The sequence below is a fragment of the Sphingomonas sp. AOB5 genome (assembly GCF_029433115.1).
Lineage (GTDB): Bacteria > Pseudomonadota > Alphaproteobacteria > Sphingomonadales > Sphingomonadaceae > Sphingomonas.
Window position 1 is genome coordinate 52,142 of sequence record NZ_JARNTV010000007.1, and the last position, 52,541, is coordinate 104,682.

A 52,541-nucleotide genomic window follows, 5' to 3' on the forward strand; every position below is an offset into this window, starting at 1 on the left:
GATCGCCATCAGCGTAAAGTGGACGGCGAGGCCGAGCGACGCGCCCTGCGCGCCCCATTTGGTGGCGCCGGGAAAGGGACCGGACGCGACGAAGCGCAGCATCGCCTCGACATCGCGGCCCTTGTTGAGCGTCATGCCGATCGCCGCGAGGATATCGAGTGTCCCCGCGATCAGCGTGGATACGATGATCCGCCGCCCCGTGCTCCAGCCACCCGCCATGCCTGCCCCCTCGCGTATTTCGCGGGCGAAGCTACAGCCAGCTTGCGATCTGCTCCAGCGACTTCTTTTTCAGCGCATGCGCGGGGACGGTCGCGTCCTCTGCGGCATGACCGGTGACGATGATCATCATCGGCTTTTCATGCGCGGGCCGCTGGCAGATGCGGTTGAGGAACTTCATCGGATTGGGCGTGTGGGTCAGCGTGGCGAGACCCGCCTCGTGCAGCGCGGTCAGCAGCATGCCGCAGGCGATCCCGACACTTTCGGGAACATAATAGTTCTGCATGTCGGTCACCGCGTCGATCCCGCCGCGGCGCTGCGCGAACACCACGATCAGCCAGGGTGCGGTTTCGAGATAGGGCTTGTCCGCATTGGTGCCGAGCGGACCGATAGCGTCGAGCCATTCCTTGCTCGCGCGGCCGCCATAGAAGCTGCGTTCCTCCTCCTCGGCGGCGACGCGTATCGCCAGCTTGGCGCCGGGCGAGGAGATCGCGGCGAAATGCCAGGGCTGGTGATTGGCGCCGCTGGGTGCGGTGCCCGCGGTGAGGATCGCGGCTTCGATCACTTCGCGCGGCACGTCCCTGTCGCTGAAGCTGCGGCAACTGTGCCGGGTACGCATCGTCTCCAGAAAGGCCTCGGCCCGCGCAAGCCGCTCCATGTCAGTGCACTCCGGATATGGGCGCCAGGGTAAAGCGTCGGGATCGGGCATGGTTCCGATGTAAAATCTTTTTCCTTAACAACCTAGCGGTGGCTTTTGCGGAGGACGAGTTTCAACCCCGACCAGACCGCATCGACCGCACAAACCTTCACATCGACCAACCCGGTCGGCAGCACGACCTCGCGGATCACATCCTCGGTGATGTCGGTGGGGACCTTCGACGCCTTTTTGGGCCAGGAGACCCAGATGAAGCCATCCGGCGCGATCAGCACGCGCAGTGCGGCGATCAGCCGCTCGAGCTCGGTGCGCTCCTTGACGAAGATATGCGCGGCCTGGGTGCCGTCCGAGGCGACCGCGAGTTCCTCGATGCCGATCTCCTGCGGATCGATCTCGGCGCGGACGCTGTCGGGCAGGTCGTGGAACCAGATGCGAAGGCCGGGGACCAGCCCCAGCTTCTTGGCGAGCGGCGTACCGGAATAGCCTTCGGGCATCGGAATCCTCCTCCCGACACCCTATCCCCTCCGCCATCCCGGCGAAAGGGCATCAAGCCAGCGCGGCGTCGTCGCCCATCAGCGCGGGGAAGAAGCCTTCGTGCGCGGCCCGCAGGTCGGCGATCGACACCGTCCAGTCGCCTTCGTCCAGCTCGAAGATCAGCCGGTCCTTGATGACGCGGCCCAGCGGATCGGCGGGGACGTCGGCGGCATGCGCGGCGGCCATGAAGTCCGCCAGGCAGGTGTCGCACACCGTGACGACGTACAGGCCCTGATCCTCGCCGAAGAAGCTGCCCGCCACGCCGAACGGCTGCGGCTCGTTGACCAGCACGCCAAGGTTCGACGCCAGCGCCATTTCGGCCAGCGTCACCGCGAGGCCACCGTCCGACACGTCGTGGCAGGCGGTGATCGAGCCGTTCTGGATCATCTTGCGGATGAAGTCGCCGGTGCGGCGCTCGGCGGCGAGATCGACCGGGGGCGGGGGGCCATCCTCGCGCCCATGGACTTCGCGCAGCCAGATCGATTGGCCGAGGTCGCCGCCGCGCTCGCCGATGGCGAGGACGGTGTCGCCCGGGTTCTTGAAGGCGATGGTCGCGGACTTGGTATAGTCCGCCATCAGACCGAGGCCGCCGATTGCCGGGGTGGGCAGGATCGCGGAGCCGCCGCCAGTGGCCTTCGACTCATTGTAGAGCGAGACGTTGCCCGACACGATCGGGAAGTCGAGCGCGATGCACGCCTGCGACATGCCATCGAGGCAGCCGACGATCTGGCCCATGATCTCCGGGCGCTGCGGGTTGGCGAAGTTGAGGCAGTTGGTCACCGCGAGCGGCGTCGCGCCGACACTGGTGAGGTTGCGCCATGCTTCGGCCACCGCCTGCTTCCCGCCCTCGACCGGATCGGCGAAGCAGTAGCGCGGCGTGCAATCGGTGGTGATCGCGAGGCCCTTTTGCGTGTCGTGCACGCGGACCACTGCGGCGTCGCCGCCTGGGCGCTGGACGGTGTCGGCGCCGACCATGTGGTCATATTGCTCCCAGATCCAGCGGCGGCTGGCGATGTCGGGCGAACCCATCAGCTTGACCAGATCGCCGCTCAGGTCGGTCGTCTCGGGCACATCGGTCAGCTCCGCGCGCTTGGGCGTGGGCACATGCGGGCGGTCGTAGAGCGGCGCTTCGTCGGCGAGCGGGGCGAGGGGGATATCGGCGACAGTATCGCCCTTCCACTTCAGCACCATTCGGCCGGTATCGGTGACATGGCCGATCACCGCGAAATCCAGTTCCCACTTCTCGAAGATCGCCTTGGCGAAAGCCTCGCGGCCGGGCTTGAGCACCATGAGCATGCGCTCCTGGCTCTCGCTCAGCATCATCTCGTAGGGCGTCATGCCGGTTTCGCGCTGGGGCACGTCGTCCATGATCAGCTCGATGCCGACACCGCCCTTGCTGGCCATCTCGACCGACGAGCTGGTGAGGCCAGCGGCGCCCATGTCCTGGATCGCGACGATGGCGTCGGAGGACATGAGTTCGAGGCAGGCTTCGATCAGCAGCTTCTCGGTGAAGGGGTCGCCGACCTGGACGGTGGGGCGCTTCTCCTCCGAATCCTCGCCGAAGTCCGCGCTCGCCATCGTGGCGCCATGGATGCCGTCGCGGCCGGTCTTGGAGCCGACATAGACGATCGGGTTCCCCACGCCGCTCGCGGCCGAATAGAAGATCTTGTCGGTATCGGCGACGCCGACGGTCATCGCGTTGACCAGAATGTTGCCGTCATAGGCGGGGTGGAAATTCACCTCGCCGCCCACGGTCGGCACGCCGACGCAATTGCCATAGCCGCCGATGCCATGGACCACGCCCGCGATCAGATGGCGCATCTTGGGATGATCGGGCCGGCCGAAGCGTAGCGCATTCATGTTCGCCACCGGGCGCGCGCCCATGGTGAACACGTCGCGCAGGATGCCGCCCACCCCGGTCGCTGCGCCCTGATAGGGCTCGATGTACGACGGGTGGTTGTGGCTCTCCATCTTGAAGATCGCCGCCTGACCGTCGCCGATATCGACCACGCCGGCATTCTCGCCCGGGCCGCAGATGACCTGCGGGCCGGTGGTCGGCAGCTTCTTCAGGTGGATGCGGCTCGACTTGTAGCTGCAATGCTCGGACCACATGACCGAGAAGATGCCGAGTTCGGTCAGGTTCGGCTCGCGCCCCATGGCGTGCAGGACGCGCTCATATTCCTCGGGGGACAGGCCGTGTTCGGCGACGATCTCGGGCGTGATCTGGCTCATGTCCGGTGCCCTTAGCGAGGGCCGCGGCGTTCGTCACCCCGTCTGGGCGATAACCGGTCGTTAACGACGCGAGAGGCAGTAGAGCGGCATGGGAATGTCGCTGCCTCGCAACCTGAACATTGCCACGCCGCGCTGGATCGCGCCCGGGCACGACGACCTGCCCGATCTTCCCGCCGGGCTGGCTTCGGCCTGGCGATGCGACCTATCCGACGAAAGCCTGACCTGGAGCGCCGGCGTGTTCGACCTGTTCGGCATTCCGCAGGGCGCGAAGGTCGATCGGCGCGAAGCGGTGGCGATGTATTGCGAGGAATCGCGCGGGCTGCTCGGGCGGCTTCGCTCTCACGCCATCGCGACGTGCGGCAGCTTCACCTTCGAGGCGCAGATCCGGCGGCTGAACGGCGAACTGCGGTGGATGCGCGTGACTGCGGACGTCGCCCTCAGCAATGGCCGCGCGCGCCACCTCTACGGCACGAAGCAGGACATCACCGCGGAGATGACCGCGGCCGGGTGACGGTCTTGGAACCCCGCCCCTCGGGTGTTAGCCTCGTTGTGGAGGCGATGCGGATGGGGTGGATCGAGGACAGGTTCCGGCGAAAGTTCGAACGACGCCCTGAGGGCTATCTGTATCGCCAGTCCGACCGCGAAGTGATCTTGACCCGCGAAGAGGTGGAGGATTTGGTCGCCGAGTGGCGGCGCTATTGGCACAGCCCGATCCTGTGGGGCGGCTGGATGTTGTTCGGTATCGTGTTGCCGTTCATCGCGATCACAGCCGATCTGGAACATCGCGATCTGGCGATCATCGCCGGCGGGTTGGCGAACGTCGTGCCGGTGGTGATGCTGGCCTATGCCTGGCGCGGGCCGACCGAACTGGCGTTCACGCGCCCGTCTGTCGGACCCGGGCGCGGTGCGACGGGGGTGATCACTGAGATAATCGGGTTCATGTTCGGATTGCTGCAGCTTGGCATGGTCGATGAGCGATCAGGCCTCTACCCATTACCGTATCTGACGTGGGGTCTTCTTTCGGCTTATACGGGGTTCCTCCTGCTCAAGCGGTTCATCCGGTGGCGGAAAGCGCGTGCGGCCTAGCCTGGCCAGCTTGCTGGCGCTCGGCCTGCTGGTGCTGGCATCGTGCCACGGCGGCGCAGCGACCGAGGCGCAACCCTCCCGATGGACCCGACTGACCGAGGCGGCGCCCTATCCGGGGTCCTATAATTTCCCGGTGCATGTCGCGGCGGATGGGCGCTTCGTGGCGCTTCATCCCGAAGGAAGCTGGTCGTCGCGTGACGGCGTGAACTGGACGCGGGAGGCGCTGGCGCCGGTTCCGGTCAACACCGCCTATATGCCGCTGATCCAGCATAAGGGCGCGGCATGGGCGCTGGGCGCGCATCGCGGCAATTATCAGGGCTTCACTATCGATCCGGTGATCCGGCGTACCAGCGGGGACTATCGCGCATGGGAGACGGTCGGGCGCTCGCCGACCTTGCCGAAGCTGGTGTTCATGGGCGCGGCAAGCTTCGACGGATCGATCTGGCTGCTGGGCGGGTTCGACGGCAAGGCCGAGAGTAACGCCGTGTGGCGCTCGGCCGACGGGATCGCTTGGGAGCGGGTTGCCGAACATGCGCCCTGGTCGCCGCGCGCAAAGCCTTCGGTGGTGGTGTTCCGCGACCGGCTCTGGGTGCTGGGCGGCGGCGCGATCGATGGGGCTCAGGCCAACGACGCCTGGTCGAGCGCGGACGGCGTGAACTGGACGCGCGAGACCGCGAGCATCGTCACCCCCGCGCCGACCGGTTTCACCGCGCAGGTGTTCGATCGCCGGCTCTGGCTGGTCGGCGCGAACCGCTCTGGCGAGTTCCGCAGCGAGATGCTGGTATCGGCGGACGGGCGGACATGGACCGCAGTCTCCGCACCATGGACCCCGCGCGGCGGCGTGGCGACATGGACCGATGGCAAGCGCATGTACCTGACCGGCGGGAAATATTCCTACCCGGTGAATGGCGAACCGAAATTCGTCTATTCCAACGATGTGTGGGCGATGGACGCCGGGGGCGAGCGATGACGGGCTGCCCCGCCATCGCCGCCGGTTCGTGTCAGGCGCAGTAGCCGAAGCCGATGCGTTCGTTCCCTTCGAACACCTCGCAATAATTATATTCGTACCAGGTATAGTCGCGGCCGGAGATCACGACCGGGTGCCACCGGTTCGGGCACACGCCGGCATAGGCGGCTTCGATACATTCGGCTTCGCTCACCAGACCGTAACTCTGCCAATTGGCATGGCAGTCTGTCGCTGCAGTGGCGAAGTAGCTGTCGCAGAAGGTTGATTCCTGCGCCAAGGCGGGTGCCGCGTTGGCCAGCGTCGCGGCGACGCCGAGGGTAGCGAAAACACTCTTCAGAATTTTAGCCATTATCCTCTCCATTCGGGGCTGAATGCCCCGGCGGAGACCATCTCACAAATCGGCGCGCAAAAGCGTTGAGCAACCGAAATGGATCAAAAACAGTTGGTTAGGGATGCGGCAAGGACGTTGCGGGCGTCAGAGGATCTCGCGCACCTTCTCGGGCGGGCGACCCAGCCGGACGCCCTTTCCGGTCTCGACCAGCGGGCGTTCGATCAGGATCGGATCGGCGATCATCGCGTCGAGGATCGCATCGTCGCTGGCGTCCTTCAGCGCCTTCGCACCGTCCTCCGCCTTGCGCAGCCCGTCGCGCGGGGTCATGCCCGCACGGGCGTACAGATCGGCCAGTTTGGCGCGGGTCGGCGGGGTCTTCAGATATTCGACCACCTCGACCTCGAGACCCGGCGTATCGTTCAGGATCGCGAGCGTCTCGCGGCTCTTGGAGCAGCGCGGATTGTGCCAGATCGTCGCTTTCATCGGTTACGCCTTCGGAACATAGCTGGCGGGAATTTTCGCCGGTTTGCAGGTGAGCGTGCCGTGGAACAGCGCGGTCATGGTCGTCGTGCCGATCATGTCGAATTTGGTGTCGAGCTTGCCCGTGCCGCGGTCCCAGTCGAACAGGGAAACACGGCGCCAGGTGGTTGCTTGCTCGCCTGTGCCGGTACGGGTGATCTCACCTGAGACGGTGATGCGGGTCGCGGAAAAGTCGCGCGTGCATCCGGCATCGATCCGGCAGACGTCCTCGAACTTCACCCCATCCAGGCCCATCCGCTCGACTGTCTTCGCGCCCTCGTCGATCACGTAAAGGACGCCGCTGGCCCTCGAGCTTGTCACCTGCGCGGGTGAGCCGGGCCGCTGCACCGTGGCAGTGTTGGTGCCGCTGCATGAAATCGCGAAGCGGCCCGCCTGTTGGACGGCCTGAGCGGAGGCGGGGCCTGCGATCACGCTGCCAAGCGCCAGTCCCAACACAGACTTTCGCATCACCCGCTCCCCCTTAGTTCAGCCTTCCTGCTTGGCCAGCCATTCCTCGAGCCACTTGATCGTATACGCGCCCTGCTGGAACTCGGGATCGTCGAGCAGTGCCTGATGCAGCGGGATGGTCGTCTTCATCCCCTCGATCACGAACTCCTCCAGGCTGCGGCGCAGGCGGCGCAGCGCGCCCTGACGCGTGGTGCCGTAAACGATCAGCTTGGCGATCATCGAGTCGTAGTAGGGAGGCACGCGATAGCCGGCATAGAGGCCGCTATCGACGCGGACGTTCATGCCGCCGGGGGCGTGATACTGTTTCACCGTGCCGGGCGAGGGGGCGAAGGTGCGCGGGTCCTCGGCATTGATGCGGCATTCGATGGCGTGGCCGCGGAACTGCACGTCCTGCTGGCGCAGCGTCAGGCCGTGCCCCTCGGCAACGCGGATCTGCTCGCGGACCAGGTCGAGGCCGGTGATCGCTTCGGTCACCGGATGCTCCACCTGCAGGCGGGTGTTCATCTCGATGAAGTAGAACTCGCCATCCTCCCACAGGAACTCGATCGTGCCCGCGCCGCGATAGCCCATATCGGCCATCGCCTTGGCGCAGATGCCGCCGATGCGCTCGCGCTCCTCGGCCGACAGGATCGGCGAGGGGGCTTCCTCCAGCACCTTCTGGTGGCGCCGCTGCAGCGAGCAGTCGCGCTCGCCCAGATGGATCGCATTGCCTTCGCCGTCGCCGAAGACCTGGATCTCGATATGGCGCGGATTGCCGAGATATTTTTCGAGATAGACGGTGGCGTCGCCGAAGGCCGCTTTGGCTTCGGAGCCCGCCTGCAGCATCTGGGTCTCGAGCTCGGCGGGGTCATGGACCACCTTCATGCCGCGCCCGCCGCCGCCCGATGCGGCCTTGATGATCACCGGATAGCCGGCCTTCTCGGCGATCGCCTTGGCTTCGTCGACATCGCTGATCGCGCCGTCCGAACCGGGGACCAGCGGCAGGCCGAGTGCGCCAGCGGTGCGCTTCGCCTCGATCTTGTCGCCCATGGTGCGGATATGCTCGGGCTTCGGCCCGACGAAGATGATGCCGTGCGCCTCGACGATCTCGGCGAACTTGGCGTTCTCGCTCAGGAAGCCGTAACCCGGATGGATCGCATCCGCGCCCGAGATTTCGGCAGCGGAAATGATCGCGGGGATGTTGAGATAGCTGTCGGTCGCGCTGGGCGGCCCGATGCAGATCGCTTCGTCGGCCAGACGGACATGCATCGCCTCGGTATCGGCGGTGGAGTGCACCGCGACGGTCTTGATGCCCATTTCGTGACATGCACGATGGATGCGCAGCGCGATCTCGCCGCGATTGGCGATCAGCAGCTTCTCGATCTTTTTCATGGGGTTACTCGACCACCACGAGTGGCTGGTCATACTCGACCGGCTGCTTGTCCTGAACCAGGATCGCGGTGACCGTGCCGGCGGCAGGGGCGGTGATCGGGTTCATCGTCTTCATCGCTTCGATGATCAGCAGCGTGTCGCCGGCCTTCACCTTCTGGCCCACGCTGACGAATGCCGGGGCTTCCGGATTCGCAGCGAGATAGGCGGTGCCGACCATCGGCGACTTGACCGCGTTCGCGGCGCTGGGCGCAGCGGCAGGCGCTTCGGCCGGAGCAGCAGCGGCGGGTGCTGCAACCGCAACCGGCGCGGGCGCGGCGGCGACCGGTGCGGCGGCCTGAACCACCTGCTGCGCGGCCTTGCGTGCGACCCGGATGCGGCGTTCGCCGTCCTCGACTTCGATTTCGGTCAGCTGGGTCTCGTCGAGCACGGCAGCCAACTGGCGCACGATTTCGATATCGACCTGCATCGCGCCCGTATTGTTCTTATCGGTCATTTCGACTCTTCTTTCGATGAAACCGCGCCCTCTGTCAGAGTCCTGCGGCTGCTTCAAGCGCAAGCATGTAGGATAGCGCCCCGAAACCCGCGATGGTTCCCTTGGCGGCCATGCCGACATAGCTATGGTGGCGGAATTCCTCCCGCGTGTGCGGGTTGGAAAGGTGGACTTCGATAACGGGCGTCCTGATCGCCCGGATCGCATCGTAGAGCGCGACGCTGGTATGGGTGAACGCGCCGGCATTGAGCAGGATCGCCTTGGCCTCACGCGCCTGCGCCTCGTGCATCCAGTCGATCAGATGCCCTTCGTGATTCGACTGGCGCAGGTCGATTTCCAGACCGAGCTGCTTCGCCCGGTCTTCCATCCGCCCGGCAATGTCGTCGAGCGTGTCGTGGCCGTAAATCTCCGGCTCGCGCAGGCCCAGCAGATTCAGGTTCGGGCCGTTGAGCACGTAGATCAGGCCGGCCATTGTTCCCCTTTCCGGTTGCGATGGGCGCGCCTTTCGGTTGCGGCGTGCGCGTGCGCCTCCCTATATGAGCGCGTCCCAGCGATCAAATCGGATTCCCCTAGTGCACACTGACGGCACCGTCTCCATCACCGTAAATGGCGAGCACAAGCGCGTCACCGCGGGCCTCAACCTGCTTCAGCTTGCCGAAGAGCTGGGCCTCGTCCCCGAAAAGCTGGCGGTGGAGCGCAACCTCGAAGTGGTGCCGCGCTCGACGCTGGGCGATGTGATCGTCGAGGATGGCGACGAGCTTGAGATCGTGCACTTTGTCGGCGGCGGCGATCACGGCAAGGTCGATGACGACAGCTGGAGCGTGGCAGGCAAGACCTTCCGCTCGCGCCTGATCGTCGGCACCGGCAAGTACAAGGATTTCGAACAGAACGCCGCCGCGGTCGCGGCTTCGGGCGCGGAGATCGTGACCGTCGCGGTGCGCCGGGTGAACGTCAGCGATCCGAACGCGCCGATGCTGACCGACTATATCGATCCCAAGAAGATCACTTACCTACCCAACACCGCGGGCTGCTTCGATGCCGAGTCGGCGATCCGCACCCTGCGCCTCGCGCGCGAGGCGGGGGGCTGGGAGCTGGTGAAGCTCGAAGTGCTGGGCGAAGCGCGGACGCTGTATCCCGATATGGTCGAGACGCTGCGCGCGACCGAGATTCTGGCCAAGGAGGGTTTCCTCCCCATGGTCTATTGCGTCGACGATCCCATCGCGGCGAAGCGGCTGGAGGATGTCGGTGCGGTGGCGATCATGCCGCTGGGTGCGCCCATCGGATCCGGCCTTGGCATCCAGAACCAGGTGACGATCCGCCTGATCGTCGAGGGCGCGAAAGTGCCGGTGCTGGTCGATGCCGGTGTCGGCAGCGCGAGCGACGCGGCGGTGGCGATGGAGCTGGGCTGCGACGGCGTGCTGATGAACACCGCGATCGCCGAAGCCAAGGACCCGATCCTGATGGCCGCGGCGATGAAGGCGGCGGTCGAGGCCGGGCGGCTTTCCTATCGCGCGGGCCGGATGGGCAAGCGCCGCTATGCCGATCCCAGCAGCCCGCTGGCCGGGCTGATCTGATGCGGGGGCTGGCGCTGTTGCTGGGCGCAGCACTTGCGCTGGGCGGCTGCGGCGGCGCGGTGAAACAACCGGCCAAGGCGGAGGCCGATGTCCGGCTGGAGACGCTGCAGCTCAAGGCGGCGGACGGCGTCGCGGTGTATGGCACCTATGTCGAGCCGGCCGATCCGCATGCGGTGATCCTGCTGTTCCATCAGGCGGGATCGGGGCAGGGCGAATATGCCACCATCGTGCCGCGGCTGACGGCCGAGGGCTATGCGGTGCTCACCATCGACCAGCGTTCGGGCGGCGACATGTTCGGCGGCAACTGGACGGTAAAGGCGCTGGGGCGCGAAGCGGGCTATCTCGACGCGCGCAAGGATCTGGAAGCGGCGCTCGCCTGGGCACAGGCGAAGAAGCGACCGGTGATCCTGTGGGGCAGCAGCTATTCGGCGTCGCTGGCCTTTCTGGTCGCGGCGGACCATCCGGGGCAGGTCGCGGGTTTGCTGGCCTTCTCGCCGGACGAATATTTCGAGGGCAAGCCGAGTGTCGGCGATGCCGCGAAGAAGCTGACCATCCCCGTCTTCGTCACCTCGTCGCAGGAGCCGGATGAGATCGCGGCGGCCAAGGCGCTGATCGACGCGGTGCCATCGCCGGCCAAACGCCAGTTCATGCCGACACAGGGCGGCGTCCATGGCTCGTCGATCCTGATCGCGAAGCGCAATCCGCAGGGCGCGGACGCAGCCTGGGCGGCGGTGATGCCCTTCCTGCGAGGGATCGCGCGGTAGCCTATTTAATCCTCCCCCGGGAGGGGGAGGGGGACCGCGAAGCGGTGGAGGGGGCTGCCGCAGGCGATATCGCTTGGGGCGCTCCCCCTCCGTCAGGCTGCGCCTGCCACCTCCCCCTCCGGGGGAGGAGTTGGCATGCTTGCAATGTAGGATTTCCGCTGCTGCACTCCGCGTGCCGGGGCCACCGTCCGGCCGCTCTTTGACATGCCGCAGCCTCGGGCAAAAATTCACCCAGGAAGGGTAAAATCCAACAGCGAAACCGCCGCGCTCGCGAAACGCTATGGCAGTGTGACTCTTGTGACTCTTGCTACCCCGATGGGGTAATCGCGAAAGCCTCAGGCGAACTTGCGCACCAGCCAGACGGTGCGGCCGCCGGTCGCGGTGTCCTCCGGCTTGTGCGCCACCACGGTCATCCCGTTCGCTTCGAGCAGGCGGAGATATTCCAGCGGGTCGAGGCTGGCGTGATAGAGTTCCTCGCCGAATTGCTCGCCGATCGCGGTGCCGTGCTCCGGGCCCGAGTTGAACAGGAACATGCCCTTCGGTTCGAGCCAGCGGCCGACCTTCTCGATCATCTCGGCCTGGCTCTGATGATCGAGGTGGAACAGGCTGTCCCAGGCGAGGATGCCGGCAAATTGCCGTCCCAGCGCAACCTTGCGCATGTCCGAGCGGACCCAGACATGGCGGCCGAATCGGGTGCGCGACAGCCCGATCATCTTTTCCGAGACATCGACGCCGGTGACCTGATGGCCATGGTCGATCATGTATCGCGCCACTGGTTCGCCGGCACCGCAGCCAAGGTCGAGAATATGTCCGCCCTTGGCGACGCCGATCAGGAAGCGATCGAGCCAGCCGCGCTCGCTGAACGCCTTGCGCCGGGCATAGTCGAAGGCATGCGCATGGCGCTCATAATGTTCGGCGATCCGATCGGGCATCCTGCCTCATCCTCTCGCTCGCCACGGAACCTCTTCTTCCGTCGATCCGTTTGAAACGATGACGGAATTTTCCGCAGCAAGGAGCGCCATCATGGGTGAACTCGTCGACAAGATCAAAGGCAATGTGAACGAAGCCATCGGCAAGGCGAAGCAGCACAGCGACGATCCCGAGACGCGGGACGAAGGTGTGGCCCAGGAAATCAAGGGCAAGGCTCAGCAGACGATCGGCAAGGTCAAGGGTGCGCTGGGCGACGATATCTGATCGTCCCCGCGAGGAGAGGAAAGGGCCGTTTTGGGTAAGACCGGAACGGCCCTTTTGCTTGTGCGCTTGACCTCATCGCTCAGAGGCGTTCTCTGAAAGCTTCATCGATTCGCAGATGAATCGAACCTCTGGGGGGAGGACGCGTTGCCGGGCAGATTCGCCATCTCAGACGAAGCCGTGCTGCCATTCGCGCGCGGCCAGTTGAAGCTAGCGCCGCGCGGCCCGCTGGGGCCTGCGCTGAAGGCAGCGCGCGAGGCGATGCGGCTCTCCCTCAACGAACTGTCCAACGCGACGCGGATCAGTGTGCCCTATCTGGCTGCCCTGGAGGAAGGGCGATACGACGCGTTTGCCGGCATGATCTACGCCACCGGCTTCACCCGCGCCTATGCCCGCGAAGTCGGCGTGCCCGAGGACTGGGCGCTGAAGGTCCTGCGCGAGGAAGTGACGCAGGCCCGCCCCGAATGGCGCCGCTCCGGCTGGGTCACGTAAAGCTGTCGAAATTATAAATCCTCCCCCGGAGGGGGAGGGGGACCGCGAAGCGGTGGAGGGGGCTGCCGCAGGCGATATCGCTTGGGGCGTTCCCTCTCCGTCAGGCTTCGCCTGCCACCTCCCCCTCCGGGGGAGGTTTTAATGTGGATGCCGGCCGGTCCTAGCGGTTCCGGATCGCGGTGATCGTGGTCGCTGCGGTGATGATCTCCACATCGGTCTTGAGGTGCAGCAGGCGCAGGCCGGTCTGTGCCATGGCGCGTTCCAGCGCCGGGGCGAAATCCTCGGTCCGCTCCACCGTCTCGGCCCAGCCGCCATAGGCGCGGCCCAGCGCGGCGAAGTCGGGATTGTGCAGTGTCGTGCCGCTCAGACGCGCCGGATATTCGCGCTCCTGATGCATGCGGATCGTGCCATAGGCGCTGTTGTCGATCACCAGCACCAGCAGGTTCGCGCCGTGCTGGACGGCAGTGGCCATCTCCTGCCCGTTCATCATGAAGTCGCCGTCACCGGCCAGCGCGACCACCATCCGCTCCGGCGAGCGCAGGGCGGCTGCGACCGCGGCGGGGACGCCATAGCCCATCGCGCCTGCGGTCGGGGCGAGCTGGGATGGGTAAGCGGCATAGGGCCAGTAGCGGTGCCACCAGCTGCTGAAATTACCCGCGCCGTTGCAGATGATCGTATCGGCCGGAAGCCGCTCGCGCATCGCCACGACGCACTGGCCCAGATCGAACGGCACGTCGCGCGGTTTGGGGGTGTTCCACTCGACCCATTCCGCATTCGCTTCCGCAGCGGCAAAGGTCGGCAGGTCCTCTTCCTCTTCGGTTGCCGCCGCGACAGCCACGGCGAACTCGAACGGGCGCGCGCAGATCGGCAGGTCGGCCAGATAGACGCGGTTCAGTTCGTTCGGGTCGGGATGGACATGGATCAGCTTCTGGCCGGGATGATCCGGCGTGATCAGCGTGTAGCCGTCTGTGGTCGCCTCACCCAGCCGTGCGCCGACGACCAGCAGCAGATCGGCATCCTTGATCCGCTGCACCAGCTTCGGATTGGGGCCATAGCCAAGATTGCCCGCCCAGACGGGCGAGCTGTTCGGGATCGAATCCTGACGGCGAAACGCGCCGGCGACGGGCAGGCCGATCCGCTCGGCGAAGCGCGCGAAGTCCTCGCCGGTCTCGGCATCCCAGCCCGCGCCGCCGACAATGGCGATCGGGCGTTCGGCAGCATCGAGCAGGTCGAACATCTGGTCGAGATCGAACGGATTGGGGCTTTGCAGCGCAGGCGCCACCTCGGGGCGGTCCACGGCCTCGACCACGTCGCACAGCATGTCCTCGGGCAGGGCGACGACCACCGGGCCGGGGCGGCCGGACTGGGCGACGTTCCAGGCGCGCGCGACATATTCGGGGATGCGCGCGGCATCCTCGATCCGGGTGGCCCATTTGCAGATCGGGCCGAAAAATGCCGGGAAGTCGACTTCCTGGAATCCTTCGCGGTCGCGCATGCCGCGGTCGACGTCGCCGATGAACAGGATCATCGGGATCGAATCCTGCATCGCGACATGCACGCCGATGCTGGCATTGGTCGCGCCGGGGCCGCGGGTGACGAAGGCCACGCCGGGCTTGCCGGTCATCGCGCCGTCGGCACAGGCCATAAAGCCGACCCCGCCTTCCTGACGGCAGGTCACCACGTCGATCGCGGGCACGTCGTGCAGCGCGTCGAGCACGGCGAGGAAGCTCTCGCCCGGAACGTGGAAGATGCGGTCGCAGCCCTGAGCCACGAGATTGTCGACGAGGATCCGTCCCCCGGTACGCTTTTCGGTCATGCCGCGTGTGTAGCCGCGACTTGCCGATCAACCAACCGGGTCGGGCGCTTTTGTCGGCGGCGGGGGCGGACGGTTGCCCGGCAGCCTCCATTCGAACCGCAGGGTTCTGGTCTCTTCGGTCGGATTGCCGTCGGCATCCAGCGCGGGCTTGAAGCGGGCGCGCGCGGAAAGGATGCTGCACGCCGTATTGTCGAGCAGCGCAGATCCGCTGGTCCCGATGATCGCGCAATTGCTGATCAGGCCCTTCGCCGAAATGGTGAAGGACATGGTGGTGATCCCCTGTTGCTCCGCGCGCAGGGCGGCGGGGGGATAATCGTCATTGGTGACCACTGGCCGATCCATGTCCGCTATGGCCTTGGTCGCCACCGGCTTGCCCGAGCCGGGATCGACGCGGCTCAGTTCGACCGCACAGCGATGCCGGAGCGAACCGCTGGCGGGCGCGTCGAAGGTAACCAGCGGTTTCTCGTCCGCCCCCAGATGCAGGGCGATGTTCGCGCCGCGATAGGCATCCCTTAGCTGGGCATAGGGCAGCGAGACGGACAGGCCGCTCCTGCCTCTGGCGTCCCGAAGGGATCGAGCCTGCGCAGGCATCACGAGCCCTTCACTGGCGGAGTAGAAGCTGGGTATCAGCCGAACCTCGTGGCTGGCATTTTCGGGAAACTGCCACTTCCCGGCATAGGCGCTCATCGTGACCAGACCCGTCACGTCTTCGCGGATGACGGTATCGACCCCCGGTTCGAGCGAGCTGGTGTATTTCTGCAGGCAGCCTGTCGCGTCGCGATAGACGATCGGCAGGTCGGGGCTGCCGTACCGTGACCATTCGATCTCTTGCGCTGCGGCGGGAAGGGCTGCCACGCAGCAGGTCACGGCCAGGATGAAGCGCAGGCAGGTCATGGCAGGATCATCGCCCGGCACCCGCGGGAGCGTCAATCCGCCTATTTGACCGGGGGCGACGGGGGCAGTTCCCAGATCACGCCATGCTCAACCCAGTCCTGCGTGGCATTGCCGTCTGCGTCGAGCGCCGCGGTGAAGCGGCCGCGGCGCAGGAAAAGACTGCAGGCAGTGGTGTCCAGAATGAGCGCACCGCTCGATTCGATCACCTCGCAATCGCTGACCATGCCGCGCGCGGAGATGGTGAGGCGCAGGCCGCTGCGGCTCCTGCTCGGCGCGCAGCGCGGCGGCGGGGTAATCGTCGTTGGTGAACCATGTGTTGATCCCGACGCCGCCGCGTGGGGCGGCGCGGATTATGGCGGGCTTGCCCGAGCCAGGATCGGCGCGGGTCAGTCCGCTGACGCAGCGGGACAGCGGTGTGACGTGCCGGCCCATTGCCTGCAACGGCGGGGCCAGATCGCGACCGGATGCGACGTCATGGACGTACATGCGCTGGTATCGGGCAAAGCGGCTCAACTCCCCGGCCGTGAGCGGAAGTGAAAAGCCGTGCCACCCGCGGGCATCGCGCAGCCCGGTGGCGTTCCCCTTGATGAGCACCAGCTTGTTCGCGCGGGGGAGCGCTCCGTAAAGGCTCTCGAAGCCCCATAGCCAGACCGGATAGTTGCGGCCCTCGGCTTGGTTCCAGCCATCGCTGCTGACCCGCAGCGCGTAATTGCCGTCCCGGTCCTGCCGCAGATCGACAGAGATCGCGCCGTCCTCGAACCGCACGCTGCAGCCGGTCGCGTCGCGCAGGATCGGCGTGCCGGGCCAGCCGTTCCACGGCACCTGCGCCGCCGCAGGTGCGGCAGCCGCAAGCGCGATTGCGGTCAGCGAGTGTCGCCATGCGATCATCGCCGGATTATGCCCGTATCCGGAGAGGATAAAAAGGCGGGGAACCCCATGCTCATCATCGGCAATCACGTGTCGCCTTATGCGCGCAAGGTGCTGGTCGCGCTCGACATCAAGGGGGTGGATCACGAGATCGATCCGATCGTCCCCTTTTACGGCACCGATGCGTTCACGCGGATCAGCCCGCTGCGCCGGATCCCGGTGCTGATCGATGGCGATCTGGTGCTCAACGATTCGACCGTGATCTGCGAATATCTGGACGAGATGTATCCCGATCCGCCGCTGATGCCGCGTTCGCCCGCGGACCGGGCACGCGCGCGGTGGATGGAGGAATATGCTGACAGCCGGCTGGGCGACCTGATGATCTGGCGGCTCTTCTATGCCCGGATCGTCGGTCCGCGCGTGTTCAAGACGGTGCCCGACGAGGCGGCCATCGCGAAGGTGACCGATGTCGATCTGCCCGATGCGCTGGACTGGATCGAGGAACGGGCGCCGGCGCAGGATTTCCTGTTCGGGCATCTGTGCATCGCGGACATCACCTATGCGGCATTCTTCCGCAACGCACTGCTGGCAGGCTGGACGATCGATGCGGCGCGCTGGCCGAAGACCGCGGCGTGGATCGCGCGGGTCGAAGCGGTGCCGGCCTTTGCGCGAAGCATTCGATACGAACAGGCAATCGTCGGCGCGCGCAGCCATGAACGGCCGGAAGCGCTGCGGGCAGCCGGCGCCCGGGTGAGCGAGGCCAGTGTCGGCGGCACGGTGCCTGCCAGCAGCATCATGCTTGGATGACGGATAAGGAGAGGATCGGCATGCGGGATAGCAAAGTTGAATCGCTATTCAGGTTGACCGCCGCCGCGCGGCGCGACTATCGCGAGCGCCGGTTCCAGCGGAGAGTCGTGCCATGAAGAAGCTCTATCCCAACGCAGAAGCAGCGCTGGAAGGAGTGCTGTTCGACGGCATGACCATCTGTGCAGGCGGGTTCGGCCTGTGCGGCATTCCCGAGCGGCTGATCGATGCGATCCAGGCTGCGGGTACGAAGGACCTGACCATCGCCAGCAACAATGCCGGCATCGATGGCGAGGGCCTGGGGAAGCTCCTCCGGAGCAGGCAGGTCAAGAAGATGATCTCCTCCTATGTCGGCGAGAACAAGGAGTTCGAGCGGCAGTATCTGGCGGGCGAGCTCGAAGTGGAATTCTGCCCCCAGGGCACGCTGGCCGAGCGCTGCCGCGCGGGCGGGGCGGGCATTCCGGGCTTCTACACCAAGACCGGCGTCGGCACGCAGGTGGCCGAGGGCAAGGAAGTGAAGGTCTTCGACGGCGAGGAGTTCATCCTCGAGCGCGGCATCCGCAGCGACCTGTCGATCATCAAGGGCTGGAAGGCCGATGAGAGCGGCAACCTGATCTTCCGCAAGACCGCGCGCAACTTCAACCAGCCGATGGCGACCGCAGGCCGCATCTGCGTCGCCGAGGTCGAGGAAGTGGTGCCGGTCGGCAGCCTGGATCCCGACACGATCCACCTGCCGGGCATCTATGTGAAGCGGATGATCATCGGCAGCCCGTACGACAAGAAGATCGAGTTCCGCATGACCCGGCAGCGCGAGACGGCATGATGCGCCGCTTCGCCGCGATCGGCGTGGCGCTGGCCTCCGCGACGACCCTTTCGGGGTGCATCGCGGCGGTGGCGGCGATTCCGCTGGCCGCGGGCGGCGTGATGGTCCGCAAGCAGGTGAGCGGCAGCGACGAGCGTGAGCAGGAACGTGCCGCGCCTGCGCCGTCGCCGACGCCCGCAGCGGCCGGTGAACCCAATTCGAAAGTCGAACCGTTCCGCATCGTCGGCGTGGTCAACGGACCGATGCCGGGGCCGGGCGGTGTCGCGCCAGTGCCCGGTCAGCCCCAGCCGGGCAAGCCGCCCGCGGGGATGCAGTATCTCTACGGCTCGGGCGAAGGCGCTGCGATCAGCATCCAAGCCTATCAGGCGCTGTGGCGCTATGTCTCGGACCGGGTGGCCGATCGCAAGGCGGGTCTCGACATTCGCGGCGTGGTGTTGTCACCCGAAGGGTCGCTCGAGGTTCCCAAGTTCGTTGCGTGCGGCAAGAAGCCGCTCGCGGTGATCTTCGATGTCGACGAGACGGTGATGCTCAATCTCGGCTTCGAGGCCGACGATGCGATGCGCGGGACCGGCTATGACGATGCGCGCTGGCGCCGCTGGGAGCAGACCGGCGCCGAGAAGGTCGCGCCGGTGCCGGGTGCGGTCGAGACGCTGGAGGGCATGCGTCGCGCGGGCGTGACGATCGTGTTCAACACAAACCGTTCCGAGGCGAACGCCGCGCACACCATTGCCGCGCTGGAAGCCGCCGGGCTGGGCAGCGCGAAGCTGGGCGAGACGCTGTGGCTGCGCGGCGAGGGGCCGGGGCGCAGCGGCAAGGATGGGCGCCGCTGGGAAATCGCGGCGAAATATTGCGTTATCGCGCAGGTCGGCGACCAGCTTGGCGACTTTACCGACCTGTTCAATCCCGGTGGCGTGCCGGTGCCGATCCGCCGTAACATGGCGAGCCAGACGCTGATCTCCGCCATGTGGGGATCGGGCTGGTTCCTGCTGCCGAACCCGGTCTATGGCACCGGGCTGCACGGCGGCGTCGACGATATCTTCCCGGCGGACAAGCGCTGGACCGATCCCGGCGAGGCGCCTGCGCCTGCCGCCACTCCCGAACCGGCCCCCGCGGCCGCACCCGCCAGCAACGCCGCGCCTGCCGGCAAGGAAGGACTGAACTGATGCCGTGGACCCGCGACGAAATGGCTGCCCGCGCTGCCCGCGAACTGCAGGACGGTTTCTATGTGAATCTGGGCATCGGCATCCCCACGCTGGTGGCGAACCATATCCCGGAGGGCGTCGAAGTGACGCTGCAGTCCGAGAATGGGATGCTGGGCATCGGGCCGTTTCCCTATGACGACGAAGTCGATCCCGACCTGATCAATGCCGGCAAGCAGACGATCAGCGAGCTGCCGCAATCCGCCTATTTCGGATCGGAGCAGAGCTTCGCCATGATCCGCGGCGGGCATATCGATTTGACCGTGCTGGGCGCGATGGAGATCAGCGAGACCGGCGACATCGCCAACTGGATGATCCCCGGCAAGATGATCAAGGGCATGGGCGGCGCGATGGATCTGGTCGCGGGCGTGAAGAAGATCATCGTGGTGATGGAGCACACCAGCAAGAACGGCGATCCCAAGTTCATCCCGAGTTGCACCCTGCCGCTGACCGGCAAGAATGTGGTCGACATGATCATCACCGATCTGGCGGTGTTCCAGCGGCCCGATCACAACTCGCCCTTCCGCCTGATCGAGATCGCGCCGGGCGTGACCGCCGAGGAAGTCGCGGCGAAGACTACCGCGAATTACGAAGCGCTGGCGACCGCCTGACCGGGAGGGGCAGTCAGGGCTGCCCTTCCATATCGTTGTCGTCCGCGGCGACTTCGCCGGGTTGCTCGATCCGGTGCGTCCGCTGAAGCAGGCGTGCGGCGATCCAGCACAGGATCGCCCATGCCGCGCCGACGCACCAACCGGCGATCACGTCGCTGGGCCAGTGCACGCCGAGATAGACGCGCGAGAACCCCACTCCGAGCGTGAGCGCGACCGCGACGCAGATCAGATAGATGCGGACGCGGCGGCTCTTCTGCGTGCTGGCCAGCAGCGCGCCGAGGGTGAGGAACACCACCGCGCTGTTCATCGCATGGCCGCTGGGGAAACTGGCGTCATAGACTTCGACCAGATGCGGGACCACGTCCGGCCGGGCGCGCTCGAACACCGACTTGAGCAGGGTGCCGAGCGCCGCGCCGCCGATGACCGATCCGGCGACGAACATCGCGGTGGCATATTTGCGCGCGACGATCAGGAATCCGGCGACGAAGACGGTGATCGCGGTGAGGCCCCAAACGCCCCCGATCGCAGTGAGATCGAGCATCATCGTCTCGAACCAGCCGGGCCCGATCGGGATAGCCGGGTCCGCGGCCGTGCGCAGGCCGCGGATGATGATCCGGTCGAGCGCCATCGTCTCGCCCTCGAGCATCTCCGACGCGAGCTTGAGGAAGACGAAAGACAGGCCGGCCAGCCCGAGAAAGGCGAGCAGCAGCGCGAAATCGGCGCGGAGGCGGTGCCAGAGGGTGGCGAGGATCTGGATCATGGTGTGGGTACGCCTGACGCTTCCCTCCGTTTCACGGGAGGGAATCCAGTTCAGTTATTTCTTCTTGAGCAGGTCCAGTGCCGCGGCGGTCATCGCTTCGGTGGCGGTGGAGACCACGGCTTCGGCGTCGGGTGCCCAGAAGGGGCTGTGGAGCGAGGGGAGCGGCGGACCGCCGGGCGCCTGGGATGCATCCCACTGTGCCTTGGGCACGCCGCCGACCCAGAAGATCAGGCTCTGGATCGACTTGTCGGCCAGCCAGTAGCGGCTGAAATCCTCGCCCCCCATCACCGCGGGCGTCTTGAGCACGCGGGCTTCGCCGAAGCGCGGGGTCCATAGCGCGAACATGCGGCCGGTGAGCGGTTCGGTGTTGAAGGTCGAAGGCGTGAACTCGTTCTGGATGGTGATCACGGGCATGCGATCGTCGGGAATCCCCGCCGCGATGGCTTCGCCGCGGGCGATGCGCTTGATGCCTTCGAGAAGCTGCTGGCGCACTTCGGGCGTGTAGCTGCGAACGGTGAGCTGGAGCAGCGCCTGATCCGAGATGATGTTGTGCTTGGCGCCGCCATGGAAGCTGCCGACGGTGACCACCGCGGGCGATTGCGGATCGATTTCGCGGCTGACGAGGGTCTGGAGCGCCATGACGATGCGCGAGCCGAGCACGATCGGATCGCGCGTGGTGTGCGGATAGGCGCCATGGCCGCCGACGCCCTTCACCAGAATGTCGACCGAATCCACGTTCGCCAGCGCATAGCCCGAGGTAACGCCGATCGTGCCGGCGGGAAGGCTGGCACTGTCATGGAAGGCCAGCGCGAATTGCGGCTTGGGGAAGCGGGTGTAGAGGCCGTCCTCCAGCATCATCCGCGCGCCCATGCCGCGCTCCTCGGCAGGCTGGGCGAGCATGATGAGCGTGCCGGACCATTTCGCCTTCATCGCGACCAGATTGCGCATCGTGCCGATCCAAGATGCCATGTGCGTGTCATGGCCGCAGGCATGCATCACGCCGGTCTCGACGCCGCCTTCGGTGGTCGCGCGGACCTTCGAGGCGAAGGGCAGGCCTGTCTGTTCGATCACCGGCAGCCCGTCCATGTCGGCGCGGATCATCACGACCGGGCCGGGGCCGTTCTTCAGGACCGCGACCACGCCGGTGCCGCCGACCTTCTCGGTCACCTCGAAGCCCAGCTTGCGTGCTTCGGCGGCGAGGATGCCGGCGCTGCGCGTCTCGTGCAGGCTGAGTTCCGGGTTCGCGTGGAAATCGCGGTAGAAGTCCATGAGCTGCGGCATGGCCTTCTGCGTCGCGTCGCGGACCGGATCGGCGCCTGCGGGGGGCGTGAGGACGAGCGCGCTTGCGAGCAGGAGGTGGCGAAGCATAGGGTCTCCCCGGAAATGAAGTTGCGCGAGTGTCGCGCGGAGGATCGGGCGATGTCAAACGCGATGCGGATGAACCGGCGTGCCGTGCTGGGTACGGGGCTGGCGCTGATCGCCGTGCCGGGGCTCGCGATGGGCCGCGAGGGCTTCGTGATCGACTGGCAGGGCGGCGAGGAAACGCCCGCGGTGAAGGCGTCGCTTGAGGCCCAGATCGCGCTGGTCGAGGCGCTGCCGGTATCGGCCGAGGCGATGGCGTTCTTCCGCTCGCAGGTCATCACCGTGGATCGCGCGGAGGGCACGCGGACCCGTGCCGGGCCGCGCGGGATATTCTTCCAGCGGCGCGCAATGCCGCCGGGCGATCCGGTGCTGCTGCACGAACTGATCCATCGCTGGCAGCTGGTGCGGATGGCCGAGGGGATCCGAAACCCCGATGTCCGCCGCTTCTACGAGGCAGCGAAGGCGGCGCGGCTCTATCCGCCGCGTGCCTATGTGCTGAGCAACGCGTTCGAATTCTTCGCGATGAATGCCAGCGTCGTGCTGTACGGCAGGGCAAGCCGGCCGCCGTTCGAGCGCGCGAACGTGAAGCGCAAGCAGCCCGATCTCTACGCGTACATCGTCCGCGAGTTCGGGCTTCAGGAAGCCGGAACCAGTTCCACCACGTCGAGCAACGATTCGAAGCGCGGATAGGGGAAGACCAGCCGCCAGCGTTTCTCGCCGATGCGCTCAAGATAGCCGGCCATATCGCGGGTCGCGTCGGTGCCGTAGCGCAGCGGCGAGGTCTCGTCGCCGAGCACCAGCGTGCCGAGGAAGATATTGCGCGCGCGCGCGTCGGTGAAGAGCAGGCCGGTGGGGCGTTGCGATCCCGTCAGCTTGTGGAAGCTGCGCAGGCTGCCTTCGTCGGCGATGCGGCATTCGAACCAGGGATAGGCGGTGAAATCGCGCATGCCGGTGCCCTGTGCGCCCAGCTTGTAGGTGCGGCAGCGGTAATTGCCCGCGGGCGGCGCCGCGTCGGGCAAGGCGCGATCGGGATCGAACAGGATTTCGTCCGCGGCCAGCGCCTGCGGATCGCCGACGCGGGCCTTGGGCAGCGCCTCGTACCACGCCTTGCGCCAGCCGCGCAGCCGCTGACGGTCCGCATCGGTGGCGGCCTGGCGCCAGTCGGCGGTGGCGATCGCGGTGGGGCTGGTCGCCTCGCGATAGACGCTGCAACCGGTGAGCAGGAGGACGGGCAGGACAATCGCGACGGACTTGAAACGCATTTTTCCTCGCATCTACCCCACCCGTCCGTTGTGGCCGGGTATCAGGCCGCGGTCCAGCCTCCGTCCATCGAATAGTTGGCACCGGTGATCGCAGCGGCTTCGTCGCGGCACAGGAACAGCGCCAGCGCGGCGAGCTGATCGGGCTGGACGAACTGCTTGGTCGGCTGGGCGGCGAGGAGGACGTCGTTCATCACCTGCTCGCGCGTCATGTTGCGGGCCTTCATCGTATCCGGGATCTGGTTCTCGACCAGCGGGGTCCAGACATAGCCGGGCGAGATGCAGTTGACGGTGATGCCCGCGGTTGCGGTTTCCAGCGCGGCGGTCTTGGTCAGGCCGGCGATGCCATGCTTGGCAGCAACATAGGCCGACTTGTTGGGGCTGGCGACCAGGCTGTGTGCGCTGGCGGTGGTGATGATCCGGCCCCAGCCCTTTGCCTTCATCAACGGCACCGCGGCGCGCATCAGGTGAAAGGTCGAGCTGAGATTGATCGCGATGATTGCATCCCATTTTTCGATCGGGAAATCCTCGATCGGGGAGACGTGCTGGATGCCTGCATTGGAAATCACGATGTCCGGCCCGCCCAGTTCGGCATTGGCGCGGGCGACCATCGCGGCGATCTGGTCGGGCTTCGACATATCGGCGCCGTCGTACAGGGCCTTGCCGCTAACCGCTTCGAGACCGGCGCGTTCCTTCTCGATCGCGTCCGCGTCGCCGAAGCCGTTGATCATCACCGCCGCACCCTCGGCGGCGAGCGCCTTGGCATAGGCGAGGCCGATGCCCGAGGTGGAACCGGTGACGATGGCGGACTTGCCCTTGAGGAACATGGGGTACTCCTGTGGTTTAGCGATGGGTGAGGTCGAAGGCGGCGGTCTTGCCGTCGATGATGTCGCTGGCGACGAGTTCGGCGTTCGCCATGGTTTCGTTCACCGCGGCGCGACCGGCGAGCCAGTGTTCGCGCATCGAGCGGGCGGAGAATTCGAAGTCGCGGCTGCCGCCCTCCCACGCGTTTGCGCGGTAGATCAGGTGGACGAGACTGACCGGAAGCTCGTCGGCGGCAGACCGAAGGGCTGCGACATCCGGATCGTCGCGCAGTTCGGGCGGCAGCTTGGCGAGCAGCTTGCGTATCGCCTGACGTTCCTGACGCAGCTTCATCCGTTCGTTCGAAATGGCGCGGGTGCGGCTGGAGAAGCGGATCTCCTTCTCGCGCGCGACCACGTCGAGGATGGTTCGAGGCATCTCCGCGGCGGCGGCGAACAGATCGACCTGAAACACCAGCATCGGCGCATTCTGGTGATCGAGGACGTGGATCAGCGGCGTGTTCGACACGATGCCGCCGTCCCAATACCAGCGCCCGTCGATCTCGATCGGGGGCAGTCCGGGCGGCAGCGCGCCGGAAGCCATGATGTGCCGCGCGTCGAGCGGACCTTCACTGGTGTCGAAATAGCGGAAATTGCCGCTCTCGACATCGACCGCGCCGACCGACAGGCGGACCGGGCCGTTATTGACCAGATCCCAGTCGATCAGACTGTCGAGCGTCGCCTTGAGCGGTGCGGAATCGTAGAAGCTGAGCGCGTCGGGCGTGCCCGGCAGCGCGAACATCGGCGGCACGAAACGGGGTGAGAAAAAGCCCGGAACGCCGGTCACCGCGACGCTGGAGGCGGACCATTCGTGCAGCATCTCACGCGCGGCGTCGCCCGAGAGGATCGGAAAGCTGGGCAGTGCGGAGGTGGCGGTGTCCCAGAACGCCTTGAGCCGTTCGCAGCGCCGCTCGGGCGGGTTACCGGCGAAGATCGCGGCGTTGACCGCGCCGATCGAAATGCCCGCGACCCAGCCGACATCGATCTGCGCTTCGCCCAGCGCCTCGATCACGCCCGCCTGATAGCTGCCCAGCGCGCCGCCGCCCTGCAGCACCAGCGCCACAGTTTCGGGCAGCGGGAGCGCGGCGCGTCGCCGGCGGGAGTCTGCATCGGCCATGGCGGGCATGTGGCGAGCGGGGCGGGGCGGGGCAAGTGAATTTCTTGTCATCAAGATTGCGCGAAATCGCCCGGCGCGAGGACGTTATCCCTTCGCTCTTCGCCAAGCGGGTCCCTCAAGATATCTGAGGCAATCCTCGATCTTCAGGCGAGCAGGTTGCAGAATGGCAATCGCCACCGCCATGGCATGCGCCAGTGCGATTTGATCGCCGCCTTCGATTTCCGCCGTGTCGAACAATTTGTAGGCCGCGCCTGCCTCCGAGACGAGGCGCGTGACATGATTGATGTCGACGTTCCAACCGGCGCTTCGCTGCACGTCCGGCGAGCTGACCAGTGTGGCATCGAGCTTCAGTTCGCCGATTGCCCGGGCGATATCCCTGACCCGGTGTTTGAACTCGGCAGGGTCCGGCCGATGGGGTGAATAGTCCGCCGTGATCGTTGCGATGCTGCCGGACATGCGCTTCAGAAGCTGCACCTGATAGGATCTGGCGTCCGTCCGCTCCTTTCGGCGGTGGCGCGTTCCCACGATCTCGGCCCCGATCACTGCGGCCGCCGCGCCGCATAGCGCGCCTGCGAAAGCCAGCGGATCTCCCGAGGCGCCCGTAATAAAGCGGTCGGCCGCGATGCCGGCGCCAAAACCAAAGATGGAAGCGACGACCGCCAACAGCCATTCAGGCCGGCCGACGCCATTACGATCTATGTCCGACATTATACCCCCTGATCGGAAGCGAAGCGAAATCCGATAGCGGGTTCCTGCAACGGGGATTTTGAAGGTGCAACGTCCGGCACGCTGGGGCATTGTGACGCTGGACCAACGAAACGAGGATGCCATGCGGCTCGACGATCTCGATCCCACCGAACATGCCCGCGATCTGGGAAGCGGCGGCGGTGGTGGTGGCGGCTTCGGGCTGCTCGGGCTGCTGCCGCTGCTGCTGGGCCGCGGTGGCGGGATCGGCACGATCGTGATCATCGGGATCATCGCCTTCGTGATGTTCAGCGGCGGGCTGGGCAATCTGACCGGCGGCGGCCAGCCCGGTTCGCAGACGGCGGGCACCAGCGGATCGGGCGCGTGCAGCACGACCGAGCGGCGCTTTGCCTGTCAGGTGATGACCAGCACCGAGACCACCTGGGACGCGCTGTTCCAGCAGGCGGGCAAGCGATACCAGCCCGCGACGATCAACTTCTTCACCGGCAACGTGCAATCGGGCTGCGGCGCGGCTTCGTCGGCGGTGGGCCCCTTCTACTGCCCCAGCGACAACGGCGTGTATCTGGACACCGCCTTTTTCGACGAACTCTCGCAGCGTTTCGGCGCCAAGGGCGATTTCGCCCAAGCCTATGTGATCGCGCATGAGATCGGCCATCACATCCAGACCCTGCTGGGCACGTCCGAACAGGTACGGCGGATGCAGGCCCAGTCGAGCGAGGCCGATGGCAATGCGCTGTCGGTACGGCTCGAGCTGCAGGCCGATTGCTTTGCGGGCGTCTGGGCGGCGCGCAACCGCGACCGGCTTCAGGCGGGCGATATCGAGGAAGGCATGACCGCGGCCAACGCGATCGGCGACGATACGCTGCAAAAGCAGTCGCGCGGCGGCGTGCATCCGGAGACCTTCACCCACGGCACTTCGGCACAGCGGATGGAATGGCTGCGGCGCGGGCTGGAGAGCGGCGATCCGGGGCAGTGCGACACGTTCAAGGGGATTTGAGGCTGTAGATTGGGGCGGATGTCCCCGCTAAGCCCTTGCCGATGAGCGAATCCGAAACTCCCGAAGTTCCCGCCGAGGCCCCGGAAGGGCCGCGGCTGGCCTATCACTTCACGCCGGGCAAGGGGCCGGCGGTGGTGTTCCTGCCCGGCTATGCGTCCGACATGACCGGGACCAAGGCCGTCGCGCTGGAGCAATGGGCGAAGCGAGCGGGGCGCGCCTATCTGCGCTTCGACTATGCCGGATGCGGCGCCAGCGAAGGCGCGTTCGAGGACCAGACCATCGTCAACTGGCGCGACGACGCATTGCACCTGATCGACAATCTGACCGAGGGGCCGGTGGTGCTGGTCGGATCGTCGATGGGCGGATGGGTGATGCTGATGGCGGCCAAGGCACGGCCGGACCTGATCGCGGGGCTGGTCGGCATTGCGGCGGCACCGGACTTCACCGACTGGGGCTTTTCGACCGAGCAGAAGATGACCCTGCTCCAGCATGGCCGGATCGAAGTCCCCTCGGCCTATTCGGACCAGCCGACCGTGACCACGCGCATCTTCTGGGCATCGGGCGAAGCGAACCGGATGATGATCGGACCGATCGGGTTCGATGGCCCGGTGCGGCTGATCCAGGGACAGTTGGACAAGGACGTGCCGTGGCAGCGCGCGACCCAGCTTTCCACCCTGTTCCATTCAGCCGAGGTGCAGACCTGGCTGGTCAAGGACGGCGATCACCGCCTCTCGCGCGATAAGGACATCGCGCTGATCATCCGCGGTGTCGAGGACGTGATTTCATGCTTGCAGCCCTCCTCCTGATGGCGGCCATTCAAGGCGCGCCGGTCCCGGCGCGGGGTCAAGACGCGCCACCGCCGCCCGCGCAGGATCCAGTCGCGGCGCGGTTCGAGCGTTGCCTCGATCTGGCGACCGGCGATCCGCGTGCGGGTGAGGCGGAAGCGATCAAGTGGCGCAGCGAAGGCGGCGGGCATCGCGCGCGGCAGTGTCTGGGCGTGGCCTATGCCAATCAGGAGCGCTGGCCCTCGGCTGCAGGCGCATTCGAGGAAGCGGCGCGCGAGGCCGAGGTCGAGAAATCTCCCAAAGCGGGCGATTACTGGGCACAGGCCGGCAATGCCTGGCTGGCGGCGGGTGATCCCGGGCATGCGCGATCGGCGCTGGATGCAGCGCTGGTTTCGGGAAATCTGGCCGGACTGCCGCTGGGCGAAGCGCATCTCGACCGGGCACGCGCGCGCGTGGCGACCGGCGACAATGAAGGCGCACGGTCCGATCTGGACAGGGCGCTGATCCATGCGGCCGAGGATCCGCTGAGCTGGCTGCTGTCGGCCACGCTGGCCCGGCGGATGGGCGACCTGCCGCGCGCGAAGAAGGATATCGACGAAGCGCTGCGGCGCTCGCCCGACGACGCCTCGGTTCAGCTCGAGGCCGGCAATATCGCCGCGTTGCGCGGCGACGAACCGACTGCGCGGGCGGCATGGGCACGCGTGCTGGAACTGGCGCCGGGCAGCCCACAGGCGAATGCGGCACGCGGCGCGCTGGAGCAGTTCGGGGCGGAGCGGTAAGGTCGCGGAAGCGCCGCACCGCGTGCGGTCACGCGGTCAGGGGCATCGGCGCGCGGGAGTCAGGCGTACGTTCCTGTAATCCAGCGCCGCCTTGCGTTCGCCCTCTTCGGTGGAGATCAGCGCATGTCCCTTGAACGTCGCGTCGGGGCCAAACGCAACATCTTCCCGCTGCACCTCACCGTGAAGGGTGACCAGAGCGAAGTTGCGCAGTTCGGCGGGGCTTCGCTCGCTAAACCATGTTGCACCGTGCGAGCCTTCGCCTTGCAGGTCGCCATCGGGCGTTGCGCTGTTGCCGGCCTTGATTCGCCAGCCGCCCGGTATCGCGCAGACGGCTCCGAACTGGACGCCCCATGTCGCTATCGCGAAGCTCTCCATGCTTTCCCCGGGTTTCAGCGGAATATCGACGATGGAAACGAGGTAGGAGCGCCCCTTGTTGGTGGGGGTGCAGGAGGCGGCCAGCAATGCGAGCAGCAGGAGCGGTTTCATGCACTGCATGCTCGATGATTCGACGGTCGCCTGCAATGGAATAGAAGCGGGTGCGGGACTGGAGTTTGGAGTGGGAGCATCCTATCTCCCGCTCCATGACCAAATATCTCCACACCATGATCCGCGTCACCGATCCCGATGCGACCATCCGCTTCTTCGAGCTGATCGGGCTGAACGAGATCAAGCGCTTCGACAGCGAGCAGGGGCGGTTCACGCTGATCTTCCTCGCGGCGCCGGGCGACGAGGAGGCTCAGGTCGAGCTGACCCATAACTGGCCGCCCGCGGATGGCAGCCCGGGCGAGGAATATGGCGGCGGGCGCAATTTCGGGCATCTCGCCTATCGGGTCGACGATATCTACGAGACGTGCCAGCGCCTGATGGACGCAGGCGTGACGATCAACCGGCCGCCGCGCGACGGGCACATGGCGTTCGTGCGCAGCCCCGACAATATCTCGGTCGAGCTGCTGCAGGACGGCCATCTGCCGCCGCAGGAACCCTGGGCTTCGATGCCGAATACGGGCGTGTGGTAACGCGCCGGTGATCGACTGGCCGGATACGCGCTTCCTCGACCTGACCGGTGCCGACCTGCCGATCGTGCAGGCTCCGATGGCGGGGGCGGGCGGCGTCGATCTGGCGGTGGCGGCGATGCGTGCTGGAGCGGTGGGATCGCTGCCTTGTGCGATGCTGACGCCGATGCAGGTGATCCTGCAGTCGGCCGAGGTGCGGGCGGAGACCGATGAGGAGCCGCTGAACCTCAATTTCTTCTGTCATACGCTGCCCGAGGCGCCGGACGAGTCCGCGTGGCTGGCGGCGCTGGCGCCCTATTTTGCCGAGGAAGGTGTGGAGCCGGGTGCCGCGGCGCCGCTGCGACTGCCGTTCGATGCGGCGATGTGCGAGGCGGTGGAGGCTTCCAGGCCCGAGATCGTCAGCTTTCACTTCGGCTTGCCGGAGGAAAAGCTCCTCGACCGGGTTCGCAAGAGCGGGGCGCTGATCGTCGGCAATGCTACGACCGCTGCAGAAGCCGGGTGGCTGGCCGAACGTGGCTGCGATGCGATCATTGCCCAGGGTGCCGAGGCGGGTGGGCATGCTGGCTGGTTCCTCGATGGGCACCGGCCCATGCCGCTGGCCGAGTTGTTGCGGACGATCCGCGTGGATGTACCGATGATCGCGGCGGGCGGGATCGTCGATGGTGCGGGGATTGCCGAGGCGTTGCGGCTGGGGGCGAGCGCGGTGCAGATCGGGACGGCCTATCTGGCGACGCCCGAAGCGACGATCTCGCGGCCCCATCGTAAGCTGCTGGGGACCGAGGCGGCGGCGGACGCCGACTTCACCAACCTGTTTTCCGGGCGTGAGGCGCGTGGGATCCGCAACCGGCTGATGCGCGACCTAGGGCCGGTCTCGGACAAGGCGCCGGCCTTTCCCCATGCATCGAATGCGCTGGTGGCGCTTCGCAGAAAGGCGGAAGCCGAGGGGCGCGGCGATTATTCGCCGCTCTGGGCCGGATCCGGTGCTGCCCGCGTCCGGGCGCTGCCCGCGACCGAACTGGCCGAGACGCTGGCCGAAGAAGCGCTGGCGCTGTTAGGATGAAGCCATGAGCAAGCTCGATATCGTCCGCATCCCGGCGCTCAGCGACAATTATGTGTGGCTGGTGCACGAACTCGAAAGCGGCGACACGATGGTGGTCGATCCGGCGCAGGCAGCACCCGTGCTGGCCGAGGCGGACAGGCGCGGGTGGAAGATCGGCGCGATCTGGAACACCCACTGGCATCCCGATCACACCGGCGGCAATGCAGAGATCAAGGCAGCGACCGGGTGTGAAGTGATCGCGCCCGCGGGCGAAGCCGAGCGCATCCCGACTGCCGACCGGCTGGTGGGCGAGGGCGATGTGGTGCGGCTGGGTTCGCATGAGGCCAGCGTGATGGAGGTGCCTGCGCATACCGCGGGGCATATCGCCTATCATTTCGCGCAGGATGGCGCGGTGTTCGTCGGCGATACGCTGTTCGCGATGGGATGCGGGCGGCTGTTCGAGGGGACGGCAGCGCAGATGTTCGGCAACATGGCCCGGCTGGCACGGCTGGCGCCCGAGACGCGCGTCTACTGCGCGCACGAATATACCCAGTCCAACGGCCGCTATGCGCTGGTCGCCGAGCCGGACAATGCAGCGATCGTGGCGCGGATGGCCGAGGTCGATGCGAAGCGCGCAGCGGGTGAGCCGACCGTGCCGACGACCATCGGCGAGGAGCTTGCGACCAATCCGTTCATGCGCGCGCAATCTGCCGAGGTGTTAGCTGAGCGCCGTGCTGCGAAGGATAGCTTTCGCGGCTGAACGCGTCAGTCCCGACAGGATTGAGAGGAGAGTCTCGATGATCCGCTTTGCCATACCCGCACTGGTGCTGGTCGCCGCCGTTTCGGCGGGCGCCGCGACGCCGCAGAGCGCGGAGGAGCGGCAGGAGGAACGGCTGGCCAAGCGGCTGGAAGGCATGACGGCGGGCAAGCCCCAGACCTGCCTGCCGCGCGACCGGGTGGGCGAGATCAAATTCTACAATGACACCGCCGTTTATGTGCAAAGCCGCAACAGGGTGTGGGTCAACAAGACCAATGGCGGTTGCCGCGGGACCAGCGACGATATCCTGATCATCAAGACCTATAGCGGCCAATATTGCCGCGGCGACATTATCGAGACCCGCTCGCGCGGCGGACCGGGCTTCTTCACCGGCGCCTGCTCGCTCGGCGACTTCGTGCCGTACAGCAAATGAGCCGCATCATCCTCGGCGCGCTGGCACTGGCCGGGCTGACCGCGATGGGGCCGGCGCAAGACACCAGCGGCGACGCCGATCTGGCCAAGGCGATCGAGGGCCGCACCGCCGGTGCACCGCTGGAGTGCGTGAGCGCCAGCTTTGTCGGCACGCCGCAGATCATCGATCGCGATACCTTGCTCTATCGCTCGGGCCGGACGCTGTACGTGAACCAGCTCGACGCGCCCTGCCCGGGACTCGAGGAGGGCAATACGATCATCGTCGAGCTGCACGGATCGCAGCTTTGCAAGAATGACAGCATCCGCACGCTCGACCCGGGGATGACGATCCCCGGACCCTATTGCCGGCTGGGCAAATTCACGCCGTACAAGAAGGCGAAATAGCCTCCGCTACTCAGACCTGAAGCCCGACCGCCTTCTGTGCTGCGAGCAGCGTCGGCGCGGCCAGCGTCGAAGCGCGTTCGGCGCCCTTGGCCAGTTCGGCGCCTACCGCGGTGCGATCGTCGAGCAGACTCATCAGCCGCTCGCGGATCGGCCCGAGAGTCGCGACTGCGAGATCGGCCAGCGCGGGCTTGAATGCGCCGAAGCCCTTGCCCGCGAACTCCGCGACCACCGACTGCGGATCGCGATCGGACAGCGCGGCATAGATCGTCACGAGGTTCTTCGCCTCGGGCCGTTCGGCCAGCGCGTCGAAGCTGTCGGGGAGCAGATCGGCGTCGGATTTCGACTTCTTGATCTTCTGGGCGATGGTGTCGTTGTCGTCGATCAGGTTGATGCGGCTCATGTCCGAGGGATCGGACTTGGACATCTTCGCCGAACCGTCGCGCAGGCTCATGATGCGCGGCGCGGCCTTGCTGATCAGCGGCTCGGGCAGGGGGAACAGCTCCACCTCGAAATCGGTGTTGAACTTGGTCGCGATGTCGCGCGCCAGCTCCAGATGCTGCTTCTGGTCCTCGCCCACCGGAACATGGGTCGCCTGATAGACCAGCACGTCGGCGGCCTGCAGCACCGGATAGGTGAACAGACCCACGCTGGCGCCCTCGCGGTTCTTGCCTGCCTTGTCCTTCCACTGGGTCATGCGGTTCAGCCAGCCCATGCGAGCGGTGCCGTTGAGGATCCAGCACAGCTCGGCATGGGCGGGGACGCGCGACTGGTTGAACAGGATCGCGCGATCGTCGATCCCCGAGGCGAGCAGGGTGGCGGCCATCTCGATGGTCGAATTGGCCAGCTCGGCGGGCGTGACGTTGCCGGTCAGCGCGTGGAGATCGGCGAGAAAGAACAGGCATTCGCCCTGATCCTGCATCGCGACCCACTGCTTGATCGCCCCCAGATAATTGCCGAGGTGCAGATTGCCGGTGGTCTGGATGCCGGAAACGACGCGCATTTGAACGATTACTCCTGGATCGGGTCGCTCGGGCGGCGCTTGCGGACCAGCGCCCGAAGGTCACCGATCGTGAAGGCGCGCGTCACGAAGCAGGCTACGCCGTAGATCGCGGTGCCGCCCGCGACAAGCACGCCGAGCGCGAGGATGCGCATCAGCAGGTGCCCGGTGAGATAGGGATCGAGCAGCCGGTCCAGCCCGAAGATCGCGGCGCCCATCAGGATCGCGGCCAGCGCGAGGCGCGGCAGGCGGCGGACGAGCTTCGCATCGGCCTCGAAATGACCGCGCTTGCGCAGGGTGCGATAGAGCAGGGCGACATTGACCACCGCCGCCAGCGCCGTGGCCAGCGGCGGGCCGACATGGCCGATCAGCGGAATCAGGATGAGGTTGCCGACGATGTTCACCCCGATCGAGATGGTGGCGTAGCGGACCGGCGTCTTGGTATCCTGCCGCGCGTAATAGCCGGGCGTCAGCACCTTCACGAGCACATAGGCGGGCAAGCCGACCGAGAAGGCGGAAAGCGCCCACGCGCATTTCACCGTATCCTCGGCAGTGAAGGCGCCGTGCTGGAACAGGCCGCGGATGATCGGTTCGGCCGCGACCATCAGCGCAACCATGGCGGGGAGCGTCAGCAGCAGCGCCAGCTCGATCCCGCGATTCTGCGTCTCCATCGCCTCGTCTTCCTTGCCGCTGGCGAGCAGCCGCGAGACGGTGGGGAGGAGGATGGTGCCGAGGCCGATGCCGATCAGGCCCAGCGGGAGTTGGTTCAGCCGGTCGGCATAATAGATGTACGAGATCGAACCCGCGGCGAGCATCGATCCGGCGAGCGCGGTGGAGATCAGCAGGTTGATCTGGGTCGCGCCCGCGCCCAGCGCTGCGGGCAGCATCAGCTTGAGCAGGCGGCGGACATCGGCGTCGATCTTCGGCGGCCTGATCCGCAGCTTCACGCCCGCGCTGCGGCAGGCGGCGATCAGCCAGATCAGCTGGAGCGCACCGCCGACGGTGACCGAGATCGCCTGTACCCGGGCGGTTTCATATGGATTCGCGCCGTGGAAGAAGATCAGCCCGGCCACCATGGCGAGGTTGAGCAGGATCGGCGCCGCGGCATTGACCCAGAAGCGGTCGAGCGAATTGAGGATGCCGCCGAGCAGCGAGACGAGGCTGATCAGGAAGAGATAGGGGATGGTGATCCGCGACAGCGTGACCGCATAGGCGAAGTCTTCGGGGCTGGGATCGTTGAACCCGCCCGACAATGCCCAGGTGATCGGCCATGCGGCGATCAGCATCGCCACGGTGAAGACCAGCAGCACCGGGAACAGCACCGATAGCGCCCGCTCGGCGAACAGGAAGCCTGCGGGCTGGCCATCCTCCGCCACCCGCTTGTTGAACATCGGGACGAAGGCCGAGGAGAAGGCCCCTTCCGCGAACAGAGCGCGGAACATGTTCGGCAGGCGGAAGGCGACGAGGAACGCGTCCGACGCGAAGCCCGCGCCGACAAAGGTCGCCTGAAGCGAATCGCGGACGAGCGCCAGCACGCGACTGACGAGCGTCAGCCCGCCGATCGAGCCGAGGGTCTTGGCGAGATTCATCGCCGCGACCCTGTCGATGGAATGGGGGGAGCCGACAGCATCCCGCGTCTCCCCCTCGGGTCCGGCTTAGGCCTGGCCGGCTTCCTGGCCGAGCTGGCCCTGCTGCTCGAGGCGCGCAAGGTACAGGCCGTGGAAGTCGATCGGCTCGAGCAGCAGCGGCGGGAAGCCGCCATCGCGGACGGCATCGGCCAGCACGCGACGCGCAAACGGGAACAGGATGCGCGGGGCTTCGCTCATCAGGAACGGATCGATCTGATCGGCGGGTATGTTGCGCAGGCCGAAGAGGCCGGCATAGGTGAGGTCGACCAGATAGGCGACGGTGTCGCCCATGGTGCAGCGTGCCTCCACCTTGAGCGCGACTTCATAGACTTCCTCGCCAACCTGGCCCGAGCCGATGTTGAACTGGATATCGACGCCCGGGCCGGTCTGGTTCTGATAGATGGCCGGTGCGTTCGGATTCTCGAACGAGAAGTCCTTCACATATTGCGACAGGATGCCCACAGCCGGGCTGGTGTCTTCGCCATTCGCAATCGGCTCGCCAAATTCGGGCTCGGCCATCTGATATTCCTTTTTCGTCCGGATAGTTTCGCGCATCCCGCGCGTTCAAGCGAGCGCCGCGCCTAGCAGGCGTATTGCGCCAGTTCAACGGGGCCAGTTCAACAGGGCCCGTACAACGCCGTGTGCGGTGGTGATTTGTAACGGAGGCCGCTTCGGCCTATATCGGTGACAACGAGCAATCGGAGGTATGGTGACCGTCTACATTATTCTGTTCGCGTTTGTGGCGGGTTTCCTGGCGCTGCGGCTCTATGCGGTGCTGGGCAAGCGCACGGGGCACGAGCAGGTGCTGCACAAGCCGGCCGAGGAGCGCGTGCCTGTACCGCCGATGCAGCGCACCATCGACGTGGTGCCCGAAGTCCGCGAAACCGGCGGCCGCAATATCGAAGCCGGGGCCGAAGCCGGTCTGCGCCAGGTGATCCAGGCGGATTCGAGCTTCGACGTGGCGCAGTTCGTTGATGGATCGAAGGCGGCATACCGCATGATCCTGGAAGCCTTCTGGAAGGGCGACGAGGAAACGCTGGCGTGGCTGGTCGAGGACGATGTCCGCGCCGGCTTCTCGCAGGCGATCGCGGACCGCAACGAAGCCGGCCATGTGCTCGAGAATCGCTTGGTCGCGATCGAGCGCGCGGCAATCGTCGAGGCGGGCGTCGAGAACAAGGTGGCGCGGATCGCGGTGCGTTTCGATGCGGATATCGCTTCGGTGACGCGTGACAAGGACGGCAATGTCATCGCCGGTTCGCTGACCGACGCGGTCGAAGCGCACGATATCTGGACCTTCGCGCGCAGCCTGCGCAGCGACGATCCGAACTGGAAGCTTGTCGAAACCGACGAAGCCTGATTCAAGGGCCTGATCTGAAGGCCTTGCAAGGACGGGACATGCGCATCTGGGGGGTAGCCGCGCTCGCGGTGATGTTGAGCGGCTGCTCCGGCGGCATCGTTCCGGCCTATATCGATCGCGGTGCGCCGCCACCGCGGGAAGCTGCGGACGATCGTCCGGTCAACAATAATGTCCCGGTTCGTCAGCCGATTCAGGCCACGCCGATGGCGCCGGTTGCGGTGGCGACTCCGGCGACCCCGGCCACGACCGGCGTGAAAGCTGGCGTCCTCGCCGGACCGGCGATCAACTCGCTCGATATCTCGCCAACCATGGCCTCGCGCGCGCTGACCGCCTACCGGCTAAGCTGCACCGCGATGCAGAAGCGCACCGACCTGTCGGGCCTGACCCGCGGCAGCGACTGGGCGGAAAGCTGCACCGCCGCCGCCAACTGGCCCGCGCGCGACGCGCTCAGCTTCTTCACCACCTATTTCGAGACGGTGCAGGTTGGCGATGGCAAGGCGCATTCGACCGGTTATTACGAGCCGGAGATCTCCGGATCGCGGACGCGGCGGCCGGGATACGAAGTGCCGGTCTATGCCAAGCCCAGCGATCTCGTGGAGATCGACCTTGGCCAGTTTTCCGAGGCGCTGAAGGGTAAGCGCATCCGTGGCCGTTATGAAGGCCGCGATTTCGTTCCCTATTACGAGCGTTCCGAGATCGAGGCGGGCGCGCTGAACGGCAAGGTGCCGGTGATCGCCTGGGCGGCGGATCCGGTCGAGATGTTCTTCCTCGAAGTGCAGGGCTCGGGCCGGCTGCGGCTGCCCGAAGGCGGCGTGATGCGGATCGGCTTCGCGGGGCAGAATGGCCGCGACTACACCGGCATCGGCAAGCTGATGCGCGACCGCAACCTGCTGGCCCCCGGTCAGGCCTCGATGCAGGGGATCATGAAGTATCTGCGCGATAACCCGGTGGAGGGCCGCGCGATCATGAATGAGAACAAGAGTTATGTGTTCTTCCGCGAGCTGACCGGCGCGGGTCCGCTGGGCGCTATGGGCCTGCCCGTAGTGGCACAGGCGAGCGTGGCGGCTGATCCGATGTTCACCCCGCTGGGCGCACCCGTCTTCCTCTCGATGGACCGGGCCGAGGCCAATGGGCTGTGGGTGGCGCAGGATGTCGGCGGGGCGATCAAGGGATCGAACCGGTTCGACACTTTCTGGGGCGCGGGCGACGATGCGCGTGCCATCGCGGGCGGCATGAACACGCGCGGCACCGCGTGGCTGTTGCTGCCGGTGGGGACGATCGCACGGCTTAACGGCACGCGCTGATGTCCCGAGGGCGCAAGCTCGCGCCCGAGGAAGCGGCGCTGTGGCAGAAGGTGATCGCGACGGTAAAGCCGATCGCGCCGGTGAAGCCGATGGTGATCGAGACCGGCCCCGCGCCGGTCTCTCCGCCGAAGTTCAAACCCGCAAAGATGCCGCCTCCTGCGCCAGCGCCCGTCGCGAAACGGCTTACGCCGCCCTCGACCACATTGGATGGTTCGTGGGACCGCCGCTTGTCCCGCGGGCTGGTGTCGCCGGAAAGCTCGATCGATCTTCACGGCTACACGCTCGCTTCAGCCTATGACCGGCTCGACCGCGGGCTGGAAGCGGCGCTGGGGCGCGGCGACCGGGTGCTGTTGCTGGTGACCGGCAAGGCGCCGGGACCGGAATCCGAGCGGCCGCACAAGCGCGGGGCGATCCGCGCGGCGGTGGGCGACTGGTTGGCTGCGTCGCGCTTTTCGGACCGGATCGCTGCGGTGCGTGGCGCGCATCCGCGTCATGGCGGGGCCGGAGCGCTCTATATCGTGCTGCGCAGACCCAGAAACACGGTGTCGCAACCGAAATCTTAACCCTTGGGTGCCAAGCTTCCCGGATCGGAAAGCAGGCGCGTTGCCTGCTGTTTCTGGGGGGATCTACGGTTCACGTGGAAGGATTTTCGCTCAAGAGCCGTGCAATCGCCTTCGCGATGTGCGCCGGTGCGGTGGCGTTTATCCTTGCGCTCGCCGCCTCGTCGCGTGGCGAGGTCAGCGTCGACAGTGCCGGGCGCGCGCTGACCGCTGCGATCATCTGTGGCGTGATGTGCTGGGCCTCGGCCGAGCGAACCATCGCGGCGACTGCCGGTGCCATCGACGCCGCGATCGCGCGCCTGTCCCGCGCCGCCAATGGCGACCTGGAAAGCGAAATCCCCGAGGAAGTCATCGAATGCGTGCCGCCGCTCGCCGAGGCAATGGATGGCCTGTTCCGCCAGCTCCATGCCAATCTGGAAAGCGTGCAGCGGCTGGCGATGTTCGATTCGGTGACCAACCTGCCCAATCGCACCCATTTCCGGCGCAGTTGCGAAGCGCTGCTCGATACGATGGGGCCGGACGAGAAGGCGGTACTCTATTTCATCGATCTCGACCGCTTCAAGGCGGTGAACGACACGATGGGTCATGCCGCGGGCGATCAGTTGCTCGGCATGGTCGCAAACCGGCTGCGTTCGGTGGCCGAGCGCTTCGTCGCAGGTGCCGATGGCCGTCAGGTTCTGATCGGCCGGCTGGCGGGCGACGAGTTCACCATGTTCGTACCGGATCTGAAGGATCTGCGCGATGCGGATCGAATCGGTCAGGGAATCCTGAGCGCGATGAGCCAGCCGTTCGAGCTGGCCGAGCAGGAGATCAGTATCGGCGCCTCGATCGGCATCGTGCTGCGCCCCGAGCATGGCGCGACACTGCACGAACTGATGCGCGCTGCCGATGCCGCCATGTACCATGCCAAGGCGAGCGGCCGCGGACGGACCGAGCATTTCACCGAAGCGCTGGCGGCGGAGATCGCCGAGCGCGCGCAGCTGGAAAGCGATCTGCGCGAAGCCGTGTCCAAGGATCAGTTCGCGCTGGTCTATCAGCCGCAGATCGCGGCGCATGACGGCCGTATCGTCGGTGCTGAGGCGCTGCTGCGCTGGAAGCACCCGGACGGCCTGAAGATGCCGGTCGCTTTCCTGCAGCGTGCCGAAGAGACCGGGCTGATCGTCGAAATCGGCGAATGGGTGCTCCAGAATGTCGCCGAGACCATCTCGCGCTGGGGACGCTTGGGCATCGAGCAGCGCATGGCGGTGAACATCAGCCAGCGCCAGATCGACCACGCCACCTTCTTCCGCCGGCTGGGCGAAGCGATGCGCGCCGCGGATGCGCCTGCGCACCTGCTCGAACTTGAGATCAGCGAGACGCTGGCGATGCATTGTTCCGACGATGTGATCGAAGCGATTGCCGCACTGCGCGCCGACGGGGCGAGCATCGCGATCGACGATTTCGGGACGGGCTATTCGAACATCGCGCGGTTGCGGCATCTGCCGGTCGATCGGGTGAAGCTGGACCGCAGCCTGATCGAGCATGTCGCCGATCAGGCCGAGGCGCGGACCATCGCACAGGCAGTGATCGCGCTGGTGCACGGCCTTGGCTGCGAAGCCGTGGCCGAGGGCATCGAAAATGAGGACCAGGCGATGGTGCTGCGCGTGATCGGATGCGACGTGCTGCAGGGCTATTCGATCGCCGCGCCGATGCCGGAAGAGGCGTTCCTGAACTGGGTGCGTGACGAACGCGGGACGCGGGCTGCGGGTTAGTCCGTCCCGTATATAAACCCTTCTCCCTTGATGGGAGGATGAGGGTGAGCTCTCCTCATATGGCTGTCACATGAGGAGAGCTCACCCCCACCCAACCCTCCCCCATCAAGGGGGAGGGCTATCGCCAAGTGCCACGCCATCGGATCAAACTAGGCGAACACCCGCTTCAGCACTTCGCGATAAGTCTCGCTCAGCGCCTCAAGGTCGCGGACCGCGACGGCTTCGTCGAGCTTGTGCATCGTCGCGTTGACCAGCCCGAATTCGACCACCGGACAAAGCTTCGAAAGGAAACGCGCGTCAGAGGTGCCGCCGGTGGTGGAGAGTTCGGGGCGGATGCCCAGCGTCGCCTCCGCGGCGTCCTGCACCAGCGTGGAAAGATCACCTGGCGCGGTCAGGAAGGCTTCGCCATAGACGGTGCCTTTCACGATCGCGGTCGGGGCGTGACGCTTCACGATCTCGGTGATCCGCGCCACCAGATCGGTGCCCTTGTGCAGATCGTTGAAGCGGATGCTCAGGCGCGCGCTGGCATGGGCCGGGATGACGTTCCCGGCAGGATTGCCCACGGTCACGTCGGTCGGCTCGATATTCGATGCCTGGAACCAGTCGGTCCCCTCGTCCAGCACGATGCCGTCGATCTCGGCCAGCGCGTTCACGAGGCGCGGGATCGGATTGTCGGCGAGGTGGGGATAGGCGACATGGCCCTGCTTGCCGGGCACGTCGATCCACACGATCGTCGAGCCGCGGCGGCCGATCTTGATCGTGTCGCCCAGTCGATTGGCCGAGCTGGGTTCGCCGACCAGACACAAATCCGGGATCAGGTTACAGGCCTTCATATGTTCGATCAGAGTCGGCGTGCCGTAGGTGGCCGGGCCTTCCTCGTCGCCGGTGATGATCATCGAGACGGTGCCATCGGTCTCCATGCCGGCGACCGCGGCGACAAAGGCGGCGATCGAACCCTTCATGTCGACCGCGCCGCGGCCATAGAGCAGGCCGCCGCGAATTTCGGGTGCGAAGGGTTCGCTTTCCCAGCCCTTGCCCGGCGGGACGACGTCGAGATGCCCGGCGAACGCGAAGTGGCGGCCGCCGGTGCCGCGTACCGCGAGCAGGTTCTCGACCGGACCGTCAGGCGCTTCGCCCTCGACGAAACGCTCGACCTTGAAGCCCAGGGGGAGGAGCGCGGCTTCGAGGACGTCGAACACCTTGCCGGTGGCCGGGGTCACGCTCTCGGCCGCCATCAGCGCCTTGGCCAGTTCGACGACGTCCATCCTGCTTCCCGCTTTCCAATCCTGTTGCCGGGCCATAGCATGGCGGCGCACCGCGTCGAGGGAAGCGATGATCGGATCGATGATAGCAATGCTGTTGGCGCAAGGCGCGCCGCTCGACGTTCCCGCGCGCTGCCGCGCGGTGGCGCTGCGGATCGAGCGGACCAGCAATATCGCGGTGAGCAAGCTGGAGGGCTATTACGCCAGCGAGCCGCAGGCGGTGCAGGATGCCGCCTTCCTCCGCCGGGTGCGCGAACTGCGCGCGGCACAGGCGCTCGCGAAGGCGATCCGCAGAGCTTATCCGGGACAGGCCTATCGCGACGCGCAGGTCGATGCGCTGCCCTGGGCGACGGTGATCGCCGAGGGCGAAGCCTGCCGCGACGGGACCCGCTGACGATGCCCAAGCTCGATCTCGATGCCATCCCGCAGACCAACGCCACCGGCTATCCGCCCGAGCATGCCGCACAGGTGCAGGGCCGCTGGTATCGCCGCATGGCGCCGGCCAGCGGGATCACCGATTTCGGATACAGCCATGTCACGCTGAAGCCCGGCGCATGGTCGTCGCAGCGGCACTGGCATGAGGGGGAGGACGAGTTCGTCGTGATGCTCTCGGGCGAGGCGGTGCTGGTCGACGATTCGGGCGAGAGCATCATGCGGCCGGGCGATATTGCCGCCTTCGCCAAGAATGATGGCAACGGCCATGTGCTGCAGAACCGCAGCGACACGGATTGCGTGTTCGTGGCGGTGGGCAAGCCCAGCGAGACCGCGTGCCACTATCCCGATATCGACATGCACCTGTTTCCCGGCACCGGATTTCGCCGCAAGGATGGCAGCGATTTCTGAGGCCTGAGCGGTGTACAGGTGCGTGGCATCCCTCTAGGAGAGCGCCATAATCCTGGAGGGCAGATGCGGAAGATTCTGGTTACCGGCGGCGCCGGCAATGTCGGCGGCAGCCTGGCGCGGCGTCTTGCGGCGAATCCCGACAATTATGTGGTGATCGTCGACGATCTGACCACCGGCAATCGCGACAAGCTTCCCCGTACTTCCGGAGACAATTGGCGCTTCGTCCGCGCGGATGCGAACCGCAAGGAGGACATGTCGCCGATCTTCACCGCCGAGCGGTTCGACGCGGTGTTCCATTATGCCGCCGTCGTCGGCGTACAGCGGACGTTGGCCAATCCGAAGCTGGTGCTGAACGACATCCATGGCTTCGAGACGGTGCTGGATCTCGCCAAGAATACCGGCGTGAAGCGGGTGTTCTTCTCGTCGAGCTCCGAAGTCTATGGCGAGCCGTTCGAAATCCCGCAGCGCGAGGATACCACGCCGCTCAACTCGCGGCTGCCCTATGCGGTGGTGAAGAATGTGGGTGAGTCCTACTTCCGCACCTACACGCAGGAATTCGGCCTGCCGCACACCATCTTCCGCTTCTTCAACACCTATGGTCCGCTGCAGAGCACGGATTTCGTGATGTCGAAGTTCCTCACCGCGGCGCAGGCGGGCAAGGACATCACCCTGTACGGCGACGGGATGCAGACCCGGACCTTCTGCTATGTCGACGACAATCTGGATTTCACCGAGAAGCTGCTCGAGCAGGACCTCGGCCTGAACGACACGATCAATGTCGGCAATGCCGAGGAACTGACGATCCGCGAACTGGCCGAGACGGTGATCCGCCTGACCGGTTCCAGCTCGAAGATCGTCCACCTGCCGCCGCTCGCCGAGGGCGATATGACGCGGCGCTGCCCCGACGTGTCGAAGATGCTCGATATCCTGGGGCGTCCGCTGGTGACGCTGGAAGAGGGTATCAAGAAGATGATGGCCGCCGAGCGGGACGGGGTGGCCTGATCTAAAATCCTCCCCTTGGCGGGGGAGGATTTAGGTGGTGGGATCCATCTCGAACTTCTCGAGCACCCAGTCCTCGGCCTGGGCGCCGGCGATCCAGTCCTGCATGAAGCGGTGCTGAAGCACGGCGTTCATATAGGCCGGCGCGAAGCGGGCAACCGGCAGGGTGTAGGTGACGAAGCGCGTCACCACCGGCGCGAACATGATATCGACCGCGCCGAATTCGCCGAACAGGAACTCGCCATTGCCGCCGTAGCGGGCGCGGGCCTGTGCCCATAGTTCCATGATCCGGCCGATTTCGAGCATCACGTCCTCGTCCGGCGCCTTGGGCGGATAGACCTGACGGATGTTCATGCCGTGCTTGCGGCGCAGCGAGGCAAAGCCGGAGTGCATTTCGGCCGCCATCGAGCGGGCCATGGCGCGGGCGCCGGGGTCCTTGGGCCAGAACTTCGTATTGCCGGTCTTGTCGTTGAGATATTCGACGATGGCGAGGCTGTCCCACACCACCGCTTCGCCATCCCACAGGATCGGCACCTTGCCCGACGAAGGCGCGAACTCGTCGCCCTCGCGGCGCTTGTCCCAGTCGCCGTCATATAGCGGGACGACGACTTCCTCGAACGCCAGCCCCGAGAGCTTGCAGGCGAGCCAGCCGCGGAGCGACCAGGACGAATAGGCCTTGTTGCCGATGATGAGCTTCATGAGGGTGGCGATAACGCGGTCAGCGGGTCGGGTCGATCAGATACTTTTCGCCGGTGGCCTTGCGCGAATAGGCCTGCAGCGTGGCCGGATCGAGCGCGTCGCGGAGCGAGATCGTCGCGGTGTAATGGCTGGCGAAGGTCGTCGTCAGCTCCGCCGCGACGCGCGCGCGCATCCGGCCGACCGTCTCGGCGCCTGCCTTCATCATGAAGGGCGTCAGCAGGAAGCCGGACACGCCCCAGGCGAGGCCATAGCTGCGGTCGAGCGGCGTCGGGCCGAGATCGAGCGCGCCATAGATATAGACCTGCTTGTGCACGCTGGAGCCATAGCGGCTGTATGCGGTGGCCTTGCGGTTCGCGGCGGTTTCCATCGCGCGCAGGATGCGGTTGGCGAGTGTGCCGCCGCCGATCGCGTCGAAGGCGATGGTGGCGCCGGTCTCGGTCAGCGCGTCGGCCAGATCGGCGTCGAACGTTTCGCTGCTGCTGTCGAGGATGTACTTCGCGCCGATCTCGCGCAGGATCGCGGCCTGTGCGTCGCTGCGCACGATGTTCACCAGATCGACGCCATCGGCGATGCAGATGCGGTTGAGCATCTGGCCGAGGTTCGACGCGGCGGCGGTGTGGACCAGCGCGCTGTGACCCTCCGCGCGCATCGTCTCGACCATGGCCAGCGCGGTGAGCGGATTGACGAAGGCCGAGGCGCCTTCGGCCGCGGTCGTGCCGTCGGGCAGGGGGAAGCATTCGCCGACGCGGGCGATGCGATATTCGGCGTACATCGATCCGCCAATGACGGCGACGCGCTTGCCGATCAGACCCTCGGCACCGGCACCCGCGGCGATCACCGTGCCCGCGCCTTCATTGCCCACGGTCATCGACTCGTCGTGGCGTGCGGCCACGAAGGGGAGGCGCTGGGCAGGGACCTGTGCGGTGATGGTCGGGCGGTCGGCCGATCCGCCGCCGATGGCAGTGGTCACGTCGGCGGGACCGGTGAGCAGGCCGAGATCGGACGGGTTGATCGGCGCAGCCTCGACCTTGACCAGCACCTCGCCGGCTTCAAGCGCGCGGATCGGCACTTCGGTGAGTTCGAGCTTCAGTTCGCCGCCCGAGGTGATGGTCGAGCGGAGTTCGAGGCCGGAGGTGGGCAGGGTCATGACGGGCCTTTCAGAGCCGGAGGTGGATGCCGCGCCGGTGCAGGGGGATCAGCACGGCGAGGACGATCAGGAGGATGACGAGCGCGTAGAGGAACGACGCCAGATAGGGATCGGGGATCACCGCGTTGATCTGGGCGAAGCCCCATTGGTTGATGTTGCCGCCGCCGGGCAGGATCGGCTTGAGGCAGGCAATCGCGATCAGCAGCGACAGGACATAGCCGAGGATCGCGTTCATCCCGAAGATATGGAGCGGGGTGAGCAGCCGTTTCGCGGTCTCGCTGGCACTGGCGAGCATGCAGGTGGCGAGCAGGACCGCCGACAGGCCGGTGGTGAACAGCGCGAAGCTGGGGGTCCAGATGCGCTTGTTGAGAGGCATCCACAGGCTGAAGACCCAGCCGGCCATGGCGAGCAGGGCACCCATACCGAGGATCCGCAGCACCGCCTTGCCCGGCTCGAACTTCCACAGCCATGCCGCCAGCATGCCGAACAGCACATTGGCGAGCGCGGGCAGGGTGGAGAGCAGCCCTTCGGGATCATAGACGATATTGCCCGCCGCATCGGTGCCGAAGCGCCAGATATGGGCAGTGCCGAACACGCTGCGATCGACCCAGCCGGCCAGATTTCCCTCGGGCGTGAGCAGGCCCGCGCCTTGCCCGGGAACGGGGATGAACATCAGCAGCAGCCAATAGAGGATCAGCGCGTCGATCGCCGCCATCAGCAGGAAAAGCGGCTGGATTTGCGCGCGGCCCTCGGCATCGCGGCGGGCGGTGGCGATGGCCCAGGCGGAGACGAGGACATAGCAGAGCGCGATCCGCTGAAGCACGCCCATGAAGCGGAAATGCTCGATATCCGGCCGGGCAAGCAGCTGGATCACCCAGGCGATCAGCACCAGCGAAGCAGCGCGGCGCAGGATTCGCCACCAGCTCGATCCGTCGATCCGGCGCGGGAAGGACAGGCCCAGCGCCGCGCCGACCGCGAACAGGAAGGCGGGAAAGACCAGATCGGTGGGGGTGAAGCCGTGCCACGCGGCATGATCGAGCGGCCACCAGACATGTGCGCCCGATCCCGGCGTGTTGACCAGGATCATCCCCGCGACTGCGAGGCCGCGGAAAATGTCGAGGCCTTCGAGGCGGCCGGCTGTGGCTGCGGTCATGCTTCCCCTCCGCGTGCGAGGATGGAACGAAACGTTGTGTCTCGCAACCGAAACGGGTTGTACCGATGCTGTGATGCATATACATGATGTATATGCATCATGATCTTCCCGATGGTCCGTGCGCCTGCACGACGCTGCGCAAGGCGGCGCGTGCGGTGGGGCGCGTCTATGACGAGGCGCTGGCCGATAACGGCATGACCACCGCGCAGTTCGCGATCCTGCGTCATGTGTCGCGCGGGGAACCGCTGCCGCTTTCGCGGCTGGCCGACAGCCTGATGATGGACCGGACCTCGCTGTACCGTGCGATCGCGCCGATCGAGGCGCGGGGCTGGGTGACGGTTGTCGCCGGGCCGGGCAAGGCCAAGCTGGCGTCGCTGACCCCGGAGGGCCGTGTCGCGATGGAAGGCGCCGAAGCCGATTGGGGCGCGGTGCAGCAACGCATCGTCGGCGCGATGGGCGCCGAGCAATGGGCGGGGCTGCAGGCCTCGCTCCGCACCCTCACCGATCTCGCCCAGCACGCCTGAACCCGGAAAGCCAAGCCATGCGCACCGCACCTGCCGCCTCCGCACGCACCTATGCCTCGATCGTTGTCGCAGTGACCTTTCTCGCGCTGCTGGTCGCGGCGGGGATGCGATCCGCGCCCGGCGTGATGATCCGGCCGCTCGAGACCAGCATGGGCTGGGACCGGGCGACGATCAGCGCCGCTGCGGCGGTGGGTATCTTCCTCTACGGCATGGTCGGGCCGTTCGCGGCGGCGCTGATGCTGTCGTTCGGGATCAAGCGGGTGATGCTCGCGGGCCTCGCGCTGATGAGCGTTTCGACCTTCGCCAGCCTCTGGATGAGCGAGCCGTGGCATTACGTGCTGACATGGGGCGTGATCTCGGGCGTGGGCAGCGGGGCGGTGGCGTCGGTGCTGGGCGCGGCGGTGGTCAATCGCTGGTTCGCGACGCGGCAAGGGCTGGTGATGGGCATGCTGACTGCGAGCGCGGCGACCGGCGCGCTGGTGTTCCTGCCGCTGCTGGCATGGCTTTCGTCGAGCGGCGCGTGGCAACCAGTGGCGCTGGCGGTGAGTATCGCCACCGCGTCGCTGATCCCGCTGGTATTGCTGCTGATGCCCGAGCGGCCCGAGGATGTCGGCCTGCGCCGCTTCGGCGAGGACGAGAATACGCCGCCCGCGCCGCCGCTGAAGCAGGCCGCGACTTTCGGCCTGGCATTCGGCGCGCTGTTCCGCGCGGCGAAGACGCCGATCTTCTGGCTGTTGTTCGGCACCTTCTTCGTGTGCGGGCTGACCACTAACGGCTTGGTCGGCACGCATCTGATTGCCTATTGCGGCGATCACGGCATCGCGCCGGTGGCCGCGGCGGGACTGTTGTCGATGATGGGCTTCTTCGACCTGATCGGCACGACCGCGTCGGGCTGGGCGACCGACCGCTATGATCCGCGGAAGCTGCTGTTCGTCTATTACGGCTTTCGCGGGCTTTCGCTGATCGCTTTGCCCTATCTCGACTTCGGGCCGATGAGCCTGACGGTCTTCGCGATCTTCTATGGCCTCGACTGGATCGCGACCGTGCCGCCGACGGTGAAGCTGACCAACGACGCGTTCGGGCCGGACGAGGCGCCGATCGTGTTCGGATGGATCATGGCCGGGCATCAGATCGGCGCGGCGACCGCGGCGTTCGGCGCGGGCTGGATCCGTGAAGCATGGGGCAGCTACGGCCCGGCATTCTCGATTGCGGGCGTGTTCGCGATTCTGGCGGCGGGGGCGATCCTGCTGGTGAAGCGGGAACAGGGTGCGCGGGTGGCGCTGGCCTAAGCCGCCTTCAGGCTGGCCATGAAGTTGCGGGTCTCGCGCATCAGATGCTCGCTCTGGGCAACCAGTTCGCCGGTCGCGGCGCCGAGTTCGCTGGTGACGCGGGCAGCATCGTCGGTCGATTGTTCTGCGCTGGAGACGCTGCCCTGCAGATCGGTGGTCAGTTCGGCCGCGGTACCTGCATAGCGCTGGATCGATCGGATCACATCACCCTGACGCGACATAGCCTGTTCCACCGCGCCGGCGACTTCGTTGATCCGGTCGAAGCTGCCGCGCATGTCGGCGACGATCGAGGCAGTCGAAGTGACCGCCCCGGTGATCTGTTCCAGCTGGCTACGAATGCCCTGGGTGGCGAGCGCGGTCTGGGCGGCGAGGCCCTTCACTTCCTGTGCGACGATGGCGAAGCCACGGCCTGCCTCGCCGGCCCGGGCGGCTTCGATCGAGGCGTTGAGTGCGAGCAAATTGGTGCGTGCCGCGACTTCGGCGATGGTGTCGGCGATGCTGCCGGCGCTGTCGGCATAGCGGACCAGCGTGGCGAACCGTTCGTCGGCGGCGTGGCTGAGTTCGCGCAGATGCGCGGTGGTCGCTTCCTGATCGGCGATGCGCGATTCGACGGCTTCGAGGCTGCGGCCGAGATTGGCCGATTCCTCGAGCAGGGTCGCGGCGCCGGTATCGGCCTTGCCCGCTCGGGCGGCGACGCTGCGGACCTGGCCATGGGTCGCCTGGGTATTGGCCATCAGCGCTTCGGCCGAGGTGCGCGTCTGGTTCGCGGCGGCGGCGAGATCGGTGATGGTGCGGACCAGCGATTCCTCGAGCTGGCGGGCGATGCGGTCGACTTCGCTGCGGCGGACATCGGCGCTTTCGACCTGATGGCGATGGCGCGCCTCGGCGGAGGCCGCTTGCTGGGTCAGTTCCTCGCGCTGGGCGTTGGCGAGCAGTAGATCGCGTTCGGCGGCCGCCTTGGCCAGCGCGCGGCCCTGTGCGAACTGATCGGTGACGAGCGCGGCCTGGGTCAGCACCGTGCGGGCGAGGAGACCTACGAAAATCAGCAGAAACACCATCACGCTCGACGATATCGGCGAGAAGGCAGCGTAGACCCCGCACACGACCACCGCGACGGCGAGGAAGGCAAGGCTGGCCGGGGGCAGCGCGGCATAGCGCAGCGAGCCGATGGCGATCACCCCGGCAATGACGGTGGTGGTGAAGATCAGTTCGGCATCGGTCGCGCCCAGGCCCGAGACGGAGAGGAAGGCGAACCAGCCGAGCGAGACCAGCGCGCCCTCGATCACGGTGGAGCGGATCGCGGCCTTCTGGTCGCCGATCTCCCAGTTGTTCGCGCGGCCGCGGCGCCAGCGGAACAGCACACCGGTGGCGATGGCAAGGTGCAGCGCCAGCGCGCAGATATGCCAAGAGAGGTAACGATCGTCGCGGAGCACCAGCAGCAGGGTGACGCTGACGATCAGGGTCGCGGCATAGGTGACCGGATAGCCTTTGAAGACCGCACTGATCTGGGCGCGCGTCAGCTCAGCCGGCAATTCCAGCCATTTGCCCCACATAGCGTGGCGGAGATCGAGGTGACGCTTCGCGCTCATAAGACCCGCCGACACTAAGGCGACATGGTTACCAGTTGGTTTACCATGGCCGCGGTATCGTACCGGGGTCAGGCCTTCACATAGACGAAGGCGGTGTTTCCCGAGGCGAGGGTAACTTCGACGCGGCGGTAATTGTCGCCCTCATACTCGTCGACGGCGGGCAGATCGGCCGCGGTGATTTCCAGCGTCTTGCCGGGGATCGCGGCGTCGGGCACGGCGGGGACGAGTGCGAGGTGGGTCTCGGTGCCGCTGGCGCCGACCACTGCGGGATCGGTGATGGTGATCGTCACGCTCTCGAACCCCAACAACGTGTCGTCGGCCATCGGCACGAGGCGGCCGAACAGCATCTGCTGGACATTGTCGAGCTGGAGCGTGCCATAGGAGAAGAGGCGGATCGCCGCGTTGCCGTGCTGGCTGGGATCGGGGATAGTCGGGGTCATCGGCACCTTCTTCTGGAGTGTACCATGCCCGTTCTTCCGTTGCTTGTCGCGTCGCTGTTCGTCACGCGCGCGCAGGATATGCCGGGGCCGCTGGAATGCACGGTGGCGGGGGACGTGGCGTACAAGCGGATGCGCGAGTTGCCCGAGGGCGTGCGCTTCTTCCTCGACAAGATGGCGGACGCGGACGAGCCATGGAAAGCGAGCGACACGATCGTCAGCGTGGTCGGCTTCACCGTGCCGCGGCGGCAGTTCGTGGCGGCGTGCAAGCGTGGCGACATGATCCGGATGCAGTATCGCGTGGGCGGGGACGAGGGGGAGCGGATCGACGTCCGGCTGTTCGTCCTGTCCAACGGCAAATGGGCGTCGGTGGTGCGTTAACCGATCGCTTCGAGTACCGCGGCGCGCAGGTCGGGGATGCCCATGCCCTTTTCGCTCGACGTGGCGATCAGGTCCGGGTGCGCGGCGGGGCGCTTGCGGGCTTCCTCTTCGGTGCGGGCGCGGACTTCGGCGAGTTCGGTCGCCTTGATCTTGTCGGTCTTGGTCAGGACGATGCGATAGCTGACCGCCGCATTGTCGAGCATCTCCAAGATCTCGCGATCGACGTCCTTGATGCCGTGGCGGCTGTCGATCAGCACCAAAGTGCGCTTCAGCACATCGCGGCCGCGCAGATAGTCGTTCACCAGATAGCGCCACTTGCGGACCATGTCCTTGGGCGCCTTGGCGAAGCCGTAACCGGGCATGTCGACCAGGCGGAAGCGCAGCGGCTCGCCCACGTCGAAGAAGTTCAGCTCCTGCGTGCGCCCCGGCGTGACCGAGGTGCGCGCAAGGCTGTTGCGGCCGGTCAGCGCGTTGAGCAGCGACGATTTGCCCACGTTCGAACGGCCCGCGAACGCGACCTCGGGGACGTCCGCGCCGGGGAGATACTCCAGCGCGGGTGCCGATTTGAGGAAGTTCACCGGACCGGCAAAGGTCTTGCGCGCTGACTCGATCAGATCGGGATCGAAGGTGTCGCTCACTTTGCCGCCGTAGCCGCCTGCTGCGAAAGCACCGGGTGCTTCTTGTACAGCCACCACTGTTGGGCGATCGTCACGACGTTCGAGGTGATCCAGTAGACCTGCAGGCCAACCGCGAACGGGGCCATCAGGAACATCAGCATCCAAGGCATGATCGCGAAGATCTGCTTCTGCATCTCGTCCATCGGCGCCGGGTTCAGCTTGATCTGATAGTACATCGACACGCCCAGCAGGACGGGGATGACGCCGATCGCGAGGAACGAAGGCGGGGTGAACGGCAGATAGCCGAACAGGTTGAGGATCATCGCCGGATCGGGCGCGGACAGATCCTTGATCCACAGCACGAACGGCTGGTGACGCATTTCGATCGTGAGCAGCAGCACCTTGTACAGCGCGAACATGATCGGGATCTGAAGCAGGAGCGGCAGGCAGCCCGCGAGCGGGTTTACCTTCTCCTCCTTGTACAGCTTCATGATCTCCTGCTGCTGCTTCGGCTTGTCGTCCTTGTAGCGTTCCTGCAGCGCCTTCATCTTGGGCTGGATCGCGCGCATGTTGGCCATCGAGGCGAACTGCTTCTGCGCGATCGGGAACAGCAGGCCGCGGATCGTGAAGGTCAGCAGGATGATCGCGACGCCGAAATTGCCGACGAGGCGGAACAGCCAGTCGAGATAATAGAACATCGGCTTTTCGATGATGCCGAACCAGCCCCAGTCGATCGCATAGCCGAGCTTCTGGATGCCGAGGTTGGTCTCATAGGCGCCAAGCAGGTCGACGTCCTTGGCCCCTGCGAAGAAGTGGCTGGTATAGACCTGCGCCTTGTTCGGCTGAAGCATATAGCCGCCGACATTGCCCGGCTTACTGGGATCGGCGCCGGGCGTCGCGGTCGCGGCGTTGGACACGACATAATCGGCCTGGAAGCTCTTCGACGGGCTCTGGCGCTGCGAGATCTGGACATTGGCGTTCTTGCCCGGGATCACCGCGGTCAGCCAGTAGTGATCGGTGAAGCCGGCCCAGCCGCCGCGCGTGTCGAACGACTGCGGCGCAGTCTCGATCTCGCTGTAATCCATATAGTCGGCGACGTCGTTATAGACCGCCATCGGGCCGACATTGGCCGCCCACTGATCGAGGTCGGTCGACTTCTCGGCGCGGGTGACCATCGCATAGGGATTGATCGTGACCGGCTTGCCCGAATTATTCGCGACCGTCTGACGGATCGTGAACATGTAATCGCGGTCGACCGACAGCTCGATCTTGAAGACCTGGCCGGTGGCATTCGAAGCGGTGAGCGTGACCGGCGTATCCGGGGTCAGCTTCGGGCCGCTGGCCTTCCACAGCACGTCGCCGCCGGGTGCCTGGATATCGCCGCTGACCCAGGTGAACTGCGCGAAATAGGAACCCGCCGCGCCGCTGGGCGACATCAGGCGGATCAGCGGGGAGTCCTTCTTGACCGTCTCGCGATACTTTTTGAGCTGAAGATCGTCGATCCGCGCGCCGCGCAGATTGACCGAGCCCTGAAGCATCGGCGTGTCGATCAGCACGCGTTCGCCGCGCGTTTCGGCGAGCACGACATTGCGGTCGCGCGTGGCCTTGGGGCTGTCCGCAGTGGGATCGGCGGCGGGATTGGGAACCGCGACCGACTTGCCGGCCTCGATCTTCGTGGCCGGGGGATTGGCGGCAGGGAACAGATAGCCCGTCACCATCGGCCAGCCGATGAGCAGCAGCGCGGCGAGCACCACGAAGGTGATCATGTTCCTACGGTCTTCAGTCACCAAGTCTTCCCCGGAAAGTCAGATGCGTCACGGTACGGGATCGTAGCCATGACCGCCCCATGGA

Annotated in this window: 63 protein-coding genes (2 of these 63 running past the window's edge); 30 read left to right on the forward strand and 33 right to left on the reverse strand. The window is 66.1% G+C overall.

The window, feature by feature from the left end:
- From P1X14_RS05170 to purL, 4 genes are all read right to left on the reverse strand, one after another.
- Nucleotides 1-219 carry the 5' portion of a hypothetical protein gene (locus tag P1X14_RS05170; RefSeq protein ID WP_277314248.1) on the reverse strand. It extends 231 nt beyond the left edge of the window, so only the first 219 of its 450 coding nucleotides appear in the window; its start codon is at nt 217-219; the stop codon falls past the left edge of the window.
- A 31-nt stretch (nt 220-250) separates the two neighbouring features.
- Nucleotides 251-874 carry a nitroreductase family protein gene (locus P1X14_RS05175; RefSeq protein ID WP_277314249.1) on the reverse strand — a complete coding sequence of 208 codons (624 nt, stop codon included), beginning with the start codon at nt 872-874 and terminating at the stop codon, nt 251-253.
- Nucleotides 875-957: 83 nt separating this feature from the next.
- Nucleotides 958-1,365 carry a hypothetical protein gene (locus P1X14_RS05180; RefSeq protein WP_277314250.1) on the reverse strand — a complete coding sequence of 136 codons (408 nt, stop codon included), beginning with the start codon at nt 1,363-1,365 and terminating at the stop codon, nt 958-960.
- A gap of 52 nt (nt 1,366-1,417) precedes the next feature.
- The gene (gene purL / locus P1X14_RS05185; protein ID WP_277314251.1) at nt 1,418-3,637 is read right to left on the reverse strand and encodes a phosphoribosylformylglycinamidine synthase subunit PurL; all 2,220 of its coding nucleotides are present in this window, start codon (nt 3,635-3,637) and stop codon (nt 1,418-1,420) included.
- A gap of 94 nt (nt 3,638-3,731) precedes the next feature.
- Between purL and P1X14_RS05190 the strand changes: the two genes are divergently transcribed.
- The 3 genes from P1X14_RS05190 to P1X14_RS05200 are packed head-to-tail and all read left to right on the forward strand — an operon-like array spanning nt 3,732 to nt 5,693.
- The gene (locus P1X14_RS05190; RefSeq protein WP_277314252.1) at nt 3,732-4,148 is read left to right on the forward strand and encodes a diguanylate cyclase; all 417 of its coding nucleotides are present in this window, start codon (nt 3,732-3,734) and stop codon (nt 4,146-4,148) included.
- Between the two features lie 53 nt (nt 4,149-4,201).
- Nucleotides 4,202-4,723 carry a hypothetical protein gene (locus P1X14_RS05195; protein ID WP_277314253.1) on the forward strand — a complete coding sequence of 174 codons (522 nt, stop codon included), beginning with the start codon at nt 4,202-4,204 and terminating at the stop codon, nt 4,721-4,723.
- Complete coding sequence (locus P1X14_RS05200; RefSeq protein ID WP_277314254.1) at nt 4,713-5,693, forward strand: hypothetical protein; 981 nt, start codon at nt 4,713-4,715, stop codon at nt 5,691-5,693. The genes P1X14_RS05195 and P1X14_RS05200 overlap by 11 nt, the downstream gene beginning before the upstream one ends.
- Before the next feature lie 31 nt (nt 5,694-5,724).
- Here the strand turns inward: P1X14_RS05200 and P1X14_RS05205 are convergent, their stop codons facing one another.
- From P1X14_RS05205 to aroQ, 6 genes are all read right to left on the reverse strand, one after another.
- Entirely contained in the window at nt 5,725-6,039 is a 315-nt protein-coding gene (locus P1X14_RS05205) for a hypothetical protein (RefSeq protein WP_277314255.1), read from the reverse strand.
- Nucleotides 6,040-6,165: 126 nt separating this feature from the next.
- A complete protein-coding gene (gene arsC / locus P1X14_RS05210) occupies nt 6,166-6,504 on the reverse strand; it encodes an arsenate reductase (glutaredoxin) (protein ID WP_277314256.1) in 339 nt (112 codons plus the stop codon).
- A 3-nt stretch (nt 6,505-6,507) separates the two neighbouring features.
- On the reverse strand, nt 6,508-7,008 hold the full coding sequence (locus P1X14_RS05215; RefSeq protein ID WP_277314257.1) for a hypothetical protein: 501 nt from the start codon (nt 7,006-7,008) through the stop codon (nt 6,508-6,510).
- Between the two features lie 18 nt (nt 7,009-7,026).
- Nucleotides 7,027-8,379 (reverse strand): acetyl-CoA carboxylase biotin carboxylase subunit, encoded by a 1,353-nt coding sequence (gene accC, locus P1X14_RS05220; protein ID WP_277314258.1) that lies wholly within the window; start codon nt 8,377-8,379, stop codon nt 7,027-7,029.
- Between the two features lie 4 nt (nt 8,380-8,383).
- Nucleotides 8,384-8,872: an acetyl-CoA carboxylase biotin carboxyl carrier protein gene (accB, locus tag P1X14_RS05225; protein WP_277314259.1), complete on the reverse strand. Its 489-nt coding sequence runs from the start codon at nt 8,870-8,872 to the stop codon at nt 8,384-8,386.
- Between the two features lie 34 nt (nt 8,873-8,906).
- Nucleotides 8,907-9,341, reverse strand: a complete 435-nt coding sequence (gene aroQ, locus P1X14_RS05230) for a type II 3-dehydroquinate dehydratase (protein WP_277314260.1) — start codon at nt 9,339-9,341, stop codon at nt 8,907-8,909.
- A gap of 100 nt (nt 9,342-9,441) precedes the next feature.
- Here aroQ and thiS point away from each other — a divergent pair, with 100 nt between their 5' ends.
- Complete coding sequence (thiS, locus tag P1X14_RS05235) at nt 9,442-10,443, forward strand: sulfur carrier protein ThiS (protein WP_277314261.1); 1,002 nt, start codon at nt 9,442-9,444, stop codon at nt 10,441-10,443.
- Nucleotides 10,443-11,207 (forward strand): alpha/beta hydrolase, encoded by a 765-nt coding sequence (locus tag P1X14_RS05240; RefSeq protein WP_277314262.1) that lies wholly within the window; start codon nt 10,443-10,445, stop codon nt 11,205-11,207. Before thiS ends, P1X14_RS05240 begins: the two co-directional genes overlap by 1 nt.
- A gap of 335 nt (nt 11,208-11,542) precedes the next feature.
- On the opposite strand, the gene P1X14_RS05245 is transcribed toward P1X14_RS05240, so the two are convergent.
- Nucleotides 11,543-12,139: a class I SAM-dependent methyltransferase gene (locus P1X14_RS05245; RefSeq protein WP_277314263.1), complete on the reverse strand. Its 597-nt coding sequence runs from the start codon at nt 12,137-12,139 to the stop codon at nt 11,543-11,545.
- A gap of 91 nt (nt 12,140-12,230) precedes the next feature.
- Between P1X14_RS05245 and P1X14_RS05250 the strand changes: the two genes are divergently transcribed.
- The gene (locus tag P1X14_RS05250) at nt 12,231-12,401 is read left to right on the forward strand and encodes a CsbD family protein (RefSeq protein ID WP_277314264.1); all 171 of its coding nucleotides are present in this window, start codon (nt 12,231-12,233) and stop codon (nt 12,399-12,401) included.
- 144 nt (nt 12,402-12,545) lie between these two features.
- Nucleotides 12,546-12,890, forward strand: coding sequence for a helix-turn-helix domain-containing protein (locus P1X14_RS05255; RefSeq protein ID WP_277314265.1), 345 nt, complete (start codon nt 12,546-12,548; stop codon nt 12,888-12,890).
- 160 nt (nt 12,891-13,050) lie between these two features.
- Here the strand turns inward: P1X14_RS05255 and P1X14_RS05260 are convergent, their stop codons facing one another.
- From P1X14_RS05260 to P1X14_RS05270, 3 genes are all read right to left on the reverse strand, one after another.
- Entirely contained in the window at nt 13,051-14,706 is a 1,656-nt protein-coding gene (locus P1X14_RS05260) for a thiamine pyrophosphate-binding protein (protein WP_277314266.1), read from the reverse strand.
- 27 nt (nt 14,707-14,733) lie between these two features.
- Entirely contained in the window at nt 14,734-15,600 is an 867-nt protein-coding gene (locus P1X14_RS05265; RefSeq protein ID WP_277314267.1) for an energy transducer TonB, read from the reverse strand.
- Between the two features lie 87 nt (nt 15,601-15,687).
- Nucleotides 15,688-16,557, reverse strand: coding sequence for a hypothetical protein (locus P1X14_RS05270; protein WP_277314268.1), 870 nt, complete (start codon nt 16,555-16,557; stop codon nt 15,688-15,690).
- Here P1X14_RS05270 and P1X14_RS05275 point away from each other — a divergent pair.
- From P1X14_RS05275 to P1X14_RS05290, 4 genes are all read left to right on the forward strand, one after another.
- A complete protein-coding gene (locus P1X14_RS05275) occupies nt 16,537-17,274 on the forward strand; it encodes a glutathione S-transferase family protein (protein WP_277314269.1) in 738 nt (245 codons plus the stop codon). The genes P1X14_RS05270 and P1X14_RS05275 overlap by 21 nt on opposite strands.
- Before the next feature lie 112 nt (nt 17,275-17,386).
- Nucleotides 17,387-18,094 carry a CoA transferase subunit A gene (locus P1X14_RS05280; RefSeq protein ID WP_277314270.1) on the forward strand — a complete coding sequence of 236 codons (708 nt, stop codon included), beginning with the start codon at nt 17,387-17,389 and terminating at the stop codon, nt 18,092-18,094.
- Nucleotides 18,091-19,257: an HAD family acid phosphatase gene (locus tag P1X14_RS05285; protein ID WP_277314271.1), complete on the forward strand. Its 1,167-nt coding sequence runs from the start codon at nt 18,091-18,093 to the stop codon at nt 19,255-19,257. Before P1X14_RS05280 ends, P1X14_RS05285 begins: the two co-directional genes overlap by 4 nt.
- Nucleotides 19,257-19,904: a CoA transferase subunit B gene (locus tag P1X14_RS05290; RefSeq protein ID WP_277314272.1), complete on the forward strand. Its 648-nt coding sequence runs from the start codon at nt 19,257-19,259 to the stop codon at nt 19,902-19,904. The genes P1X14_RS05285 and P1X14_RS05290 overlap by 1 nt, the downstream gene beginning before the upstream one ends.
- A 13-nt stretch (nt 19,905-19,917) precedes the next feature.
- On the opposite strand, the gene P1X14_RS05295 is transcribed toward P1X14_RS05290, so the two are convergent.
- The gene (locus tag P1X14_RS05295) at nt 19,918-20,664 is read right to left on the reverse strand and encodes a phosphatase PAP2 family protein (protein ID WP_277314273.1); all 747 of its coding nucleotides are present in this window, start codon (nt 20,662-20,664) and stop codon (nt 19,918-19,920) included.
- Nucleotides 20,665-20,718: 54 nt separating this feature from the next.
- On the reverse strand, nt 20,719-22,032 hold the full coding sequence (locus P1X14_RS05300; protein WP_277314274.1) for an amidohydrolase: 1,314 nt from the start codon (nt 22,030-22,032) through the stop codon (nt 20,719-20,721).
- A gap of 51 nt (nt 22,033-22,083) precedes the next feature.
- On the opposite strand from P1X14_RS05300, the gene P1X14_RS05305 reads away from it, so the two are divergent.
- Nucleotides 22,084-22,716: a hypothetical protein gene (locus P1X14_RS05305; RefSeq protein WP_277314275.1), complete on the forward strand. Its 633-nt coding sequence runs from the start codon at nt 22,084-22,086 to the stop codon at nt 22,714-22,716.
- On the opposite strand, the gene P1X14_RS05310 is transcribed toward P1X14_RS05305, so the two are convergent.
- The 4 genes from P1X14_RS05310 to P1X14_RS05325 form a co-directional block, all read right to left on the reverse strand.
- Nucleotides 22,662-23,288: a DUF4893 domain-containing protein gene (locus tag P1X14_RS05310; RefSeq protein WP_277314276.1), complete on the reverse strand. Its 627-nt coding sequence runs from the start codon at nt 23,286-23,288 to the stop codon at nt 22,662-22,664. The two genes, P1X14_RS05305 and P1X14_RS05310, sit on opposite strands and share 55 nt — an antisense overlap.
- Before the next feature lie 41 nt (nt 23,289-23,329).
- Nucleotides 23,330-24,112, reverse strand: coding sequence for a 3-hydroxybutyrate dehydrogenase (locus P1X14_RS05315; RefSeq protein ID WP_277314277.1), 783 nt, complete (start codon nt 24,110-24,112; stop codon nt 23,330-23,332).
- Between the two features lie 16 nt (nt 24,113-24,128).
- Entirely contained in the window at nt 24,129-25,262 is a 1,134-nt protein-coding gene (locus P1X14_RS05320; RefSeq protein WP_277314278.1) for a patatin-like phospholipase family protein, read from the reverse strand.
- Nucleotides 25,263-25,346: 84 nt separating this feature from the next.
- Nucleotides 25,347-25,970, reverse strand: coding sequence for a hypothetical protein (locus tag P1X14_RS05325; protein ID WP_277314279.1), 624 nt, complete (start codon nt 25,968-25,970; stop codon nt 25,347-25,349).
- A 121-nt stretch (nt 25,971-26,091) separates the two neighbouring features.
- On the opposite strand from P1X14_RS05325, the gene P1X14_RS05330 reads away from it, so the two are divergent.
- Genes P1X14_RS05330 through P1X14_RS05340 form a run of 3 tightly spaced genes read left to right on the forward strand, consistent with a single transcriptional unit; the run spans nt 26,092 to nt 28,528 of the window.
- Nucleotides 26,092-26,964: a neutral zinc metallopeptidase gene (locus P1X14_RS05330; protein ID WP_277314317.1), complete on the forward strand. Its 873-nt coding sequence runs from the start codon at nt 26,092-26,094 to the stop codon at nt 26,962-26,964.
- Between the two features lie 41 nt (nt 26,965-27,005).
- On the forward strand, nt 27,006-27,770 hold the full coding sequence (locus P1X14_RS05335) for an alpha/beta hydrolase (protein ID WP_277314280.1): 765 nt from the start codon (nt 27,006-27,008) through the stop codon (nt 27,768-27,770).
- Complete coding sequence (locus tag P1X14_RS05340; RefSeq protein ID WP_277314281.1) at nt 27,770-28,528, forward strand: tetratricopeptide repeat protein; 759 nt, start codon at nt 27,770-27,772, stop codon at nt 28,526-28,528. The genes P1X14_RS05335 and P1X14_RS05340 overlap by 1 nt, the downstream gene beginning before the upstream one ends.
- Before the next feature lie 36 nt (nt 28,529-28,564).
- Here the strand turns inward: P1X14_RS05340 and P1X14_RS05345 are convergent, their stop codons facing one another.
- Nucleotides 28,565-29,014, reverse strand: a complete 450-nt coding sequence (locus P1X14_RS05345) for a hypothetical protein (protein WP_277314282.1) — start codon at nt 29,012-29,014, stop codon at nt 28,565-28,567.
- A gap of 95 nt (nt 29,015-29,109) precedes the next feature.
- Here P1X14_RS05345 and P1X14_RS05350 point away from each other — a divergent pair, with 95 nt between their 5' ends.
- From P1X14_RS05350 to P1X14_RS05370, 5 genes are read left to right on the forward strand one after another with little or no spacing between them, the layout of a single operon-like run.
- Nucleotides 29,110-29,544, forward strand: a complete 435-nt coding sequence (locus tag P1X14_RS05350; protein WP_277314283.1) for a VOC family protein — start codon at nt 29,110-29,112, stop codon at nt 29,542-29,544.
- A gap of 7 nt (nt 29,545-29,551) precedes the next feature.
- Entirely contained in the window at nt 29,552-30,601 is a 1,050-nt protein-coding gene (locus P1X14_RS05355) for a nitronate monooxygenase family protein (protein WP_277314284.1), read from the forward strand.
- Between the two features lie 4 nt (nt 30,602-30,605).
- Nucleotides 30,606-31,340 carry a hydroxyacylglutathione hydrolase gene (gene gloB, locus P1X14_RS05360; RefSeq protein ID WP_277314285.1) on the forward strand — a complete coding sequence of 245 codons (735 nt, stop codon included), beginning with the start codon at nt 30,606-30,608 and terminating at the stop codon, nt 31,338-31,340.
- A gap of 37 nt (nt 31,341-31,377) precedes the next feature.
- The gene (locus P1X14_RS05365; protein WP_277314286.1) at nt 31,378-31,770 is read left to right on the forward strand and encodes a hypothetical protein; all 393 of its coding nucleotides are present in this window, start codon (nt 31,378-31,380) and stop codon (nt 31,768-31,770) included.
- Nucleotides 31,767-32,153 (forward strand): hypothetical protein, encoded by a 387-nt coding sequence (locus P1X14_RS05370; protein ID WP_277314287.1) that lies wholly within the window; start codon nt 31,767-31,769, stop codon nt 32,151-32,153. Before P1X14_RS05365 ends, P1X14_RS05370 begins: the two co-directional genes overlap by 4 nt.
- A 10-nt stretch (nt 32,154-32,163) precedes the next feature.
- Here P1X14_RS05370 and trpS read toward each other — a convergent pair whose 3' ends face one another.
- The 3 genes from trpS to secB form a co-directional block, all read right to left on the reverse strand.
- Nucleotides 32,164-33,153: a tryptophan--tRNA ligase gene (gene trpS, locus P1X14_RS05375; RefSeq protein WP_277314288.1), complete on the reverse strand. Its 990-nt coding sequence runs from the start codon at nt 33,151-33,153 to the stop codon at nt 32,164-32,166.
- Between the two features lie 8 nt (nt 33,154-33,161).
- Nucleotides 33,162-34,739 (reverse strand): murein biosynthesis integral membrane protein MurJ, encoded by a 1,578-nt coding sequence (gene murJ, locus P1X14_RS05380; protein ID WP_277314289.1) that lies wholly within the window; start codon nt 34,737-34,739, stop codon nt 33,162-33,164.
- A 66-nt stretch (nt 34,740-34,805) separates the two neighbouring features.
- Nucleotides 34,806-35,297: a protein-export chaperone SecB gene (gene secB / locus P1X14_RS05385; protein WP_277314290.1), complete on the reverse strand. Its 492-nt coding sequence runs from the start codon at nt 35,295-35,297 to the stop codon at nt 34,806-34,808.
- Nucleotides 35,298-35,484: 187 nt separating this feature from the next.
- On the opposite strand from secB, the gene P1X14_RS05390 reads away from it, so the two are divergent.
- From P1X14_RS05390 to P1X14_RS05405, 4 genes are all read left to right on the forward strand, one after another.
- A complete protein-coding gene (locus P1X14_RS05390; RefSeq protein ID WP_277314291.1) occupies nt 35,485-36,135 on the forward strand; it encodes a Tim44/TimA family putative adaptor protein in 651 nt (216 codons plus the stop codon).
- Between the two features lie 38 nt (nt 36,136-36,173).
- Entirely contained in the window at nt 36,174-37,439 is a 1,266-nt protein-coding gene (locus P1X14_RS05395) for an MltA domain-containing protein (protein WP_277314292.1), read from the forward strand.
- Nucleotides 37,439-38,002 (forward strand): Smr/MutS family protein, encoded by a 564-nt coding sequence (locus P1X14_RS05400; RefSeq protein WP_277314293.1) that lies wholly within the window; start codon nt 37,439-37,441, stop codon nt 38,000-38,002. The genes P1X14_RS05395 and P1X14_RS05400 overlap by 1 nt, the downstream gene beginning before the upstream one ends.
- A gap of 74 nt (nt 38,003-38,076) precedes the next feature.
- A complete protein-coding gene (locus P1X14_RS05405) occupies nt 38,077-39,750 on the forward strand; it encodes an EAL domain-containing protein (RefSeq protein ID WP_277314294.1) in 1,674 nt (557 codons plus the stop codon).
- Between the two features lie 149 nt (nt 39,751-39,899).
- On the opposite strand, the gene dapE is transcribed toward P1X14_RS05405, so the two are convergent.
- A complete protein-coding gene (gene dapE / locus P1X14_RS05410; protein WP_277314295.1) occupies nt 39,900-41,015 on the reverse strand; it encodes a succinyl-diaminopimelate desuccinylase in 1,116 nt (371 codons plus the stop codon).
- Nucleotides 41,016-41,103: 88 nt separating this feature from the next.
- Here dapE and P1X14_RS05415 point away from each other — a divergent pair, with 88 nt between their 5' ends.
- The 3 genes from P1X14_RS05415 (at nt 41,104) to P1X14_RS05425 (ending at nt 42,857) form a co-directional block, all read left to right on the forward strand.
- The gene (locus P1X14_RS05415) at nt 41,104-41,406 is read left to right on the forward strand and encodes a hypothetical protein (protein ID WP_277314296.1); all 303 of its coding nucleotides are present in this window, start codon (nt 41,104-41,106) and stop codon (nt 41,404-41,406) included.
- Nucleotides 41,407-41,408: 2 nt separating this feature from the next.
- Nucleotides 41,409-41,855 carry a cupin domain-containing protein gene (locus tag P1X14_RS05420; protein WP_277314297.1) on the forward strand — a complete coding sequence of 149 codons (447 nt, stop codon included), beginning with the start codon at nt 41,409-41,411 and terminating at the stop codon, nt 41,853-41,855.
- Between the two features lie 63 nt (nt 41,856-41,918).
- Entirely contained in the window at nt 41,919-42,857 is a 939-nt protein-coding gene (locus P1X14_RS05425) for an NAD-dependent epimerase/dehydratase family protein (RefSeq protein WP_277314298.1), read from the forward strand.
- A 30-nt stretch (nt 42,858-42,887) separates the two neighbouring features.
- On the opposite strand, the gene P1X14_RS05430 is transcribed toward P1X14_RS05425, so the two are convergent.
- From P1X14_RS05430 to P1X14_RS05440, 3 genes are read right to left on the reverse strand one after another with little or no spacing between them, the layout of a single operon-like run.
- Nucleotides 42,888-43,553, reverse strand: a complete 666-nt coding sequence (locus P1X14_RS05430) for a glutathione S-transferase family protein (RefSeq protein ID WP_277314299.1) — start codon at nt 43,551-43,553, stop codon at nt 42,888-42,890.
- 19 nt (nt 43,554-43,572) lie between these two features.
- Nucleotides 43,573-44,700, reverse strand: coding sequence for a zinc-binding dehydrogenase (locus P1X14_RS05435; protein ID WP_277314300.1), 1,128 nt, complete (start codon nt 44,698-44,700; stop codon nt 43,573-43,575).
- A gap of 10 nt (nt 44,701-44,710) precedes the next feature.
- Nucleotides 44,711-45,853 carry a heparan-alpha-glucosaminide N-acetyltransferase domain-containing protein gene (locus P1X14_RS05440; protein WP_277314301.1) on the reverse strand — a complete coding sequence of 381 codons (1,143 nt, stop codon included), beginning with the start codon at nt 45,851-45,853 and terminating at the stop codon, nt 44,711-44,713.
- Nucleotides 45,854-45,945: 92 nt separating this feature from the next.
- Here P1X14_RS05440 and P1X14_RS05445 point away from each other — a divergent pair, with 92 nt between their 5' ends.
- Nucleotides 45,946-46,377, forward strand: coding sequence for a MarR family winged helix-turn-helix transcriptional regulator (locus P1X14_RS05445; RefSeq protein ID WP_277314302.1), 432 nt, complete (start codon nt 45,946-45,948; stop codon nt 46,375-46,377).
- Nucleotides 46,378-46,394: 17 nt separating this feature from the next.
- A complete protein-coding gene (locus P1X14_RS05450; RefSeq protein WP_277314303.1) occupies nt 46,395-47,666 on the forward strand; it encodes an MFS transporter in 1,272 nt (423 codons plus the stop codon).
- Here the strand turns inward: P1X14_RS05450 and P1X14_RS05455 are convergent.
- Together P1X14_RS05455 and P1X14_RS05460 are read right to left on the reverse strand one after the other, a co-directional pair.
- Nucleotides 47,663-49,255 carry a methyl-accepting chemotaxis protein gene (locus P1X14_RS05455; protein ID WP_277314304.1) on the reverse strand — a complete coding sequence of 531 codons (1,593 nt, stop codon included), beginning with the start codon at nt 49,253-49,255 and terminating at the stop codon, nt 47,663-47,665. The two genes, P1X14_RS05450 and P1X14_RS05455, sit on opposite strands and share 4 nt — an antisense overlap.
- Nucleotides 49,256-49,323: 68 nt before the next feature.
- Nucleotides 49,324-49,695 (reverse strand): gamma-glutamylcyclotransferase family protein, encoded by a 372-nt coding sequence (locus tag P1X14_RS05460; protein WP_277314305.1) that lies wholly within the window; start codon nt 49,693-49,695, stop codon nt 49,324-49,326.
- A gap of 24 nt (nt 49,696-49,719) precedes the next feature.
- On the opposite strand from P1X14_RS05460, the gene P1X14_RS05465 reads away from it, so the two are divergent.
- The gene (locus tag P1X14_RS05465) at nt 49,720-50,073 is read left to right on the forward strand and encodes a hypothetical protein (protein WP_277314306.1); all 354 of its coding nucleotides are present in this window, start codon (nt 49,720-49,722) and stop codon (nt 50,071-50,073) included.
- On the opposite strand, the gene yihA is transcribed toward P1X14_RS05465, so the two are convergent.
- The 3 genes in view from yihA to yidD are tightly spaced (at most 27 nt apart) and all read right to left on the reverse strand, a layout consistent with a single transcriptional unit that may run on beyond the window.
- Nucleotides 50,070-50,711, reverse strand: a complete 642-nt coding sequence (gene yihA, locus P1X14_RS05470) for a ribosome biogenesis GTP-binding protein YihA/YsxC (protein WP_277314307.1) — start codon at nt 50,709-50,711, stop codon at nt 50,070-50,072. The two genes, P1X14_RS05465 and yihA, sit on opposite strands and share 4 nt — an antisense overlap.
- Nucleotides 50,708-52,477 carry a membrane protein insertase YidC gene (gene yidC / locus P1X14_RS05475; RefSeq protein ID WP_277314308.1) on the reverse strand — a complete coding sequence of 590 codons (1,770 nt, stop codon included), beginning with the start codon at nt 52,475-52,477 and terminating at the stop codon, nt 50,708-50,710. The genes yihA and yidC overlap by 4 nt, the downstream gene beginning before the upstream one ends.
- A 27-nt stretch (nt 52,478-52,504) precedes the next feature.
- Nucleotides 52,505-52,541 carry the final stretch of a membrane protein insertion efficiency factor YidD gene (gene yidD / locus P1X14_RS05480; protein WP_277314309.1) on the reverse strand. Its footprint extends 176 nt past the window's final position, so only the last 37 of its 213 coding nucleotides appear in the window; its start codon lies beyond the right edge, outside the window; it ends in the stop codon at nt 52,505-52,507.

What these genes read in the sequence shown, in the direction of transcription:
- P1X14_RS05175 (WP_277314249.1), bottom strand. Translation starts at nt 874, where the DNA reads ATGGAGCGGCTTGCGCGGGCCGAGGCCTTTCTGGAGACGATGCGTACC.
- P1X14_RS05180 (WP_277314250.1), bottom strand. Translation starts at nt 1,365, where the DNA reads ATGCCCGAAGGCTATTCCGGTACGCCGCTCGCCAAGAAGCTGGGGCTG.
- purL (WP_277314251.1), bottom strand. Translation starts at nt 3,637, where the DNA reads ATGAGCCAGATCACGCCCGAGATCGTCGCCGAACACGGCCTGTCCCCC.
- P1X14_RS05190 (WP_277314252.1), top strand. Translation starts at nt 3,732, where the DNA reads ATGTCGCTGCCTCGCAACCTGAACATTGCCACGCCGCGCTGGATCGCG.
- P1X14_RS05195 (WP_277314253.1), top strand. Translation starts at nt 4,202, where the DNA reads ATGGGGTGGATCGAGGACAGGTTCCGGCGAAAGTTCGAACGACGCCCT.
- P1X14_RS05205 (WP_277314255.1), bottom strand. Translation starts at nt 6,039, where the DNA reads ATGGCTAAAATTCTGAAGAGTGTTTTCGCTACCCTCGGCGTCGCCGCG.
- arsC (WP_277314256.1), bottom strand. Translation starts at nt 6,504, where the DNA reads ATGAAAGCGACGATCTGGCACAATCCGCGCTGCTCCAAGAGCCGCGAG.
- P1X14_RS05215 (WP_277314257.1), bottom strand. Translation starts at nt 7,008, where the DNA reads ATGCGAAAGTCTGTGTTGGGACTGGCGCTTGGCAGCGTGATCGCAGGC.
- accC (WP_277314258.1), bottom strand. Translation starts at nt 8,379, where the DNA reads ATGAAAAAGATCGAGAAGCTGCTGATCGCCAATCGCGGCGAGATCGCG.
- accB (WP_277314259.1), bottom strand. Translation starts at nt 8,872, where the DNA reads ATGACCGATAAGAACAATACGGGCGCGATGCAGGTCGATATCGAAATC.
- aroQ (WP_277314260.1), bottom strand. Translation starts at nt 9,341, where the DNA reads ATGGCCGGCCTGATCTACGTGCTCAACGGCCCGAACCTGAATCTGCTG.
- P1X14_RS05240 (WP_277314262.1), top strand. Translation starts at nt 10,443, where the DNA reads ATGCGGGGGCTGGCGCTGTTGCTGGGCGCAGCACTTGCGCTGGGCGGC.
- P1X14_RS05245 (WP_277314263.1), bottom strand. Translation starts at nt 12,139, where the DNA reads ATGCCCGATCGGATCGCCGAACATTATGAGCGCCATGCGCATGCCTTC.
- P1X14_RS05250 (WP_277314264.1), top strand. Translation starts at nt 12,231, where the DNA reads ATGGGTGAACTCGTCGACAAGATCAAAGGCAATGTGAACGAAGCCATC.
- P1X14_RS05260 (WP_277314266.1), bottom strand. Translation starts at nt 14,706, where the DNA reads ATGACCGAAAAGCGTACCGGGGGACGGATCCTCGTCGACAATCTCGTG.
- P1X14_RS05265 (WP_277314267.1), bottom strand. Translation starts at nt 15,600, where the DNA reads ATGACCTGCCTGCGCTTCATCCTGGCCGTGACCTGCTGCGTGGCAGCC.
- P1X14_RS05275 (WP_277314269.1), top strand. Translation starts at nt 16,537, where the DNA reads ATGCTCATCATCGGCAATCACGTGTCGCCTTATGCGCGCAAGGTGCTG.
- P1X14_RS05280 (WP_277314270.1), top strand. Translation starts at nt 17,387, where the DNA reads ATGAAGAAGCTCTATCCCAACGCAGAAGCAGCGCTGGAAGGAGTGCTG.
- P1X14_RS05285 (WP_277314271.1), top strand. Translation starts at nt 18,091, where the DNA reads ATGATGCGCCGCTTCGCCGCGATCGGCGTGGCGCTGGCCTCCGCGACG.
- P1X14_RS05290 (WP_277314272.1), top strand. Translation starts at nt 19,257, where the DNA reads ATGCCGTGGACCCGCGACGAAATGGCTGCCCGCGCTGCCCGCGAACTG.
- P1X14_RS05295 (WP_277314273.1), bottom strand. Translation starts at nt 20,664, where the DNA reads ATGATCCAGATCCTCGCCACCCTCTGGCACCGCCTCCGCGCCGATTTC.
- P1X14_RS05300 (WP_277314274.1), bottom strand. Translation starts at nt 22,032, where the DNA reads ATGCTTCGCCACCTCCTGCTCGCAAGCGCGCTCGTCCTCACGCCCCCC.
- P1X14_RS05305 (WP_277314275.1), top strand. Translation starts at nt 22,084, where the DNA reads ATGTCAAACGCGATGCGGATGAACCGGCGTGCCGTGCTGGGTACGGGG.
- P1X14_RS05310 (WP_277314276.1), bottom strand. Translation starts at nt 23,288, where the DNA reads ATGCGTTTCAAGTCCGTCGCGATTGTCCTGCCCGTCCTCCTGCTCACC.
- P1X14_RS05315 (WP_277314277.1), bottom strand. Translation starts at nt 24,112, where the DNA reads ATGTTCCTCAAGGGCAAGTCCGCCATCGTCACCGGTTCCACCTCGGGC.
- P1X14_RS05320 (WP_277314278.1), bottom strand. Translation starts at nt 25,262, where the DNA reads ATGGCCGATGCAGACTCCCGCCGGCGACGCGCCGCGCTCCCGCTGCCC.
- P1X14_RS05325 (WP_277314279.1), bottom strand. Translation starts at nt 25,970, where the DNA reads ATGTCGGACATAGATCGTAATGGCGTCGGCCGGCCTGAATGGCTGTTG.
- P1X14_RS05330 (WP_277314317.1), top strand. Translation starts at nt 26,092, where the DNA reads ATGCGGCTCGACGATCTCGATCCCACCGAACATGCCCGCGATCTGGGA.
- P1X14_RS05335 (WP_277314280.1), top strand. Translation starts at nt 27,006, where the DNA reads ATGAGCGAATCCGAAACTCCCGAAGTTCCCGCCGAGGCCCCGGAAGGG.
- P1X14_RS05340 (WP_277314281.1), top strand. Translation starts at nt 27,770, where the DNA reads ATGGCGGCCATTCAAGGCGCGCCGGTCCCGGCGCGGGGTCAAGACGCG.
- P1X14_RS05345 (WP_277314282.1), bottom strand. Translation starts at nt 29,014, where the DNA reads ATGAAACCGCTCCTGCTGCTCGCATTGCTGGCCGCCTCCTGCACCCCC.
- P1X14_RS05350 (WP_277314283.1), top strand. Translation starts at nt 29,110, where the DNA reads ATGACCAAATATCTCCACACCATGATCCGCGTCACCGATCCCGATGCG.
- gloB (WP_277314285.1), top strand. Translation starts at nt 30,606, where the DNA reads ATGAGCAAGCTCGATATCGTCCGCATCCCGGCGCTCAGCGACAATTAT.
- P1X14_RS05365 (WP_277314286.1), top strand. Translation starts at nt 31,378, where the DNA reads ATGATCCGCTTTGCCATACCCGCACTGGTGCTGGTCGCCGCCGTTTCG.
- P1X14_RS05370 (WP_277314287.1), top strand. Translation starts at nt 31,767, where the DNA reads ATGAGCCGCATCATCCTCGGCGCGCTGGCACTGGCCGGGCTGACCGCG.
- trpS (WP_277314288.1), bottom strand. Translation starts at nt 33,153, where the DNA reads ATGCGCGTCGTTTCCGGCATCCAGACCACCGGCAATCTGCACCTCGGC.
- murJ (WP_277314289.1), bottom strand. Translation starts at nt 34,739, where the DNA reads ATGAATCTCGCCAAGACCCTCGGCTCGATCGGCGGGCTGACGCTCGTC.
- secB (WP_277314290.1), bottom strand. Translation starts at nt 35,297, where the DNA reads ATGGCCGAGCCCGAATTTGGCGAGCCGATTGCGAATGGCGAAGACACC.
- P1X14_RS05390 (WP_277314291.1), top strand. Translation starts at nt 35,485, where the DNA reads ATGGTGACCGTCTACATTATTCTGTTCGCGTTTGTGGCGGGTTTCCTG.
- P1X14_RS05395 (WP_277314292.1), top strand. Translation starts at nt 36,174, where the DNA reads ATGCGCATCTGGGGGGTAGCCGCGCTCGCGGTGATGTTGAGCGGCTGC.
- P1X14_RS05400 (WP_277314293.1), top strand. Translation starts at nt 37,439, where the DNA reads ATGTCCCGAGGGCGCAAGCTCGCGCCCGAGGAAGCGGCGCTGTGGCAG.
- dapE (WP_277314295.1), bottom strand. Translation starts at nt 41,015, where the DNA reads ATGGACGTCGTCGAACTGGCCAAGGCGCTGATGGCGGCCGAGAGCGTG.
- P1X14_RS05415 (WP_277314296.1), top strand. Translation starts at nt 41,104, where the DNA reads ATGCTGTTGGCGCAAGGCGCGCCGCTCGACGTTCCCGCGCGCTGCCGC.
- P1X14_RS05420 (WP_277314297.1), top strand. Translation starts at nt 41,409, where the DNA reads ATGCCCAAGCTCGATCTCGATGCCATCCCGCAGACCAACGCCACCGGC.
- P1X14_RS05425 (WP_277314298.1), top strand. Translation starts at nt 41,919, where the DNA reads ATGCGGAAGATTCTGGTTACCGGCGGCGCCGGCAATGTCGGCGGCAGC.
- P1X14_RS05430 (WP_277314299.1), bottom strand. Translation starts at nt 43,553, where the DNA reads ATGAAGCTCATCATCGGCAACAAGGCCTATTCGTCCTGGTCGCTCCGC.
- P1X14_RS05435 (WP_277314300.1), bottom strand. Translation starts at nt 44,700, where the DNA reads ATGACCCTGCCCACCTCCGGCCTCGAACTCCGCTCGACCATCACCTCG.
- P1X14_RS05440 (WP_277314301.1), bottom strand. Translation starts at nt 45,853, where the DNA reads ATGACCGCAGCCACAGCCGGCCGCCTCGAAGGCCTCGACATTTTCCGC.
- P1X14_RS05445 (WP_277314302.1), top strand. Translation starts at nt 45,946, where the DNA reads ATGCATCATGATCTTCCCGATGGTCCGTGCGCCTGCACGACGCTGCGC.
- P1X14_RS05450 (WP_277314303.1), top strand. Translation starts at nt 46,395, where the DNA reads ATGCGCACCGCACCTGCCGCCTCCGCACGCACCTATGCCTCGATCGTT.
- P1X14_RS05455 (WP_277314304.1), bottom strand. Translation starts at nt 49,255, where the DNA reads ATGAGCGCGAAGCGTCACCTCGATCTCCGCCACGCTATGTGGGGCAAA.
- P1X14_RS05460 (WP_277314305.1), bottom strand. Translation starts at nt 49,695, where the DNA reads ATGACCCCGACTATCCCCGATCCCAGCCAGCACGGCAACGCGGCGATC.
- P1X14_RS05465 (WP_277314306.1), top strand. Translation starts at nt 49,720, where the DNA reads ATGCCCGTTCTTCCGTTGCTTGTCGCGTCGCTGTTCGTCACGCGCGCG.